The following is a 56,732-nucleotide window of genomic DNA, read 5'->3' as shown; positions in this document are numbered from 1 at the left end:
TCATGAATGGGGAATCAATTCTTGTGCCAAGTCTTTTTATTGTTTAATTTCAAAAAGATAGCATTTACGTCTGGAGCAGGACTCTCCCGACATCACCAAGGGAGCGCAGCTCGCCCCATTATGAGGCACCAAGCTGAACCAGCCTGCGCCGCTGCACCAAACAAGAGCACAGCAGTATGTTAGTCATCTCCAACAGCGTCACCCTGCCCTGGCATGAGCTGCAATTCCAGACCATGCGGGCACAGGGCAACGGTGGTCAGCACGTCAACAAGACCGACTCCGCCGTCTGGTTGCGCTTCGATTACCGCAGCTCCCCCAGCCTCACCCCGCTCTACAAGGAGGGGCTCGACAAGCTGAGCGACAGCCGGGTTCACGACGGCTTCATCCTGATCCGGGTCGAGACCCATCGCAGTCAGGACATGAATCGCAAGGAGGCAATGAACCGCCTGGTGGAGCTGCTGAAAAAAGCAGCCTGGCGCCCCAAGACCCGCCATGCCACCAAGCCGACCCGCAGCTCCCAGCGCAAGCGGGTCGATGCCAAGAAGCGCAAGGGGGAGATCAAATCGACCCGCGGCAAGCCGGTAGTGGACTAGGCCCGACACCCGAGGATGACAACATGCAATACAGTTTTTGCGACAGCGCCCATGGCCCCCTGCTCATCGCCATCGATCGGGACGGGCTGCGCTACGTGGAGTTCGTGCGAGGCGAACAACCGGTGACGCCGACCGACCAGTGGCAGCGGGACGATCAGGCGCTCGCCCCTTTCATCGAACAGTTCGCTGCCTACTTCGCCGGTCGCCTGCGCCGCTTCGATCTGCCGCTCGCCGCCCGGGGCACCCCTTTTCAACAATCGGTATGGCGCGCCCTGGGCGACATTCCCTACGGTGAGACCGTCAGCTACCTCGAGATAGCCCAGGCCATCGGCAATCCCAAGGCGGTACGGGCGGTGGGGGCCGCCAACGGCCGCAATCCGCTCAGCATCATAGTGCCCTGTCACCGGGTGATCGGCCGCAGCGGCGAGCTGACCGGTTATGCCGGCGGCATCCCCATCAAACGCTGGCTGCTGGCACTGGAGCAGCAGACCGCCGATCATTTTGTGCTGACCCCCTGAGCCGCGGCCGGCATCCCGTTAGCAATCTGGTTGCCGGCGCTGGAACAGCAAACCACAGACGGCGTCGCGCCCCCCCGACCAGCCTCCACTGCGTTTAGCAAAATGAACATAGTATGAAGAATCGCCTCAGAAGGGCTTCAGACAGCCTCAGGCATCATGGCTTCACACTTGGATGGCATGGCTCATCCCTCATTCAAGTGGCACCCATGTGACGCTTCCAATCTGTCTTTTTCCCCCGCGCCTCCCTGAGGCGCTTTTTTTTGCCGGCAGACGGGCGCAAAAAAGCCCGCCGAAGCGGGCTCTGACCGGAAGGTGCTAACTTCTGGGGTCAATCAGAGGGCGAGGAACAGGCCGGCCAGCGAGGCGCTCATCAGGTTCGCCAGCACCCCCGCCAGGATGGCGCGCATGCCGTAGCGGGCGATGAAGGATTTGCGCTCGGGCACCATGGCACCCAGGCCACCGATCAGGATCGCCATGGAGGAGATGTTGGCGAAACCGCACAGGGCGAAGGTGACGATGGCCTTGCTCGATTCGCTCAGGGTCTGGTCCTGCACCAGGGCGATGAAGGCGACGAATTCGTTCACCACTATCTTGGTGCCGATCAGGGCGCCGGCGGCCTGAGCCTGCTCCCAGGGGATGCCGATCAGCCAGGAGACGGGGGCGAACAGCCAGCCCAGGATGATCTGGAAGCTCAGCTCCAGCCCCACCAGGTCACCGGCCCAGCCCAGCAGGCCGTTGAGCATGGCGATCACACCGACGAAGGCCAGCAGGGTGGCCCCCACGGCGACCGCGATGTTGAGACCGGACATGGCACCATCGGCGGCCGCTTCAATCACGTTGGTGGCACGCGGGATCACCACGTCCTGATGATGGTCCTCTTCTTCGGCGGCAGGCGGCACCAGGATCTTGGCCATGGCCAGACCGGCCGGCGCCGACATGAAGGCCGCCGCGATCAGGTATTTCAGCTCGACCCCGATGCTGGCGTAACCCACCAGGGTACCGCCAGCCACGGAGGCGAGGCCGCAGCTCATCACCGCGAAGAACTGGGAGTCGGACATCTTGGAGAGATAGGGTTTGACCACCAGCGGCGCCTCTACCATGCCGACGAAGATGTTGGCGGTGGCGGAGAGGCTCTCGGCGCGGCCGGTGCCCAGCAGCTTCTGCAGGCCGCCGCCAAGCAGGGCGATCACTTTCGGCATCAGGCCGATGTGGTAGAGGATGGCGATCACCGCGGAGAAGAAGATGATGACCGGCAGCACGTTGAAGGCAAAGATGAAGCCCAGCTTGAACTTGGCCAGATCGCCGAACAGGAAGGCGATCCCCTCCTGACCGTAACCGATCACGCTGCTCACGCTCTCGCTCACCCCGTTCAGCACGTGCTGACCGGCGGGCAGCCAGAGTACCAGGCCGGCGAAGAGGATCTGCAGGCAGAGGGCCAGGCCCACTGTTCGCAACGGGATACGACGACGATTATCAGAGCAGAGCGTGGCCAGGGCCAGGATGCTCAGGATGCCGAGCAGGGCAATCATAGGGACTCCATCAGGTGGGGCAAAAGATGGGCGCGGATTCTGCGCTCCCGGCCTCGCCACTGCAAGTCCAGTTGGTTACAGCCCTGTTAGCAAAAACGTTTTCACGATACCGGTTGCGGCAACTGGCTGATTTGGCTCGATTTTGGTATCAAGCGAAAGCCAGTGTTCTTAAATAGAAACGATTATTCCTCTGTACCGGACAATTTGCCGCCGAGCCAGGGGGCCAGCCGCTGTTCCCAGTAGGGATGGGGGCCGAAACCCTCCTTGAGGAAATCGATGAACAGCCGGATCTTGGGATCCAGGTGCTCGCGCCTGGCATAGACGGCGTGTACCGCCATCTTCTGGTTGGGTCGCCACTGGGGCAACAGAGGGATCAGCTGGCCGGTCTGCAGCTCCTTGTCCAGCAGGTAGTTGGCCACGTAGGCGATGCCGAGCCCGGCCAGGGCGGCGTCACGCACCGCCTCCGCCAGGTCCACCCGGTAGTTGCCGGCCACCTGCACCGTCTGGCGCTCCTTGCCCTGGCGAAACGACCACTCGTGGTAGCGCCGCTCCCGGCTCTGGTAGGTGATGCAGTTGTGCTGGGCCAGATCCTTGGGATGGAGCGGGGTGCCGTGGCTCAAGAGATAGTCCGGCGAAGCCACCAGCACGAAGCCGATGTCCGCCAGCCGCTGCCCCACCAGGGCCTCGGGTTTGTCCTCGTAGGTGGTGATCCAGAGATCCAGCCCCTCATCCACCAGATTGGTGCGGTGATCGAACAATGAGACTTCCAGCTCCAGCTCGGGGTAGCGATCCTGAAACGCCTTGAGGCGCGGGATCACGTGCAACCGGCCGAAGGATTGACCGACCCCCAGATGGAGCACGCCGCTCACCTTGCCGCGCCGCTCCGCCACCATGGAGTCCGCCTCCAGCGCCACCGCCACCAGGGCACGGCAGTGGCGGGCATACTCCTGGCCGAGTTCGGTGAGGGAGAAGCGGCGGGTGGTGCGCTGCACCAGCTGGGCGCCGAGTTCTGCCTCGAGCTGGGCCAGCTGCTTGCTGATGTGGGATTTGGAGACGCCGAGCCGCCGGGCGGCGGCAGAGATCCCCTGTTCACGGACCAGGGCATCGAAGATCACCATTTGGGGCAGACGTTGCAGCACGGGATTACCAGACTGGAGAGCGGGCCCCCATTATTCCAGAGCGGCCCGCCGCGGGGTAGCGCTAAAGGCCGAGCGCCCGTTTGACCTCTTGTTGCAGGGGATCGTCCGCCGGATTCTGGTTGGCACCGTAGCTGCCGATGAGCTTGCCGTCGCGCCCCACCAGGTATTTGTGGAAGTTCCAGTTGGGGGCATCGCCATCGGCTGCCGCCGCCAGCCCCTTGAACAGGGGTACCGCATCCGAGCCTCGAACCGCCACCCGGTTGAACATGGGGAAGGTGACCCCGTAGTCGCGCCGGCACACCTCGGCGGTCTTGTTCTCGTTGCCCGCCTCCTGTCTGAAGTCGTTGGAGGGGAAGCCCAGCACCACCAGTCCCTGCTCCTTGTAGCCCTGATAGAGCCGCTCCAGATCCCGGAACTGGCCGCTGTAGCCACAATAAGAGGCGGTGTTGACCACCAGCACCACCTTGCCTTCGGTCAGCTGGCAGAGGTTGTGGCGCTGGGTGCTGTTGAGCTCCCGCATCTCCACGTTGAAGTAGTCGGGGCAGGCGGCGCCGGCCATGCCGGATGCCAGCGTCAGCAACAAGACAATCCTTTTCATCGAGTGACTCCTGTCAGGCAGATGAGTGACATACGCACGAACACGCCGGCCGGTTCACCGGCTCAATAGAGCGGGATGCCGGTGAGCATGCCGTGTCCCCAGAAGATCAGCAGGGCGGTGAGCGCCAGCCCGGCCCCCACGCTGAGCCCGGTGCCATACCAGTTGGCAGCCGGACGGGGATGGCGCTGCCAGTCCCGCACCGAAATCCAGACGATGCTCACCAGTGCCCACAGGCCGATGCCGCCAAACAGCACCAGGGAGCGGGCCTCGCTGTTGACCGCCAGATGGGCACCGGCCCAGAGCAGGGTGCCGAGCAGCTGGGGATGCACCAGCCAGCGCCGCAGGTGGTTGGGGCCCTGACCGGAGCAGAACAGGATCAGGGCGATGGGCATCACCGCCATCATCAGGGTCGGTCCCCAGGCGGGCAGAAAATAGAGCGGCAAGGGGCTGGAGGTGCGCCAGCCGGCAATGATGCAGGCGATGCCGATAAACAGCACCAGCGAGAAGAGTCCCTTGTAGCGATGCTCCCCCAACCGCTCGTGCAGCCGGATCCTGTGGTCGGGCGCGAAGCAGGGGTAGAGGTGAGTCAGGGTAAACAGCAGTACCCCCAGGGTCAGCAAGATCATGGGTCGCTCCTTGTACTATGGGGGATCACTATGCCGCAAAGTCGGCGGCCAGAATACAGAAACCGCAGAAAAGCACTGGGGATACAGCGGGATAATGAAAAAAGCCGATCGACGGATCGGCAAGGTGTTTCGGGCTGACCCGCAGTTGAGCGGGTCGTCACCGCGACACGGGGCGGGGTTGGCCGGCGCCAGGCACCGGCCAGAAGAGGGTCAGAGTCGCAGCAGATAGAGCGCCGCCACGTTGCGGGCCGTGAGCTGCAGGTTGGTGGTGGCGGTGGCCAGCGCCTCCGGCAGGGACATGGCGCGGTTGACCACGGCAAACACCGCATCCAGCCCGTGCTCGTGCACCACGCCGCAGTCGTCGGTCAGACAACCCGCGATACCGATCACCGGCTTGCCGAACTGCTTGGCACAGCGTGCGACACCGATTGGCGTCTTGCCGTGAATGGTCTGGCTGTCGATGCGCCCCTCGCCGGTGATGACCAGATCCGCGTCGGCCACCGCCTCGGCCAGTTTCAACGCCTCGATGACGATCTGGATGCCGGGCTTGAGCTCGGCGCCGAGCAGGCCCACCAAGGCCGCCCCCATGCCGCCGGCGGCGCCCGCCCCCGGGATCTCCTTCACCTGCTTGCCGAGGGCCTGCTCGATGCAGTCGGCGTAGTGGGCCAGGTTGGCGTCCAGCTGCGCCACCATCTCGGGGGTCGCCCCCTTCTGCGGACCGAACACGGCGGAGGCCCCTTTCGGCCCGCACAGCGGGTTGTCCACGTCGCAGGCCACTTCGATGGTGATCTTGGCAAGGCGCGAATCCAGCCCGCTCAGATCGATGGTGGCCAGCTCGGCCAGACCGGCGCCGCCCGGCGCGATGGGAGTACCGTCGCGTTTGAGCAGCTTGCCGCCAAGCGCCTGGATCATGCCGGCACCGCCGTCATTGGTGGCGCTGCCGCCGATGCCGAGGATCAGGTGCTTCACCCCCATGTCGAGGGCCGCCAGGATCAGCTCGCCGGTGCCGCTGCTCGAGGTGTGCAGCGGATTGCGCAGCTCAGGCGCCACCAGATGCAGGCCGGAGGCCGCCGCCATCTCGATGACGGCGCGCTCGCCATCCCCCAGCAGACCGACGAAGCCCTCTACCTGGTTGCCGAGGGGGGCGGTCACATGGAAGGGCAGAATGCGACCGCCGGTGGCGTCCACCAGGGACTGCACCGTGCCCTCGCCGCCATCAGCCATCGGCAATTTGACGTAGGTGGCATCCGGCAGCACCTGCTTGAAACCGGCCTCGATGGCATCGGCCACCGCCATGGCGCTGAGGCTCTCCTTGAATGAATCGGGGGCGATAACAATTTTCATATCAATTCCTTAGGCGAGGCCAAACACGCCAAACATCAGGGTGGAGACAACGGCGATGGTCAGACCGACCGCGGTTTCGTAGGGGATGAGCTTGAGCCGCTCACCCACGCCCATGTGGACGCTACCGCCGGTGGCATGGAAGAAGGAGCCGTGGGGCATGTGGTCGAATACGGTGGCACCGGCGTGGATCATGGCGGCCCCCGCCAGGCTGCTGATGCCAAGCTCGAGCAGGGTAGAGCTGAACACGTTGGAGGCTACCACGGTACCGGCGGTGGTGGAGGCGGTTGCCAGCGACATCAGGGCACCCGAGATGGGGGCCAGCAGGTAGGAGGGCAGGCCGGAGGCGGTCAGGCCGCTGATCAGCACATCCTTGAGACCGGAGTTGGCGATGATGCCCGCCAGAGTACCGGTACCCAGCAGCATGATGGCCACCGGCGCCATGCGGGCGAGACCGGAGACGGCAAACTGGTTCACCTTGCCGAACTTGCCCATCATCAGGGCACCTACCAGACCACCGAGAGGCAGTGCGATGAGCGGATCCACCACTATGCCGGCGATGGGGCGCAGGGCCAGCAGCAGGATGGCCACCAGGGGCGCACTGATGGCGGCGGCAAAGCCCGGCAGCTTGCTGCCATCGAAGCTCACCACCTCGTCGGCGGCCACCTTGCTGCCCTTGTTGTTGAGGCGCTTGGCCAGCCAGTAGGCCATCACCAGCCCGAACAGGCCCGGGATGATGCCGGCCGCCATCACAGAGGTGAGTGGCAGGTGGAAGGCGTCCGCCGCCGCGATGGCGTTGGGGTTGGGCGACATGACGTTGCCCGCCTTGCCACCGCCGATCATCGCCAGCAGGATGGCCGCCTTGGAGAGATCGGCACGGCGGGCGATGGCCAGCGCAATGGGGGCGACCGTGATGACGGCCACGTCCACGAACACGCCGACCGCGGTCAGGATCAGGGTGGCCAGCGCCAGCGCCAGCAGGGCGCGGGTCTCGCCCAGCTTCTTGACGATGGTCTCGGCGATGGTGGTGGCGGCGCCCGATTCGATCAGCACGCCGGCCAGTACGCCCGCCGCCAGGATCCGCATCACCGCCGTGGTGATCCCCTGGGCGCCGCCGATCATCAGGGCGACGGTCTGGGTCAGATCGGCGCCGCCGATCAGGCCGCCGGCCAGGGCGCCGACGATCATGCCGTAAGCGGGTGGCACCTTCTTCAGGATCAGGAAGATGGCGATGGAGAGCGCCGCGAGGGCGCCAAGGGCTGTAACCGGGGTCATGACGGGCACCTTTCTAGTGAGTGAATGGTGGCCATTATGGTGATCCGGGATCGGAATGCTTTGGTCAAAAAACCAAATATCAGCTTTTAAAAACGCAACTTTCTGTATATATGAACAAATCAGCTGTCGAGATTGAGCCCGAGATAGAGCAGGAACTTGTCATCTAACTTGTTGAAATTCAACCCGGTTATCTGCTCGATCCGGGTCAGCCGATAGCGCAGGGTATTGGGGTGGATGAACAGGGCTTCGGCACAGGGATGCAGATCACAATCCTGCAAGAAATATTGGCGCAGCGTCTTCTGCAGCGTTCCCTTTGTGTCCTCCTGCGCCAGCTTGTGCAGCGGGGCCCGCAGCTGATCCGCCTGCCAGGAGTCCGCCAGACTGCCGAGCAGTACCGGCAGCCGGTAATCCTCGAAGAAATAGACCTGCTTGCGCGGCGCCTGCCGCATGCCGCGGCGCAAGGTGTCCCGCGCCGTCTGGTAGGAACGCGCCAGCCCGCCGGTGCCAGCGAAGTAATCACCCACCCCGATGCGCACCCGAAAGTGGGGGATGCGGGCCAGCAACTGCTTGATGCGACTGCGCTCCTGCGCCGACTGCCAGATGCCGTCGCTGAGCTGGGCGGGCTTGAGCACCACTATCTCGTCCAGGCCGTTGATGGCCACCAGGTTGTCCCGCTCCGGGTTTTCCAGCAGGTGTACCAGCTCCCGCAGCCGGGCCGGGTCGGCCTCCTCCAGCGCCAGCACCGCCACCACCCGCGGCTGGGCCAGATCCAGCCCGAGAAAGCGGGCCGCCTGCTGCAACTGATCCTCGCGCCCTTCACCACGGATGAGCTGCAGCACCAGCTCCTCCTTGTGACGCTTGTCCCACTGCAGTTGCTCGGTGAGCGCCGCCTGCTCCAGGATCAGCTCGGCGGTCATCCGCACCAGCTCGGCGTAAGCACGCACTTCGTCCGGATCGCCCGAGATGCCGATGACCCCGAGCAGCTCCCCCTGATAGGCGATGGGCAGGTTGATGCCGGGGCGCACCCCCTTGAGCTCGCGGGCGGTCGCTTCGCTGATCTCCACCACCCGGTTCTCGGTCAATGCCAGCACGGCCCCCTCGTGGCGCTGATGGAGCCGCTCCGGGTTGCCGGACGCGATGATAAGGCCGTGCTCGTCCATCACGTTGACCGAGAAAGAGAGGATCTTCATGGCCCGGCTGACAATCTGCCGTGCGAGGGTGTCATTGAGCTGCATAGGTACTCCGCTGAACGAAACGGGAATAGCCTGAGGCGATGATGAGTCGCTGTGGCTCGTCCATCACGTTGGCCGAAGAAGAGAGGATCTTCATCGCCCGACTGATTCTCTGGCGCGCGAGGGTATCGTTTAGCTGCATCACATCTCCAAAGCGGGGGCCGGAGCGGCCACAAAGCGCCGGTAGCGGGGCAAAGATGCCACATCTTCAAGACAAGCGAGGGGGGGCTCGCTAGAATAGGCCACTTTACGCTATATGCGCCCCGCCATGGAGCAGGATTTTCCCCTGCCCATGACGACTCACCCTTCCGCTATGGACTGAACTATGGATTATGAATTTCGCCGCGATCCGTTCGGCGGTTATCGCGCCCGGTTCTCCATGGGCCACGAGGCCATCGGTCAGTGGCTGATCGACGAAGTGGGCAAGGACGAGGAGAAACTCGACGAGCTGTTCGCCATCATCGATCAGCTCTCCAGCCGGGCCCGCACCGAATACCGGCTGCTTGGCGGCGACTACTCCCTGCTGCTGACCCACGAGGAGGCCGAGGTGAAGGCCAACGTCCTCAATATCGAGCAGGATGAGGATCTCGACGATCTCGCCTACTACGATGATGAACAGCTGGCCATGTGCGGGCTGGAAGATTTTGCCCAGGTGCTCGTCTCCTGGCGCGCCTTTATCCGCAACGAGGATATGGGCTGATTGACCCCATCGGAACAACCACGTCGGGCTCACGGCCCCTCGCCCAACCAACAGGATTGACTATGTCTATTTACGATTTTGATGACGAACTGCCGGAAGACGAGCTGGAAGAGCAGCCGAAGAAACCCGCCCAGCCCAAGAAGAAGGGCAAGCAGGTGCTGAACACCCAGGTCAACCTGAGTCCGCGCGATGCCAGCCGCCTGAACGGCCTGCACGTGGAGGCCATCACCACCCTGGACGACGTCAGCCTGCCGAAGAACGTGATCTTCAAGGCCGGCCTGATCGCCCTGGGCGAGCTGGACGCCAACCTGCGCGCCGACATCATCGCCCGGGTGATCGCCGAATCCGGCCGCTGAGACGCCTTGTCACCCTTGCCAAAACCGGAGCCCAGCTCCGGTTTTTTTATGGCCGCTCGCCTGCTCTCTCCTGCCGCGTGGGGATCCGACCAGCTTATTGAGCCTTGTCTCATGGGATGTCCCATTGTTAAGGTGCGGCACTTTCATCGGCCCTGGAGACTCAATGTTACCTCTACCTGATTCACTCATCTGGGGAGCACTGGCGCTGGCCGTCTTGCTCTGTCTGGCCCGGCAGCGTCTGCCCGGCTTCATCATGCTGGCGGTCGCCCTGCTGGCGGCTCTTGGCCTCGGCCACCTGAGCCCTGTCGCCCTGCTGGCCAGCGCGGCAGGTCTGCTGCTGGCCTGGCGTACCCCCTCCCTGCCCCAGCCCTGGCGCGCCGTCGCCCTGGGCGCCGTACTGCTGTGGGCGGTGGCGCTGATGCTACACCTCATCCCCGGCTTCACCAACCTGAAGGTGCTGGATCAGGTGCAGGCCGGCCCCGCCAGCGTGCCCTTCAACATGTACCTCAACCTCGACAAGCCGCTGGTCTTCTTCGGTCTGCTGCTGGCCTGGCCCGCCCTGCTCGGCCCAGGCGGCGCCGTTCAGTGGCGCAGGCTGGCACTGCTGCTGGTGCCGCTGGCGGCCCTGCTGATCGCCGCCTGGCAGCTGGGGGCCCTCAAACCCGAGGTAGGACTGCCCGGCTGGTGGTGGCTGTTTGCCATCAACAATCTGCTGTTCACCTGCGTGGCGGAAGAGGCGCTGTTTCGCGGCTTCCTGCAGCAGGGGATCGCCGCACGCAGCCGGCGCTGGCTTGGGGTGCTGGTAGCCAGCCTGCTGTTCGGCGCCGCCCACCTGGCCGGTGGCCCGCTGCTGGTGCTGTTCGCCGCGCTGGCGGGGGCCTGCTATGGTCTGGCCTTCCTGCTGAGCGGGCGCCTCAGCGTCGCCATCGCGATCCACTTCCTGTTCAACTTCGCCCACCTGGCCCTCTTCACCTACCCGCTGGCCAGCCGCTGAGCCCCTCGGGGGCGTGCCAACCGGCACGCCCCGCCTCTTCGCCAACCTGTCCGCTCGCCCTGCCTCCCCATATGGGGCCTTTCATTTATTTGTAACAAAAATGTAAATGAAATGACCTCTGTGCCCGCCATAACAGTCACTTTCCCGCGTGTCTCAACCAAAAGGACTTCATGATGCACAAGCCCGTCAGTTATGCCGCCCTGCTGCTGGCCAGCCAGTTTCCGCTGCAGGCGCTGGCCGATACCGATGTCTACCTCACCAACAACAGCCCGGATCCGGTCCAGCTGGAGATCCGCCAGAGCGGCTCCGGCGAGCTGCAGGCCGGCAGCCAGTGGATCCAGCACAGGACTGAGCTGGGCCCCTGGGAGAGCGCCATGGTGCTCAGCTTCAACCGCTACGAGGGGGTAAAGGCGGGCAAGAGCTATCTGTTCGAAACCCGGGTCACCACCCCCAGCGGTGACACCTACCGCCTCAACCAGCGGATGGAGGGCACCTGGTGGAACAGCACCCTGCAACACGGCGGCGAGACGCCGGCAGACAACTCAGGCTGGCAGAGCGATCGCGCCATTCACCGCCTGAGCGGGCCGCAGGAGCTGGCCTTCGCCGCCAAGTTCACCGGCCGCTACGACGATCTGCACTACATGCTGACCCCGCCCAAACAGGTGGAGCAACCCGAACCTGCCGAAACCAGGTTGAAGGTGGCCAGCTACAACGTCTGGGCGCTGCCGGTGATCGCCTCCAGCATCGGCGAGCGGCTGGCGCTGCTGCCCGAACACCTCAAGGGTTATGACGCCTTGCTGCTGCAGGAGGTGTTCGACGGCCGCCGCGAAGGCTTCCTGCAGGCGCTGGCCAAAGAGTACCCCTACCAGACCAAGGTGCTCGACAAGCCGGGGGTCAACATCCACGACGGCGGCGTGGTGATCGTCAGTCGCTACCCCATAGTGCGCGAGGCCCAGCTGGTCTATCCCCAGTGCACCGGCACCGACTGCTTCGCCGACAAGGGGGTGATGTATGCGGAGGTGATCAAGGGGGGCAAGGCCTGGCACCTGTTCGCCACCCACACCGCCAGCTTCGACACCGACGAGGCGCGCCGGCTGCGCCAGATCCAGTTCGGCCAGATGCGCACCCTGGCCGCCAGCCTCAATATTCCCGCCAGCGACACCGTCATCTACGGCGGCGACTTCAACGTCAACAAGCGCAAGTTTGCCGACGACTACGCCGGCATGCTGGCCAATCTCGACGCCGACGAGCCGGCCTACGGCGGCTACACCGAGGCCACCTTCGATCCCAGGATCAACCCCTATGCCGGTGGCCCACTCTCCGGCGGCGCCAACGTGGAGTACCTCGACTATCTGGTGGTGAGCCGGGAGTACGGCGCCGCAAGCCACAACCTCAACAGCGTCTGGATCCCGCGCAGCAGCGACGGCAGCCTCTGGCCCGCCAGCAACCTCTCCGATCACTTCCCGGTCAAGGGAGAGATCAGCCGATGAAGCGCCGTTACGGCTTGCTGGCGCTGGCGCTGCTGGCCTTGTTGCTGCTCAACCTGGGCGCACAGGAGGAGCCGGCGCGCCCGGCCTCCACCAGTCAGCCCCCATCGGGCGCCGCTGCGCCCGTGCAGGCACAGCTGCCAGGCTCCCCGGCGCTCGCCTCGCCGGTTGCCGCCACACAGACCGGCTCCGAGCCACCTCCCGCCAGCTGGCGAGCCATGCCGGAGGCGCTGAGCCAGCAGCTCGCCAGCGAGGTAAGCGACAGCGATCTGCCGCTGGCCGAGCGGCTGGCCAATCTGGAAGGTGCAGAGGCCAGCTGGCTTGGCGAGGGAGAGAGCCTGTTTCGGCTGCAGGGGCGCTACGCCCTGGCGCTCGAGCAGCTGGCGCAGGAGAGCGAGCAGCTGCCGCTGGCCGAGCGGCTGGATGCCCTCAGCCGCTTGCAGGATGAGTGGGTGGCGGAGCACCCGGATCTGGCGACTGAACTGTTCAACCCGGCGGCCCGGCTGCAGCAGGCACGCCAGCTGTGGGGGGACGAGGAGCTCGCCACCCTGGCCCACCACTTCCTGCCGGCAGCACAGGCCGAGGCTGCCCTGCAGTTTGCCGCCAGCCGCCAGCAGCAGCTGGATCAGCGCAGCCGCTACCAGCAGCAGTTGACCGAGCTCGAACAGCAGCTGGCGGCCAGCCGGGGCAACATGGACGAGGCGAGCTGGCAGCAGCACAGGGAGGCGGTGCTCGGCCAGTTTCGGCGCGACTTCTTCGCCCGTGACTCCGCCACACCAACGCAATGAAAAAAGGGCCCTGACGGGCCCTTCGTATTTCCCCGGCCATCAGGCCAGCGGGTAGCTGGCCGCCAGGCCGTTCTCGCAATGCCAGTTCGCCCACAGCTTGTCGTCACTGCCCATCAGCAGGGTGGCGAAGTTGCGGGTACGCAGGTAGACGGGGGCGCCGAACGGCTTGATAAGCTCGGCGCGGATCAGCCGGCTCTCATCGAGGTATTCGGGATCGTCGTTGGTCATGGCGAGGATCCCCATCCACTGGAACTGGGTGGGACAGGGGTGGACGATGCCGGAGGAGACCAGCTGGTGCACGTTGAGCCCCTCCCGCTTGTCCTGAATGACCCCGAGGCACCCCACGTGCACGTCGCCTGAGAGGATCAGGGTCTTGCAGCCAGGCTCCTTCTGGCGCCGCTGCCTGGCGTTGTCCAGCAGCCGCATGATGAGGCGGGCCCGCTCCCCCTGATGGGCCTTGGCCCGCCAATGATCCTTGAGATCGTCGGTCAGCTCCTCCTCCCAAGGGGTGGCATCGAACGCCGCCTCGGTGAAGGAGAAGTCGCGATAGACCACGGGCACCCCCGCCAGCACCAGCAGGTGGCCCGTGTCGCAGGCGGCCAGCGCGGCGTTGACCTGATCCCACTGGGACGGGCTCATCACCTGGTCGCGGGTGCGGTTGGCCCGGTTGTCCAGCGCCAGGATCTGGTAGCCCCTGAAACCGAGCCGCCAGGAGTGGTGATTCAGCCCCTTGTCCAGCAGCGCCCCGTTGGCACCGGTACGCAGCTGGAACAGCCGGAAGTACTTGGTGGCGGCGGCATAGATGGCCTGATAGACCTCGCAGCGCTGCAGATCCTCGGGGTAGCTGCCCCAGCCATCGAAGATGTCGTGGTCGTCCCACATCATGGCGCTCGGCACCCGGGCCAGCATGAAGGCGACCTCGAGGCGGCCCCACTGTTTGCAGTAGAGATCGCAATAGAAGCGGTCGAGCTGCTCCACCATGGCCCGGGTCGCCTTGCGCTTGACCTTCTCTGCCCGGTCCAGCTCGTTCCAGGCCTTGAGGGTCGGCACGCTCGTCCAGAGGGAGTCCGCATAGATCTGATCTCCTCCCATCAGCAACAGGGAGAAGGGATGGGCCTTGTGCTCCGCGGCCAGCTTGTCCCACATGACGTAGGGGGCCGGAGTGGAGGTGAGCAGCTTGAAGTCGGAGAAACCGTTGCAGGAGGCGTAGCCTATCCGCACCGGCTCCTTCTTGCCCGGCAGATGGAACTGCCACTTGTCGTATCCCGCCAGATCCTGCGCCGGCTTGTTGTCCAGCAGGATCTCGTAGTCGACGGGGGTGCCGGCCTTGCTCTTGGGACTGGCCTGCCAGACCAGCCGCCAGAAGCCGCCTCTCGGGGTATCCGCCTGCTTGCTGGCGGCCAGCAGCTCGCCGTTGATCCGCACGGCTGCACTCTTGCAACTGGCCTGCGCCATAAAACAGATGCTGTACTCGGTCTCTGACTCGAGGCCCAGCAGGGGGCCCATTACCAGACTGGTCATTCGTCATCCCTCCATGGTGAAACCCATGGAGCATAGCGAAGCGACCGCTATTTGATAGTGACCAGGTGGGCAAACAGAAAGGGTCAGGGTTTGGCCCCGACCCTTTCACTGTTTGGTGCTGCGATGAACCGGCCTGTCACACCGGTCATGACGGGGGGCGCTACGCCTTGCCCTTGAACTGCTTGACGCTGCGCTTGGCCTGGGTGCGACGGTTGGCCTGTTTGTCGCGGGGGGCGCGTTTGCCCTCCCCGCTGGCTGGCTTGTCGGTCACCGGGAAGCCGGTGAGCGAAGCCAGCGGCAGCTCACGCCCGGTGAGGGTGCGGATCGCCGCCAAGGTGTCGGCCTCGCCATGGCAGGTGAGCGAGATGGCGAGCCCGCTGCGCCCTGCCCGGGCGGTGCGGCCGATGCGATGCACGTAGACGGGGGCGCTGGCGGGCAAGTCCAGGTTGATCACCAGCGGCAGCGCCTCCACGTGAATGCCGCGCGCCATCAGATCGGTGGCCACCAGCACCCGCACCTTGCCCGCCTTGAAGTCGCCAAGCGCCTGCTCACGCACCGCCTGCTCCTTCTCACCGTGCAGGGCCGCCACCGCGATGCCCGCCTTGGCCAGCTTGCGGGCCACCCCGTCGGCGTCGTCCCGCGCGCTGATGAAGACCAGCACCTGCGGCCACTCGTGGGCCTTGAGCAGGCTGATGAGCGCCGGTACCTTGCTGCTCTTGTTGACCAGATAGAGCCGCTCCTCGATGTCGTCAGCCACGCTGTTGCGAGGATCCGCCTCCACCCGCGCGGGCTCTTTCAACAGACCGGTTGCCAGCGCCTCCAGTTCGGCGGGCAGGGTGGCGGAGAAGAGCATCTGCTGCCGCGCGTCCGGCATCGCCTTCATCAGCCACTGAATATCGGGCCAGAACCCCATCTCCAGCAGGCGGTCCGCCTCGTCCAGCACCAGGGTGCGCAGGCCGGCCAGGGTCAGCAGCTGCTGGCCCAACAGATCCCGCAGCCGCCCCGGGGTCGCCACCAGCAGCTGCGGCCCCAGCGCCAGCTCGGCCTGTTGCTGCGCCTGTTCCACCCCGCCGCACAGGGTCACCAACCGCAGACCCAGCCCGGCGGCCGGCCCCTGCAACGCCTCGCTCACCTGCACCGCCAGCTCGCGAGTCGGCACCAGCACCAGCCCCTGCACCTCTGCCAGGGCGGGATCCAGCCGCTGCAGCAGCGGCAGGCCGAACGCCAGGGTCTTGCCGCTGCCGGTGCGGGCCAGCGCCAGCAGATCCCGTCCCGCCAGCGCGGCTGGGATGGCCAGTTGCTGTACCCGGGTCGGGTGCTGAAGATTGGTTGGCAGGGCCGCCAGCAGGGCGGGGGCAAGGGCGAGTTGGTCAAAGGTCATGGCACGGTACGGATAAGCAAGTGGGAGGGCGAAGTCTAGTGAGCGGGGGCCCATAAGTAAAACCCAATCCACCCAGGTGCCGGTTCCGGGCCACCCCGCCGCGCCAGGGTGCCGCTGGCTACACTTCAGAAAACCTCTCAAGGCGGAGCGACCCGACCATGACCCGATCCCCCACCCTGCCCCTCTTGCTGCTGCTCGCCCTGCTGGGGCTGACCAGCCTGGGGCTCTCCCGCGCCGATCCCCAGGCCACCCCCGCCGCCAAGCCGGTACGCATCATCAACGCCCACCTCGGCGAGCTGCCGGGGCTGATCAATGCCGACAAGACGGGTCCTTTCGTCGATCTGGTGCGCGCCATCGACGATCTCTATCCGGATATCAGCATCCGGATCACCATCTATCCCCTCGCCCGGGCCATGGCCGGGGTGATCGCCGGCACCGCCGACTTCAGCCTGCCCGCCATCCGCAACCTGCAGGATGCCGACCTGCTGCCCTATCGCTTCAGCACCCGCAGCTTTGGCAAGGTGACCCACGTGCTCTACAGCAATACCGACCACATCATCACCCCCGACATGGCCTACGGCATAGTACCCACCAAGCGGGATCTGCTGATCGAGGCGACCCCCGGCTTTCTGCCCATTCCGCTGCAGCGGTCGATGAGCATAGAGCAGTCCCTGCGCAAGCTCTCCCGCGGTCGCATCGATGCCTTCATCTGGGCCCAGGAGGAGGCCGACCTGATGTTGCGCCGGCTCAAGCTCACCAACATCCACCGGGAACATCTGGGGGATTTCGAGGATGTCTTCATCATCGCCAAGGGGCCCGCCGGCGACGAGATGGATCGCTTCCTCGGCGAGGCGATTGACCGGCTCGCCGCCTCCGGCAAGCTGGCCGAGATCTACGCCAGGTTGCACCGCCCCTATGTGGAGTGGCAACCCAAGCCCCCATCGCAGCCGCTCGCCACCTCCCCCTGACGGCAGCCGCCCATAAAAAATCCCGCCGGGGCATGGCCCCGGCGGGATTTTTGTCGACCCGACGCTATTACAGCACGGCCAGGGCGGCGGCGTAGTTCGGCTCGTCGGCCACTTCGGCCACCAGCTCGCTGTGCAGCACCTTGTCGTGCTCATCCAGCACTACGATGGCGCGGGCAGCCAGACCCACCAGCGGGCCGGAGGAGAAGGCCACACCGTAGTCCTGCAGGAAGGAGACGCCACGCAGGGTGGACAGGTTTACCACCTTGTCCAGACCCTCGGCGCCGCAGAAGCGGGCCTGGGCGAACGGCAGGTCGGCGGAGATGCACAGCACCACGGCGTTGTTCAGGGCGCTTGCCTGCTCGTTGAACTTGCGCACTGAGGTAGCGCAGGTCGGGGTATCGACGCTCGGGAAGATGTTCAGGATTTTGCGCTGACCGGCGAAGTTCGCCAGGGTCACGTCACAGAGATCCTTGGCCACCAGGGAGAAGGGCTTGGCCTGTTCGCCGGCAACCGGGAAGTGACCGGCGACGGAAACCGGGTTGCCTTGCAGGGTGACGGTATTGCTCATGTTATGTCCTTGATTATCGAGGGAGGATCAGGGCCTCCAGTATAGGCCCGCCGGGCGGGGACAAACACCCGCCAATCACAGGGATATAGGATCGCCAAATCCCCCGTCTGGAGGAGCAGAGAGAAAGGGGGTTGACCTTGGACTTAACACCAAGGTTTACACTCGGCTCAGTCATCCAGGATCCCGCAGGGGCGGGGTCCCTCAAGAGGAACGCACCATGAGCAAATCCTGCTGCAGCCATCAACACGCCGCCGTCCCCATCAAGGCCGTCAGCAAGGCCGCCACCCCACAGGCAGGCCACAGCCACACCAGCCACTGCTGCGACAACGGGGCACAGGCCAGTGGCGTCGCCAACCCGACCCGCCACGCTCATCAGGGGCAAAGTGGCGCAGACGGCCCGGGGGATGAAGAGCCCCCCAGAGGCACTTGCGACACAGCCCACGAGCACGATCATCATGAACAGGGGCACGCCCACACGGCCGCCGCGACCGAGCCGCCGCTGACGACCCCCAAGCAGAACAGCCGCCGCCATAGCTGGCAGGTGCTGGGGATGGACTGCCCCAGCTGCGCCCGCAAGATAGAGACCGCCGTCAACCGGGTGGAGGGCGTACAGCAGGCTCGGGTGCTGTTTGCCACCGAGAAGCTGGTGGTGGATCTGGCCCCCGGCCTCTCCCCCGATCCCGTTACCGCCGCCGTGCTGGCCGCCGGCTTCCAGCTCAAGGGTGAGCGCAGCGGCAAGCAGGAGCCCGGCCGCGAGCGCAACCCGCTGCAGACCCTGCTCGCCAAATATTGGCAGCCACTGTCGCTGGCCGGCCTGATGGGGGTGGCGGCCCTGCTGCCGAGCCAGATTGGTCAACCGCTGTTTACCCTGGCCACCCTCTGGGGGCTGTGGCCCGTCGCCCGCAAGGCATGGGCACTGACCAAGAGCGGCTCCCCCTTCGCCATCGAAACCCTGATGACGGTCGCCGCCGTGGGGGCCCTGTTCCTCGGCGAAACCGCCGAAGCGGCCATGGTGCTGCTGCTGTTCATGCTGGGGGAACATCTGGAAGCCTACGCCGCCGGCCGCGCCCGCGCCGGGGTCACCGCCCTGATGGCGCTGGTGCCCGACAAGGCGCTGCGCATCCGCACCACTGCCGAGGGCGAGGTACGGGAAGAAGTCGCTGCCGACCAGCTGCGCCCCGGTGACATCATCGAAATCGCCCCGGGTGCCCGCCTGGCCGCCGATGCCCGCCTGCTCGACCCCCTCGGCGCCTTTGACGAGAGCGCCCTGACCGGCGAATCCATCCCGGTGGAGCGCCGCCGGGGTGACAAGGTCCCCGCCGGCAGTCTGGCGGCGGATCGGGTGCTGCGCCTCGAGGTGGTGTCCGAACCCGGCAACAACGCCATCGACCGCATCCTGCATCTCATCGAGGAGGCCGAGACCCAGCGCGCCCCCATCGAGCGCTTCATCGACCGCTTCAGTCGCTGGTATACCCCGGCCATGATGCTGGTCGCCCTGCTGGTGGTGCTGGTACCGCCGCTCGCCTTCGGCCAGAGCTGGGACGAGTGGGTCTATCGCGGGCTGGCGCTGCTGCTGATCGGTTGCCCCTGCGCCCTGGTCATCTCCACCCCGGCGGCGGTCACCTCGGCGCTGGCGGCAGCCACCCGGCAGGGGGCTCTCATCAAGGGGGGCGCCGCCCTGGAGCGCCTCGCCCACATCGATACCCTGGCCTTCGACAAGACCGGCACCCTGACCCTGGGCAAGCCGCAGCTGACCGAACTGGTGAGCCTCAATGGCCAGCCTGAGGCCGAGCTGCTGGCGCTGGCGGCGGCCATCGAGCAGGGCTCCCACCACCCGCTGGCCCGCGCCGTGGTGACGGCGGCCAGCGAACAGGGCCTCAGCCTGGCCGCGGCCCAGGAGCTGCGCGCCCTGCCCGGCATGGGGGTGGAAGGTCGCATCGACGGCACCCTCTGGCAGTTGCTGGCACCGAGCCGGGTCGCCACCCTGGATGCGGCGATGCAGGCCCGGGTCGCCACCCTGGAGCAGCAAGGCAAGACAGTGGTGGTGCTCGGTCAGCCCGACGCCGCCCCGGCCGCCCTGCTGGCCCTGCGCGACCAGATCCGCCCCGAGGCGGTCCCGGCCCTGCGCGAGCTGAGCGAGCTGGGCCTGCAAAGCATCATGCTGACCGGTGACAACCCCCGCGCCGCCGAGGCGATCGCCGGCGAGCTCGGCATGGGCTGGCGCGCCGGCCTGCTGCCGGAGGGCAAGGTCGATGAGATCGCCAAGCTCGGTCTGACGCAAAAGGTTGCGATGATCGGCGACGGCATCAACGACGCGCCGGCCATGAAACGGGCCAGCATCGGCATCGCCATGGGGGGCGGCACCGACGTGGCGCTGGAAACCGCCGATGCGGCGCTGACCCACAACCAGCTCGGCGGGGTCGCCGCCATGATCCGGCTCTCCCGCGCGGCACTGGCCAACATCCACCAGAACATCGCGCTGGCGCTGGGGCTCAAGGCCATCTTCCTGGTCACCAGCCTGCTCGGCATCACCGGCCTGTGGATTGCGGTGCTGGCCGACACCGGCGCCACCGCCCTGGTCACCGCCAACGCCCTGCGCCTGCTGCGCAAGCGCTAAGCCGGCCGTTAACGGCACAACTTAAAGCCGCCCCCAGTGGGCGGCTTTTTTATTGCCTTGCCCACGAGCAAAGAAAAAGCGCGGCTGCCGGTCGGCAGTCGCGCTTTGCTTACTCTCTCGGTGTTATCCCACCCTTGGCAAGGTGGAATTCAACCCTGGGGTGCCGAGCCAGCCCCGGGCTCGATGGGAATGACTACTTGGCGCTGCACTCCTGGATCACCGCAGTACCGGCCTTGGCACCGGCCGGGTCAACCTTCACCAGCACGCTCCACAGCCCCTGCGGCAAGGTGATGCTGTTGTTGGCGCTGCCCGCCTGGGAGAAGGCGAACGGGTAACCGGTCTCCGCCTTCAGCGCTCCGCCGCCGTTGAGCAGGTACTCCTTGCTCCAGTCCTCGTTGGCCACCTTGAACTCGGTGCTGCCGGTGTAGTTGAAGGCCGCCTGATAGATGGCCAGATCGCCATCCATCCCCTTGTAGCTCAACTGGTACTGGGGCTGAGCGGCCCAGCCGGAGAGCTCGCCCTTGACGAACAGGTTGTAGCCGAGCGGATTGCCCGCCACCGTGTCCAGCACCTTGCAGCTCTGCACCGGCTCGGTAAAGCTGACGCTCAGGGTGGGCTTGTCCTTGTTCATGGCGGTAAACACGAACTTGTAGCTGCCCGCCTTGGCCAGATCGAGCCCGATGTTGCCGGTATCGCCACCCTTGCAGAGGGTCAGCGGGGTGCCGACCACCAGCTTGTCACCGGCGTTGCAGCTGCCGTAGTTGAGGGGACCCCAGCTGGCATCCGCGATCTTGACGTTGGTGGTGCCCAGCTTGTCGCTGCTCACCTCGGTGGTGAACTCGTACATGAAGTTGCTGGTGAAGGTCATCTGGTTGGTGTTGCCCCACTCATCGAGGAACCCCTTCAGATAGACGGCGGTGTCACCGAACGGCGGTACCGTGCTCAGATCAGTCTTCTTGCCGACCGGCAGGCCGCTGCCCTGGGCACCGCTCTGCGGCTTGACGAACACCGCCGCCGACCAGGCCCCCAGGGTCAGGGTACCACCATTGACGGCGGCATCGCGGGCGATGCTCTCGCCGCCGTGGTGGGCCGGGCTCAGCTGCAGGCTGGTCAGATCGATGGGCTGATCGTTGCCGTCACGGAAGTCGCCGATGCTCTGGGGAGCATTGGTGGCGTTGATCATCACCACCAGGCCGTCGATGGCCGGATCCAGATCCGCCCCCGCATTGACGCCGTCATCCACCGTCATCACGATGAGGCCGGGCACCTGATCCGGGCCGGTATTGCGAAAATCGACCCGCTTGATCACCTCGGCGCCGCTGCCCAGACGCAGCAGACGGGAAGATTGACGCAGCTCGGCCAGCTCCTGATAGAAGCCCACCATGGTCGCCATGTCGGCACCGCTCGGCTTGACGTGCTTGCCGAGCACCTGCTCGATCAGCGGATAGTTGTCGCCATCCTTGTCCTTGCGCGGCAACCCCTTGTCGAAGTTATTGTCGGCCAGGGTGTAGTCGACCCGGTTGTACCAGTCACCCGAGTCGTAGCTGTCCCGCTCCATGGACTTGGAGCGCAGCAGCTCGACACCGGCGTGGGTGAAGGGAATGCCCTGCCCCAGCATGGCGGTGGCGAGCGATACCCCCTGCATCCGCACCAGATCAGCCCCTTGCGGCGCCTTGTAGATCAGGTTGTCGAACAGGGTCTGGTTGTCGTGCTTGTCGACGTAGTTCTGGATTTCGGTCGGATCCTGGGCATAGCCCGCCGGTTGACCGTTGTAGTCGATGTCGGAACCCTTCTTCGGCATCCCGTCCTTGTCGGTCAGAATGAAGTCCTTCAGGTTGCCGGCCATGCCGAGGCGCACCAGGTCGCTCTGATGCAGGGCGGTGGCGCGATCGACGCCATCCATCTCGTTGGCATCCACCAGGGCGCCGTTGCCAAAGCCCTGGGTCTTGCGAATGGTGTCACCGCCGTCGAACGGACTGCCACCGCGCACCGCATCCCGCAGCCGGTCGGAGAAGGAGCCGATGCCGGTGCCGGCCAGGTGTTTCTGGGTCGCCTGCACGAAGCGCTTGTCATCCTGCACCTCGCCGAAGTTCCAGCCCTCGCCGTAGAAGTACATCTCGGGGTTGACCTGCTTCACCGCGGCCAGCGCCTGCACCATCTGATCTTTCGGGTGGTGGCCCATCAGGTCGAAGCGGAAGGCATCGATCTTGTAGTCGCGGGCCCAGGTGACCAGAGAGTCATCCATCAGCTTGGCGAACATGGCGTGTTCCGGCGCCGTGTTGGAGCAGCAGGTGGAGTTCTCCACCGAGCCGGTCTCCGGATTGAGGCGCTGATAGTACCAGGGCACAATCTTGTCGAGCACCGACTTGGGCCCCAGGCCCGCCTCGTTGGTGTGGTTGTAGACCACGTCCATCACCACGTTCATGCCGATGTTCTGCTTGATGGCCTTGACCATTTCGCGGAACTCCAGGATGCGCTGGCTGCCCTCGGCGTTGGTGGCATAGGAGCCTTCCGGGGTGGTGTAGTGGTAGGGGTCATAACCCCAGTTGAAGGAGTCGACTCCGCGCAGGTAGCCGTAGAGCTCCTGCACCTGCGGGTTCTCCTTGCTGTCGCTACCTTGCAGATCGCCGAGCACGGCCTCGATGGTCTGACCGCTGCTGCAGTAGCCGGCAAACTTGGAGTTCTGTACCTCGGGGTTGACCTGGCACAGCTTGCCGAAGTCGTCGCCGATGTTGGCGACCTTGGCCGGATCCTCGTTGACGGTGGCAATGTCGAACACCGGCAGCAGGTGCAGGTGGCTGACGCCGCTCTTGGCCAGCGCCTGCAGGTGCTTGACCGGCGCCGTGTCGGTGTCGGTCAGGCCGAGGAACTTGCCGCGGTGCTCGGCCGGGGTGGAGTCGTCGTTGCCGGTCAGATCGCGGACATGGGCCTCATAGATGGTGATGTCGGCCGGGTTCTGCTGGCTGTGGGGCGCCTTGAGGCTGTCCCACCCTTCCGGCTTGAGGGCCGGATCGTTGAGATCCACCACCTGGCTGAACTCGGAGTTCATCGCCAGGCTCAGGGAGTAAGGGTCGGTCACCTGATAGGATTCCAGCTTGCGGCTGACCGGGTGATAGACCTGGATGTCGTAGCGGTAGAACTTGCCCACCAGCTCGCTGCCCCCCTGCACGCTCCAGCTGCCGCTGGCCTCGTCCAGGGTCATGGTGCGCTCGCCGAGCGGCTTGTGCTGCTCGTCGAACAGCGCCAGCTTGACCGACTTGGCGGTCGGCGCCCACAGCCGGAAGGTGACATTGCCCCCCTCGACCACGGCGCCATAGGTCAGCTTGGTAGCCGCTTCACTGTAGAGGGCATCGAGGGCGCCGGCGCTCTGCACCAGGGTCGCCCCCTGCAGAATACCGTCGGCATCGGTGCCGATGGCTACCAGCTCACCCTTGAGCAGCGGCTTGAGATCTTTCCCGGCCGGCAGGGCGAAGGCGGTGGCATCCTTGAGATGCGGATACTTGGCCTGCTGCTCGGCGGTCAGGCTGGTCGGGGTAAGGGTGATGTAGGGGAAGTCGAACACCCCTTCCGCGTTGGCCTTGATGGTGCCGGAGTCGGTGTAGTAGAGGCGGACATGGGGCTTGTCCTTGCCCCCTTGCCAGATCAGGGTGTTGCCGTCGATCAGGTGGGCACTGGCGCCCGCCACGCCGAAGGCGGCGGTGAAGGCCTCGGCCCGGCTGCCGAAGATCTCGTTCTTGCCGGCGACGATGGCCACGGTGCGGTCCGGATGATCGCTGAAGACCACCTTCATGTCGCTGCCGGTCAGGTTGGCCAGATCACCGTTACGGGCGATAAAGTTGATGCACCCTTCCACCTTGCTGAGGGGCACCACCCAGCTCGGACCGAAGCCGTCGACCGCGGCCGGGGTGTTGGCCTTGTCGTCCCAGCCCGCGTTGAGGCCGCTCTCGGCGGTGGCGTTGCAGGCGTCGTTGTTCCACAGGTGCAGGCTGTAGTTGGCGAAGGGGCCAGTGATCCCGCGTGCCGCGCTGGTCTGGGTATCCACCAGGGCGATCACCGCCTGATCGGGCCCGGCCACCAGCTGTTCGGCCGGGAGTTGTACATTGGGCAGACGGGCGACTGGGCCGTCCGAGGGTTCCGGGGTGGGGGAAGTGCTGTTGTCATTGCAGCCGGACAAAAGCGCGAGCAGTGAGGCTGTTACCAGCGCCACCTTGGTCTTTTTCATATCCATTTTTTTATAATTCCCGCTGTAGTTAGTCTCGATATTCGAGTACCCGGTCATTGCCGAGCGGGGCCATATTAATCAGCTGAAATCGTTTCAAATGTGAGCAGGAAGGCAAAAAAGTTAACCTCTTTCAACAAGATAACGTTTTCATAACGAAAATAGGATCGGGCTCACAGACCCGTCGTCCGTTTCGGCCCATACCAGCGGAAGGCGCGTCCAATTTCGGAAAAAAAGATTTCCGATCAAATGGATAAGTGAACAAGAGCGAGCAAAGGAGCAACCGGAGATGAAACGGATTGAGGAGCAGGCCAGGCGGCTGGATCAGGAGTATCAGGGGATTGCCCAGCTGTTCGACCAGTTCTGCCAGCAGGCGGGCACCCTGGCCGAGCAGTACCACTTCTTCAACTGGCCGGATTACGAGGATACCCCGCCCCTCGCCCGCGCCTTCACCCTGCTGGGGGAGCCACGGGAGCTGCGGCTGCGCTGCCAGCCGGGGGAGCGCGGCAGTTTGAGCGGTCTCATCCAGGTGTGCGGCGAGGATGGCACCGTCCACGCCAGCCTCGGCTTTCATCCCGACGGCCAGCTGCAGCTGGAGTCGGGCCGGCTGCTGGACAATCCGCCCGGGCTGCTGCTCAAGCTGCTGCTCGGCGCCATCTGGCAGCACAAACCGGACGATGTGCAGGGCCCGCCGCACTGAGCCAGAAAACAGGAAGGGGCCTTGGCCCCTTCCTGCTGTTGCGGGCGACCCACCGGCCAGGATCAGGGGGTGCCCACCTCTATGGTGACGTGCACCAGCTCCTCGTGGATGGCGAGCCGTGCGCGGATCTCGCTGGCGGAGAGCGGCACCGCCATCAGCAGGGAGAGCACGCAGGCATACTGCTGCTGGCCCACCCGCCAGACGTGCAGATCGCGGATCTCGGTTTCCGGCAAGTCGGCTATCACCTCGCGGATCTCTGCCACCAGCGGCGCATCCATCTCGGCATCCAGCAGCACCCGGCCGGAGTCGCGCAGCAGCCCCCAGGCCCACACCGCCACCAGCACGGCGCCCACTATGCCCATCAGGGGGTCGAGCCAGTCGGCCCCCCACAGCATGCCCCCCACCAGCGCCAGAATCGCCAGCACCGAGGTGGCCGCATCCGCCAGCACGTGGATGTAGGCGGCGCGCAGGTTGAGATCCTGATGGCCGTGATGCTGGCCATGATCGTGCGGGTGAGTGTGGTCGTGATGATCATGATGATGGTCGTGACCGTGGCCATGGTGATGACCGTGATCGTCCTTGAGCAGCCAGGCGCAGGCCAGGTTCACCAGCAGGCCGACGATGGCGATGGCGATGGCCTGCTGGTAGTGGATCGGGCTGGGATCCAGCAGCCGGAACACCGACTCGAACAGCATCATGCCGGCCACCCCCACCAGCAAGAGGGCGCTGGTGAAGCCCCCCAGCACCTCGATCTTCCAGGTGCCGAAGCTGAATCTGTGGTCGCGGGCGAAGTGGCGGGCGGCGCGATAGGCCAGCACCGACAGGCCGAGCGCCAGCGCGTGGGAGCTCATGTGCCAGCCGTCGGCCAGCAGTGCCATGGAGTTGTAGAACCAGCCGCCGCCGATCTCCGCCACCATCATGACGACGGTCAGCAGCACGGCCCAGCGGGTCTTCTGTTCCGCCAGCGGATTCCCTTCGTGGACGACGGGTTGGTGGCAGTGGGATGAGGCGAGGGATGACATGGATTTCTCCTGAGGACGACAATGCAATATACTATACCCCAGTATAGTTTTATTGATCGAGAGGATCCTGCATGTCACACACCATTCACGGCAAGAAGAAGTTGCTGGCGCGGGTGCGCCGCATCAAGGGGCAGGCAGGGGCACTGGAGAGCGCGCTGGAACAGGAGAGCGACTGCGCCGCCATCTTGCAACAGATCGCCGCCATTCGCGGCGCCGTCAACGGCCTGATGCTGGAGGTGCTGGAGGGCCACATGCGCGAACATCTCGGCGCCGAAGAGGCGACCCCGGCCGAGCGGCTGGAGGATCTGGATCAGGTGGTGCGGGTGTTGCGATCCTATCTGAAGTAAGGCCGGTGGAGGGGGCCGCGAGCGACCCGCATCATCCCGTTTACGGCTGGGCGGCATCGGCCCCACGCTCCCCGCCCCTTTCAGACTTGAGCCCTCGCCGGCTTTACGCCATGATGACCGCCGATCATTGATCGCCATACCCTGGATTCCATTTCGCAAGGACCCCCCATGTTTGAACACGTCGATGCCTATGCTGGCGACCCCATCCTGACCCTGGTCGAGACCTTCCACAAAGACACCCGCGAGCAGAAGGTGAACCTGGGGATCGGCCTCTATTACGACGAGCAGGGCCGCATTCCGCTGCTGGCCTCGGTGCAGCAGGCCGAAGCGCAGCGCGCCGCCGCCCCGGCCCCGCGCCCCTACCAGCCGATGGAAGGCGCCGCCAACTACCGTACCGCGGTGCAGCACCTGCTGTTCGGTGCCGACCACGAAGCGGTCAAGGCGGGTCGCATCGCCACCATCCAGACCATCGGCGGCTCAGGCGCGCTGAAGATCGGCGCCGATCTGCTCAAGCGCTACTTCCCGACCTCAGAGGTGTGGGTCAGCAATCCCACCTGGGACAACCACAAGGCGATGTTCGAGGGGGCCGGCATCAAGGTGCACGACTACCCCTACTACGATGCGGCCACCGGCGGCGTGCAGTTCGACGCCATGATCGACTGCCTGAGCGCCCTGCCGGCGAAAAGCATCGTGCTGCTGCACCCCTGCTGCCACAACCCGACCGGGGTGGATCTCTCTCGCACCCAGTGGGACCAGGTGATCGCGCTGGTAGTCGAGAAGAACCTGATCCCCTTTATGGACATCGCCTATCAGGGCTTCGGCGACGGGCTGGAAGAGGATGCCTACGCCATTCGCGCCATGGTGGCCGCCGGCGTCAGCTTCTTCGTCAGCAACTCCTTCTCCAAGAACCTCTCCTTCTACGGCGAGCGCTGTGGCGGCCTGTCGGTCATCTGCCAGGATGCCGAAGAGGCGAGCCGGGTACTGGGCCAGATGAAGGCCACCGTGCGCCGCAACTACTCCAGCCCCCCCACCCACGGCGGCCAGATCACCGCGGTCGTGATGAGCCAGCCCGAACTGCACGCCATGTGGGTCGGTGAAGTGACCGAGATGCGCACCCGCATCAAGGCGATGCGCCAGAAGCTGTTCGAGGTGCTGAGCGCCAAGGTGCCGGGCCGTGACTTCAGTTACTTCATCAACCAGCGCGGCATGTTTAGCTACACCGGCTTCACCCCGGAGCAGGTGGACCGCCTGCGCGAGGAGTTCGCCGTCTACCTGGTGCGCTCCGGCCGCATGTGCGTGGCGGGCCTCAACAGCCGCAACGTCGACTACGTGGCCGACGCCATGGCCGCCGTGCTCAAGGGCTGATCCCCGCAAGCCCCGCTCAGGCGGGGCTTTTTGTTTGTCCCGTTTGCTCGTGGAACCGTTATGGATCTCATTGCCCTCTCCCGCCTCGGCGGCCGCCACCTGGTTACCCTGCACCTGCTGCTCGACAGCCAGAGCGTCACCCGCACCGCCGAGCGGCTCTGCACCACCCCCTCCACCGTCAGCAAGACCCTCAACCAGTTGCGGGATCTGCTCGGCGATCAGCTGCTCTACCGCCAGGGCAACCAGCTGTTGCTAACCCCGTTCGCCGAGCGGCTCGGCCCCACCCTGCACCGGCTGCTGAGCGAGCTCAACGGCCTCACCGGCCAGGGCGGGTTCGATCCCGCCAGCTGGCAGGGACAGCTGAAATTTGCCCTGCGCGAGAGCGGCATGGTCTGGCCCATGGGGCCCATTCTGGCGCAGCTGATGCGCGAGGTGCCGGGCCTGGTGCCCGACATTCGCAACAAGGATGAGCAGGGGCTGGCGGCCCTGGCGGCGGGCAAGCTCGACTTCGTGATCCTGCCCCACGATCAGAGCCAGCCCTTGCCCCGCCAGCAAGGGCTGGTGTGGGAGACGCTGCGAGAGGACAAGCTGGTCTGCCTGCTGCGTGCGGATCACCCGGCGCTGGCGCGGCCCTGGGATCTCGATGCCTACCTGAGCTGGCGCCATATCGCCATTCGAGATCAGGAGCTGGCCAACCCCTTCTTCGAACAGAGCCTGGCCCAGTTGCAGGTGCGCCGGCAGATCGCCGCCATCCTGCCCGATTTTGGCAGTGCGGCGACCCTGCTGCGCCAGAGCGATCTGATCCTCACCGCCGTCAACGGCTGGGCCGAGCAGGCGGCCCCGCAAGGGCTGGTGAGCCGGCCGGTACCGTTTGATTACGGCGCCGTCACCCACAGCCTGGTATGGTACGGCCCCGCCGGAGAGGAGCCGGCCCGGCGCTGGTTTCGCCAGCGGATCCTGCAGCTGGCCCGCGAGCTGGCATGATGAGGGCCGTGCCCAGCACAGGCTGTGCCAGGCACGACTGTGCTCAGGGTTTCTTGGTGTAGATGGGGCCGGGGAAAGGAGAGACGTTGTTGCCCAGCTCGGTGATGCGGGCAGCCCCCTGCTTGCGCACCTGATCGACCCGCAGCACGTGGTGCATGGGGATCATGGTGCGATTGACGTCGGCAAACTCACTCTTCAACTTCTCGTGGCTGGGGTCGACGATAAGCGCCGTGTGGTTGTCCCACACGAAGTTGGCGATCTCGATAAAGCCGAACAGCTGACCCTGGCTCACTTCCCTGACATAGACTTCGTAACGCTCGTTGTGACAAATGAACTGCACTCGATATAAGGCGTTGGATTCACTCATGTTCGTCTGTTGATGGTGGGCGATTGACCCATTCTAGCCGCCCCCTCGCAGAGCTCAAATAGACAGCAATCACAGTTACGTCATCTCAAGACTCAGGCAGCAAAAAAGCCGGCCAGCTCGTCGCAACCTTCATCAATAAACATGCAACTCCTTTGCGATCAGTGCATTGAATAAATCTTTCAGAGCAAGGGCGGCAGAGTGACGGGGCCAAGCCCCGCCGCCGCCAGCGCCGCTGCCAGTTGCTCCAGCTCCTCTCGCGTCGCCTGTGGCCAGCTGAGCGCTGCCCCGCGCACGCCGTGATGGCGAAAGCCGTTGAGGCGGATGGGCACGGGCCCCAGAGAGTGCAAGAAGGCGGCGAGCCCGCCATCCAGCGTGCCGTCGGCGGCGAGATAATCGCTCTGCCCCGGCACCTGCAGCAGGCGCACCTCCGCCAGCTTGCCCGCCTGCGCCAGCAGTTGCAGCGAGGCCAGCACCCGCTCGCGGCAATAGCCGGTCAGCGTGTGATGCACAGAGTCGTGCCACCCCTTGAGGTCGATCATGGCGCCGTCCAGCACCGGCAGCAGCCGCTGCCAGCCTGCCTCGGCGAGCGAACCGTTGCTGTCGAGCAGGCAGCCGAGATGGGCCAGATCCGGCGCCCCCTTGATGGCCGTGAACAGCGCGATCACGAACGGCAGCTGGGTGGTGGCCTCACCGCCGGAGACGGTAATGCCGGTCAGCAACGGGCCGTAGCGGCGCAGCAAGGCCAGCACCTCGGCCACCATCATGGTGGCGGTCTTGGGGCTGGCGCTGCGGGGGCACACATCGAGACAGGCATCGCAATCGGTGCAGCACGCCGCCTGCCAGCTGACCCTTCCTTCGTGCAGGGTCAGTGCCCCGCTCGGACAGCCCGGCACACAGTCACCGCAGTGATCGCAGAGGCCGATGGTGTGCGGGTTGTGACAGCCGGGGCAGGCGAAGTTGCAGCCCTGCAGAAACAGCACCAGCCGGTTGCCGGGGCCGTCCACGCAGGAGAAGGGCAGCCAGCGGCTCACCGTCGCACAGCGCGCCGCCCCTGCCCGCCTGCCGCACTCAGTAGTCACACAGGGTCGCCTCGCGTCCCACCACCCGCGGCGCCCGCTGGCGGATCCCGGTCAGCTCGCTCGCCTCGGCGCCGAGGCAGGTGGTCTGCAGCCGCGAGCCTTCTGCCGCGAAGCGGGCCACGTCGCTCTTGCGGATCATGTAGCCGGTCACCCGCACCAGGTCGCTGTCCGCCACGTTGGCGGTGAACTCGCGCATGCCGATGGCGAGCGCCCCCTTGCAGAGCTGCAGCAGCGCCTGCGGGTTCTGGCGGATGGTGGGATCCAGGGTGAGGATCTCGCTGATCCCGGAGTGATAGAAGCCGTGGTGGGGCGCCAGCGCCAGCATGTGGCTGGCGGGATCCGGCTCCTCGCCATAGGGGATGCGCACCCCGGGGGTCACCCCGCGATCCACGCTGAGCCCACCCTGGGAGTGGAGCAGGGCGCGGCCGCCCCAGGCGTGGCGCTGCGGCGTTTCGCTCACGTGGCGGGCGAGCTGGGCCGAGATGCGATAGCCCAGCTGGTTCGCCTCCTCGTCACGGCCGTAGCGCTCCGGCAGATTCTCCTTGTCCATCAGAAGGTTGACCGCCTCGGCCATGCCGTAGATACCAAACATGGGCACGAAGCGCCCCTCCTCCAGCAGCCCCTCCTGCACCAGGAAGCTGTCGAAAAAGCCGGACTCCTGATGCAGGAAGGCGGCCCGCGCCTCGATCAGACGGGAGGCGAGGCGGCAGTAGTGGGGCAGCAGGCAGCCCAGGAAGTCGTCGATGCCGTGGGCCTGCTCGGCCACCCGCTTGAGGGAGACCCGTACCAGGGTATTGGCGCCGCCCGCCTGGGGCAGGGAGTTGTAGCAGCTGACGATGCCGAAGCCGCGCTCGTCGAAGGTGTTGCGATGCAGCGGGTAGTTGGCGATGTGGGGCTTGCTGCAGGCCGCTATGTTCTGCACCCCCTGCAGCAACAGGCTGTCCGGGGTCTGCGTCGGATCGTGGAACAGGGTGAGGTTGGGGGCCACCTGCTTGAGCTCGCCGTCGATGCGCAGGATCAGCCGGCAGAGACGGTTGTCGTCCGGACCTATGTTGACGTGCATGAAGGCATCCGGCAGCACCCGGTCCAAGTAGATCCAGAACCTCTTCAGCTTGCGATAGAGGGTCTCATCATCCAGATCCCTGACGAAGGGCAGCAGCAGGTGGTCGAGCCGGCCCAGCCAGACCGGCATGCCGGTGACGGAGGGCACGTGGTGGTAGAGGATGCGCAGAGCATCGAGCGCCTCGTCGAAATCCTGCGGCGGTGCCAGCTCCAGCCAGGCGGAGCCCTGGCGCAGAAACTTCTCGTAATCCGGCAGCACATAGCGCGGCTTGTAGGGAGCGTGTCCCTCGAACATGTCGCAGACAAAGCCCTTGGCCATCGCCTCGCTCACCTCGGCGGGCAGCGCGGGATAGGGCAGCGCATTCTCGGCGGCCAGCGCCAGGGCATGGCTCTTCTGGGCCGGTGACAACAGGGGATCGCACACGATGCGCTGGCAGGTTTCGGTGAAGGACATGGCTCGCTCCTCGACGGATGGGAGCTAAATCCTCACACTTGAGAGGTGTTTTTTGAAGTGACATTCACAACATGGCGGATATCCAATGAAGACATCCGCCATGCAGGATCACGGGCCTAACCCAGCCAGGGCAGCAGTTGGGCCACCCCCCCCTGCCAGCGCAGCAGGAAGAAGCCCCCCATGCCAACCACCACCACCAGCAGGGTCGGCAGCCGCAGCAGGGTCAGCGCCGTCACCAGCAGGGTGGCGACCAGATAGTCCGGATCCCAGCTCAGCCCAGCGCCCGGCTGGTAGCTGAAGACGATGGGCAGCCAGATGGCGGTCAGCACCGACTGGGCCGAGAAGCTGAGAAAGGCCCCCATCTCGGCCCCCGGCTGATAGCGGGTCAGCCGCGAGAAGAAGGCGAAGCGGTTGAAGAAGGTGATCAGGGCCAGCAGGCCTATCATCAGCCAGCTCATGATTACCTCCTCATCCGGTGCAGCACATAACCCACCAGCATGCCCGAGAGCGCCGAGATGATGATGTAGACCTCCGCCAGCAGCGGCTTGGTGAGCAGCGCCATGGCCCCGCTCACCAGGGTGGCCGCCACCATGGGCAGGTTCTTCATGGCGGGAATGGTCATGGCGATGAAGGTGGCGGCGATGGCGAAGTCCAGCCCCATCTGATCCAGCCCGTCGATGTACTGGCCGGCGGCGATGCCGAGCAGGGTCGCCACATTCCAAAACAGATAGAAGACGAAGCCGGCAATGAGCGCGTAGGCCGGATCGAAACGGCCGCTGCGCTCTCTGTCTTTGAGCGCCACCGCGAACATCTCGTCGGTCAGGAAGAAGGCGAGACTGGCGCGCCAGCGCAGGGAGAGCGGCAGCACGTCGCGGCGAAAGGTAAAGCCGTAGAGCAGGTGCTGGGAGGTGATGACGAAGGTGGAGCCCATGATGGGCAGCAGCGGCGTGCCTGCCCCGAACAGGGTGGTGGCCGACAGCTGGGCGGCGCCGGCATAGACCAGCAGCGACATCAGCTGGGCCTGCAGCGGGCTCAGCCCCACCTGCAGCGCCAGGGCGCCACACAGGATCCCCCAGGGGATCACCGAGACGGAGAGCGGCAGAATATCGATGGAGGCGCGCCACCAGAGCGCACGGGTACTCTCGGCCCCGACGGACGGAGAGAGGGTTGCTGACGGCATGGGATCATCCTTGTTGCGGCCACGGCGAGCCGGAAAAACTAGCACAGCACGGGGACGGATACCAAGAGGCTGCGGGTAAAGAAAGGAGGGAGCCAAAAAACAGAACGCCACCCGAAGGTGGCGCGCTGCAGAGAGTCAGGGCTGAATGATGATGGGAGTGCCGGGTTCGATGGCGTTCCACACTTCGTCCAGATCCTTGTTGAGCATGGCGATGCAGCCATTGGTCCAGTTGGACGGCTGCAAACGGGTGTTGCCTATGCTGTTGCGCTGACCGTGGATCATGATCATGCCGCCCGGTCGCACACCCATCTCGTTGGCCGCCTTGATGTCGTCCAGATTCGGGTAGTTGATGTGGATGGCCTTGTAATAGTTGGAGTTGGTCTTCTTGTAGTCGAGGATGTAACGGCCTTCCGGCGTGCGCTGATCCCCTTCCCGCTGCTTGTGCCCCTTGGGAGCCGGACCCAGAGCGATCCAGTAGCGTTTGACCTCCTTGCCATCCTTCATCAGGGTCAGGCTATAACTCGATTTCTTCACCACCACCATATCGGCGGACAGGGTGGCAAAACTCAATGCGGGCCACAGCCCCAGCAAACACAGTAATACGGCTCTCATTCCATCCCTCGGCAAGCCTCTGGTAAGGGCTTTTCTGTTACCAAATCATCTGAACTGCACCGCCTGGTGTGGCGGGCGAGCGCCATCATATTGGATCGCCATCAATACTCAATATATCCAGAGAAACATATCCCGCGCCATCTTTTATAGATTGTTACAATTAACTGCCAAAACAACGGGATAACCCCCCTATCTCGGGATAGTCCCGGGCGGGGCATTGGGGGAAGATAAGGCGCTTTTCACCTCTCAGGAACCTCACGATGCGATACCGACTATCCCTGCTGCTCTTGCTGATCTGCTCCCCCCTGCAGGCGGCCGAGCCACTCTGGCTGCGCGAGCCCGCCCTCTCCCCCGACGGCAAGCAGCTTGCCTTCACCTGGCAGGGTCGCATCTACCTGAGCGCGGGGGATGGCGGCCCCGCCGTGCCCCTCACCGACGGCAGCTATCTGAGCCAGCGCCCGCTCTGGTCGCCGGATGGCAAGCTCATAGCCTTTGTCGCCAACCTCTACGGCAACGAGGACGTGTTCGTGGTGCCGAGCCGCGGCGGCGAGATGGAGCGGCTGACCCGCGATTCGCGCCCCGATCTGCCCCAGGCCTTCAGCGCCGACGGCAAGCAGCTGCTGCTGAGCAGCCAGCGCCTGACCAACCCCGATGCCGATCACTTCGTGGCGGAGGGGTATCGGGCCAGCAACCTCTACTGGACGCCAGTTACCGGCGGCCCGCTGACCCCGGCCCAGCCCCTGCCCGCCACCCTGGCCCGCCCCCACGGCAACCAGCTGGCCTACCAGATGCCGGGCATGGATCAGCCGTTTCGCAAGCATCAGCACTCGTTCGCCGTCTCCCGTCTGTGGCTGTTCGACGGCAAGCAGCATCGCCAGCTGACCGAAGACAGGGTGGCCGCCAGCGATCCGGTCTGGGATGAGCAGGGCAAGCAGCTCTACTACCTGAGCGAGCGCAGCGGCGATTTCAACGTCTGGCAACGGGATCTGGCCAGCGGCCAGGATCGCCAGCTCACCCGCTTCAAGGGTCACCCGGTGCGCGGCCTCAGTGCCTCTCGCCAGGGGGATCTGGTCTGGTCCTGGCAGGGGGAGCTCTACCGCCTCGATGCCGGTAGCGACACCCCGCGCAAGCTCGCCATCCAGCCGCTGTTCGCCAAGGTGCCGGCCGAACAGAGCTGGCAGCCCGGCCCCGTCGACAAGGCCATCGCCCGCCAGGACGGGGAAGAGGTGATCCTGGTCAGCCAGGGGGATCTCTACGCGGTCGACACCCGGCGCGAGCGGGTACGCCAGCTCACCCGCCACCCCAGCGAGCAGTCGGCGCCGCGCTATCTGGATAAAGAGCAAGAGCTCATCTACCTCTCCGAACAGGAGGGGCCGGCGGCGCTGTATCGCCTCAAGAAGGAGCAGCCGGACACCCTGTTCAGCGCGCCCGGCACCCTGATCGAGGAGAAGCTGCTGGCAATCCCGGGCGCAGCCATCAGCGTGCCGACCCTCTCCCCCGACGGCAAACAGCTCGCCTTCGTGGTGGATGGCCAGGCCGTGCACCTGCTGGACTTGGCCAGCGGCAAGCAGCGCCAGCTGGTCGCCGCCGAGTTCAACCCCTCCCGCCATGCGGTGGAGCTGACCTTTGCCCCCGACTCGCGCCACCTGGCGCTGACCGTGCAGCCCGACTCCAGCCAGCAGGAGATCGCCGTCATCGACACCCGGGATGCCAAGGCCAAGCCGGTCAACGTCAGCCTCAACGGCTATCGGGATGGTGAGCCGGCCTGGAGCCAGGATGGCGGCATCCTCTACTGGCAGTCCGCCAAATACGGCGTGCTAGGGGCCGATGGCGAGCCCCTCGGCGGCAGCCTGCTCGGCCTCTACAGCAGCCGCGCCGCCAGAAGCGATTTCCTTGCCGAACAGGCGCCGCCCAAGGCGGGCTACGGCTTCGAAACCGACCGGCTGGCACACCGCGAGGCGCTGCAGTTGCAGCCAGAAGGCACCGTCCTCGCCAGTCGCATCGTCGACGATCACCTGGTCTATCTGGTGGAGACCAGCGGGGCCAACGGCGGGAGCGAGATCAAGGGCTACGCCCGGGATCTGCGCAAGGGCGAGACCAAGCTGCTGTTTGCCGAACAGCCGGGGCCGGCGCTGGCCAGCCTCAACCAGGATGCCAGCCTCGCCACCCTGGTGCGGGAGGGGGAGATCGCCCTCATCGATACCCGCTCCGGCGAGGCCAGCAGCCACCCCTTCAATCTGCTGATCACCGCCAGCTGGCAGGATCGGATGACCGCCGCCTTCGACCAGATCACCCGCCTCACCCGGGACGAATTCTACCGGGCCGACATGAACGGGGTGGACTGGGACGGCTACGTGGCCGCCTATCGCCGCCTGCTGCCCGGCATCAGCAACGAGCGTGACTTCGGCAACCTGCTGGCGGAGCTGGCCGGCGAGCTCAATGTTTCCCACACCTGGGGCAGCGTCCCCGACTCCTCCCAACGCATGCCGGACGACACCGCCAGCCTCGGCGGCTACTGGCGCGAGCGGCAGGGAGCGGTCGAGCTGACCGCCCTGCTGGCCGGCGGCCCGCTGGAGCAGGAGACGGATCTGGCGCCGGGCGCCCGCCTGCTGGCCATCAACGGCACCGAGCTGCACAGCCTCAACGAGCTGGATGCCCTGCTCAACCATCAGGCCGGCCAGCGGCTGGCCCTCACCCTGTTGCCCAAGGGGGCCAAGGAGCCGCACCAGCTGGAGGTCACCGCCATCGACCAGCAGCAGGAGTATCAGCTGCAGCTCGACGGCTGGATCGCCAAGCGCCGCAACCAGGTGGAACAGTTGAGTCAGGGGCGGGTCGGCTACGTCTATCTGCCGGAGATGAGCAGCGCCGTCTATGAAGAGGTGGTGGCCGACGCCCTCGGTCGCCAGCGCAACCGCGAGGCGCTGATCGTCGACGTGCGCTTCAACAAGGGGGGCTATCTGGCCAACACCCTGGTGGAGTTCCTGACCGGCAGCGGCAGCGCCCAGGGCATGGCCAGCAGCTGGCCGCGCCTTGGCAAGGGTGAGACGGACGCCGCCACCCGCCAGTGGACCAAGCCCTCGGTGGTGCTGGTCAATGCGGGCAGCTACTCGGAAGGCTCGGCCTTTCCCCAATACTACCGCACCCTCAAGGTGGGCCCCATCGTCGGTGAGCCGGTGCCGGGCACCGGCACCATGGTGTACGGCCACACCTCCAGGCTGATCCCGGGCCTTGCCTACGGCATCCCGACCCTGGGGCTGCGCAACCCCGACGGCACCCTGTACGAGAACCAGGAGCTGATCCCGGACGTACAGGTGGCGCTGACCCCGGCCGACATGGTGGCGGGGCGCGATCCCCAGCTGGCAGCCGCGGTGCAGGCCGCCCTCGCCCAGCTACCGGCGGCCAGATAAGTCCGCCATAAAAAGAGGAGCCGACCGGGCTTGCCCGGTCGGCTCCTATGACAGACATCAAGGGCGCCCGCCTGTTGCGGGGCGCCCTTGTTGCATCAGGCCGGCTGCGTCTCGGCCGGCTGGCGGGCCAGCGCCAGCTGATACCTGTGCTCGGCCAGCTCCAGCTCACGGCGCGCCTCGTCCACCTTGCCGTCGGCGCTCTTCACCGCTGCCACCAGCTGGTTGTAGCGATCCCAGCTGCCGTTGTACTCCTTCACCTCGGCCTGGTAGCGCTGGCTGATCTCGTTGGACTGGCGAATGATGGCGTTGTTCTCATCGTGCAGCTGATCGATGCGGGTGCTCAGGCCCGCCTGGATGGCGCGGATCCGGCGATACTCTTCCGGGCCGTAGCTGCCGCTGTAGCTGTTGTACTCGCGCACCAGCCGGTTGATCTCCTGCACCGTCTGGCGGTTGCGCTGGTTCAGCTGGTTCAGCTCGCGCTGGTAGCGATCAAAGTTGCCCTTGAGCGTCTGCTGGCGATCCTGCAGGGCGGTTCTGGCCGCCACCTGCTGGCTGTAGTGCTCCTGGGCCGCCGCCAGGTCCTGGCGCCGGGTTTCGAGGGAGCGTTCCAGCTCGCCCAGATCCGGCAGCGCTTCCGTCACCATGGTGGGGTAGAAGGCGGCGATCTGCGGCGTGGTCACCTTCAGCGCCCGCACCGCATCGGCCCCGTTGGCCTGATCCCGGTAATCCACGCCGCACGGCTGCCCCTTGCAGACCAGGTCCGGGCTGGAGAACTTGTACTCGTGGCTGTAGACCCCGAAGCTGGAGGGATAGGCCATCACGGTAGCGAAGGAACCCCGCACCCCGTGTCCCAGCGCATAGTGGTAAGTGCCCCCCGTGCCATCTTGCAGGCGGGAGTGGTTGAGCCCCATGTTGTGACCCAGCTCGTGCGCCAGCACCACGTCGCCACAGCCGGTGGCCGTGACATGGCTGAACATGCTGCCGGCATCCTGGGAGACATCCCCGTCGGCATACGCCTTGCGGCCATCGGTATAGGTCGCGGAACCACCAACCCAGGCCAGCCCGCAGCTGCCGTGGTCACCGGTCTGGGGGCGCATCAGCACCACCATGTCGGCGCCATAACGGGTGCGCAGAGTCGGTACCTGCTTGAAAGCCGGATCCTGCTGGTAGGTCACCGCGTTGAGCGCGGATTCGTCGGTGCCGCCATCCGGGTAATTGACCTGCTGGTCGTACACGCTCCGCACCGTCAGATCCAGGCCGCTGGCGGCATAGATCTGGTTGGTGACGTTGATCATGTGCTGGATCCGGGTCTGCGCATCCCCCTGATAGCGGGCCGCCAGCCCCGGGCTGTGCAGCACCATCAGGTCGATGGTTTCCGCCAGCACGGGGGTCGCCCCGAGCAATCCCGCAATCATGATCCCCAAGGTAGTTTTCTGCATGTGATCTTCCTTTTCTGTTGTTATTGGTGAGTCGGGATCAGGGCGTCATCGCCGCCATGACCCAGATCCAGCGGCGGGTTCTTGTAAACCCAGCCCTTGCCTCCCAGGGTCTCGACGGAATAACTGCCTTGCGGCGTGCCGATGAACCCGAAAGTCGCTTGCTTGCCGACGGTGAAATTGACCGGATAGCTGTCACCGTCGACCCGAATCTCCCCTTGCCAGTTGCGCTCCCCGCCCCGCTGCAACTCGACCTTGGTCACCCTGGCCTGCAGGGTACTGCCATCCGGCAGCGGCAGGGCTACGCTGTCACCCACCTGGGCCCGCTCCAGATCGCTGCCCTGCAGGGCGATCGGCTGGGATTGCTCGACCGCATCGCCGGGCTCCGCCAGCGGAAAGTCCGCATCCACCTCGGCCGCCTGCCAGGGGGTCTCCAGCTGCTGGCTGCCATCTTCCCGCAGCCGATCCGGCTTGGCGGGGGGCGTGACCGGCGCCGGCTTGAGCTCGGGTGCCGGCATGGCGGCGAGCGGCGTCAGCTCCGCCAGCGGGCCGCTATCCGCCGCGCTCTCCTCACCCCCTGCCGTCACTGCGCCGGGCGCCACCGGCTGCGACCACAGCCACCAGCCGATCACCCCGGCCAAGAGGGCGCACAACGCCAGCCAAAGCCCCCATTTCGCTCTCTTCATACTGATACTCCAGTCAAAAACAATCCTTATAAAACAATGGATTGCATTCAAAATGAGGGGGCATGCTAGAAACTGGCGACAAGGCTGGCACCCCCCTATATGGGGCGTCTGAAAAATCGACGCTGGTGTTTGCGCACATCCATTTGAGTCGACAAAGCCAGCGCTGGCGGGGGCTGGGGAAGGGTTCGAATGATGCTTTTTTTCTGCGATAAAACGTCCGTGAAAGCGACCGGCATGACTCCCTTCACCCCATATGGGTTAAGCAGATTTGGCTGTACCGGGAGGCGGGCGGCGGCGTACCCTGATGGCATTGATCAGGTCAAGGATGTTGCATGAACGGTTTGCGGATAACGGCGCCAGCACTGGGCTGGCTGGCAATTTCATGGCTGGCGGCGCCACTCGCCGCCGCCCCTCTGACCCTGCAGGGCGGGACTCAAAGTTACAGCATCGATCCCGATACCCTGGCCATTGCGGTGAACCGGATCCCGGTCAGCGCGGGCCAGCCCGCCCGCCAGGTCGATCAGCTGCAGCAGGATGACCAGCAGGCCAGCTGGCGCTGGCCCGCCCAGGAGGCCAGGGTGGAGGTCAGGCTGGATGGCGACGACCTGCTGCTGACGCTTGCCAGCGACAGTCCCCGTCAGCTGACCTGGTACAGCCTGCCGAGAAACCAGACCCACCTCTCCCTCGCCATCGGCGAGGGCAGCCGCTTCTCCGTGCGCGACAGCGACTGGCTCGGCTATGTCGGCGACGAGCTGGCCGAGCTCAACACCCACTACGACCTCAAGCTGCCGCTCTGGAGCCAGGATGCGGGCAAGCAGACCTACAGCTGGATCCTGCAGAGCCCCTACGACAACCGGCTCAAGTTCAGTCGCCAGGGGGGCCGGCTGCAGCTGAGCGCCAGCCACGAGTTCAGCAGCTTCAACGCTCAGGCGCCCATGGTGGTGCGGCTGAGCGTGGGGGATGACTGGCTGGCCGGCGCCCGCCGCTACCGGGCGTGGTTGCAGAGCGAGGGGGCCTGGCAATCCCTGGCCGACAAGATTGCCCGCGTCCCGGCCGGCCGGCGACTGATCGGCGCCAGCCATGTCTACCTGTGGGGGGATGCCCTGCTCGATCGGCAGGACGTGAAAGCGTGGCCCGCTTTGCAGGCCAGGTTGCAGCAAAAGCCGGAGTGGCTGCAGATCTTCAACGCCGAGGAGCGGGAGGCGCTGGCCGCCGCCCATCCCGAGATCTGGCAGCAGAGCCTGATCATGGCCGGCCTCAACCGGCTGATTGCCAGCCAGCTGCCGCTGCCTGCCCAGCAGGGCCCGCAGGCCCAGAGCAAGGTGCTGGCCCTGCGCCAGCAGTGGGTCAAGGGTCAGCTGGGGGATCTGCTGGTGCCCCAGGAGCGCTGGGGCCAGGGGCTGTCACTGCCGGTGATCGAGGCGCTGCAGCAGGCGGGACTACGCAAGCTGTGGCTCGGCACCCCGCAGTGGACGGCGGCCCTGCAGCAGGGCTATGCCCTCACCGCCGCCCAGCGCCAGGGCTATCTGGTGGGCAGCTATGACTCCTACGACACCGCCATCGCGCCCGGCACCAACGACAGCTGGCTCACCGCCCAGCTGCCGCCGGAGATCGGCAAGCGCTGCGCCATCGTCGAGGCCAACGGCAAGCCCAAGCCGGGCTTTGGCGGCGAGGGGGTCTATCTCAACCCCGGCTGCACCCTGCCCTTTGCCAAGAGCCGCATGAGCGAGCTGGCCAAGGCCAGCGGCATCAACAGCCTGTTCCTCGACGTGGATGGCACCGCCATGGCCTCCAACGACTACAACCCGGCCCACCAGCAGGGCAGTCAGGCCATGGTCGCCGACCGCAACGCCCGCATGAGCTGGGTGGGGGAGCACCTCGGCATGGTGCTGGGCTCGGAGGATGGCAACGCCCTCACCAGCAAGCCGCTGCTGTTTGCCCACGGTATCCAGAGCTGGGGCTTTGGCTGGGAGGATGCCGCCATGCGCAAGCAGGCCAAGTCCCCCTACTACCTCGGCAAGTGGTGGCCGGACGAGGCGCCGCAGGTCTTCTTCCAGCCCGCCCGGCTCAAGCCGCGCTACCTGAAGACGGTGTTCAATCCGGCGGATCGGCTGCCCCTCTATCAGGCGGTGTTCCACGACTCCGTGCTCAACAGCCACCACTGGCTGCTGGACAACCTGAAATTCCCCGGCATCAAGGAGGAGCGCGCCCTGCTCGGCCTGCTCTACAACACCCCGCCGCTGGTCAACCTGAGCCGCAGCACGCTGGCCAATCGCCTGCCGGAGCTGACCCGGCTGAGCGAGCAGTTCGCCCCGCTGCACGAGGCGCTGTGGGACAAGGCGCTGGTGGGCTTTCGCTGGCGTGACGGGGTGGGCCGGGTGCAGGAGACCCGCTTCTCCGACGGCAGCCGGCTGGTGGCCAACTTCAGCCACAACTCCATCATGATCGACGGCCACAAGCTGGCGGGCCGGCAGCTGCTGGTGGCGCTCAAGGGCAAACCGGTCAGCGTGCTGAAGATCCAGGGCTAGACCCGGCGGGGTGACGGGGGATCAGAAAGGGGCTGCCCCGCCGGGCGAGACGGCAGGCTGCGCATGGAGGTTGAGCCAGCGCCGGCGCAGGGTCTCCAGCGAGCCATCCTGGCGCATCTGGTCGAGGGCCTGCTGCAGGGCCTGCACCTTGGCCGGCTCCGTCGCCAGGTTGAGGGCAAAGTAGTACTGCTCGCTGTCGTCATAGACGAACAGCGGGGTGAGCGCCTCGAAGCCGTGCCCCAGCTGGTGCATGTGGAAGGCCGCCCCCAGATCCAGCGCCGTCACCAGCTCCACCCGACCGCGCAGCAGCATGCGAAACTTGTCCTCCTCACTGTTGACGCTGACCGGCGCCAGCCCCTGGCGGATCAGCTGCTGGGCCGAGGCCGAGTTGCGTACCACGGCGATCCGGTAGTCGCTCGCCTCCTGCAGGCTGCGGGGCTGGATATCGGTGCGCGAGCTCAGCCGCCACACCCTGATGGTGCGCGGCCCGACCGGCCCCACCCACTGGAACTGGTGCTCCCGCTCCGGGGTGCGCGCCACCGAGAAGAGGATGCTGCCCGCCCGATAGCGGGCATTCTGATAGGCCCGCGCCCAGGGCAGCAGCTGGATGTCACCGCGCAGCGCCAGGCCGCTGCGCGCCAGCAGGGCGTGCAGCAGATCCACCGAGAAACCGCTCACCGGCTGGCCGGCCAGCTGGTAGTTGTAAGGGGGCATCTGCTCGGTCAGCGCCTGCAGTGCCCGGGCCGGCTGCGCCAGCGACCCCGTCAGCAGCAGCGTGGCCAGCAGCCACCTCCACCGCGCTCTTGTTCCCACCCTCGACTCCTTCCCATGAAAAACAGACCCCTGCCGCGGCAGGGGTCTGACATAACGCATGTTCACCGGCTTGCGCCTCAGTGACAGGTGGCCACCTCCTGGTAGTGGTGGCGGATCCAGCGTTCGAAGCCGGCCAGCATGGCTTCCTCTGAGTCGCTATTGTCGGCGATAAGCTGGTCGCCGTGAACTACCCGAATGCGGGCATCGAGCGGTGCCCCCTCGCCGGCCGGCGGACGCTGACGGGCCGCCGCCATGCAGGCCTCGGCCTGTTGCCACGCCTCGGCCACGCTCTGGTTGCACACCGCGGCCAGCGGGCCGGCGCTGAAGCCCTTGCCGGTCAGGCTGCGCAGGGTCTCGTCATGGGTCATGCCGTTGCCCGGCCCCCAGTAGTGGGCGGCCAGATCCGGCCCGATGCGCGGGTTGTCGGTGAGGTAGCCGTCGCGCTTCAGGAAATAGGCGCGGGTCTGCTCCACCGCCATCAGCGCCAGCAGGTAGCCGTGATAGGCACAGGCCGACTCCTGGTTGAGCAGGTGCGGGATGGCCAGCAGCGGACGCGGGCTCTCCACCCCCAGGATCTGGCGCTCCCAGCGGCGGGCCAGCGCCAGCACGGCGGCCGGGGTGCGTTCGGCCTCGTCCATGGCGTAGAGATCACGCTCGAAGTAGGCCACCAGCGCGATCTGGCGCTCGTTGAAGGCGCGAAACGGCTGGCGTGCCTCGATCATCGCCTTGATCAGCGCATCCGGGATCGGCTCCCCCGCCGCATTTCTGGCGTAGCGCTTGAGCCAGTCCGCGTCATCCAGCAGGCTGTCGCAGAACATCGACTGGGTCTCGGCGTAGGCCATGGAGGTGGGCGGGAACTCCTGGGAGAAGCAGGGGGCGTTGCCGGTGACATTGGCAAAGTGCGCCGCATGGCCACCCTCGTGGAACAGGGTGTTGAGCCCGCTCCAGCCGCTGCCCACCTGGGCCGGGTCGGCCAGGCTGGTGAAGTTGACCACCGCCGGCACCCACTCCCCCTCCTGCCAGAAGCTCGGCACCGGGCCGTGGCAGAAGCCGTTCTCGTATTTCCCCTCCCGGGTCAGCAGATCCAGAGTGAGGCTGGCGCCGCGGTACTGGATGCCGAGCCGGCGGAAACTCTCGACCCAATCCTGCAAAGCGCGGGAGAAGGGTACGTACGGGTCGAGCTGGCGAGTCACGTCGCCGCTCACGCTGTAACGCAGGTTGTGGGGCAGCAGGGCCGCCTCCCCCTTGGCCGCTTTCAGCTCGGCCAGGCTCTGGTGCAGCCGCTGCTCGGTGCCGGCGATGAAGTCGTCGAGGATGGCGAACAGCTGCGCCGGGCTCATCTGCTCGTTCTTGTGCACCTTGTAGTCGAAGTAGTCGCGATAACCCATGGCCCGGGCGAAGCGGTTGCGCAGCGCGACTATGGCCAGATAGCCGTTGTCGACCACCCAGTTTTCCAGGGTGTGGAACATGGCGAGCGCGCTCTGGCGCACCGCCTCGTTGCTACTGGCAGCCAGTGCCGTGCTGGCGGCGGGCAGACTGCCTGCCACCTCGCGACCCTGCTCGTCCAGCAAGGTCAGCTTCAGCTCCCGACGGCGGGCGAACAGCGCCGCCTCGGCGGCCACCAGCTCGTCCATCAGGGCGGCGGCGGCCGGCGCCTCGATGACGTTGCATTCGAAGAAGGCGATCCAGCCTGCCAGACCGCGCTTGAGCTCGGTCTCCTCGGCCATGGCATGCATCTCCCGCAGCACCGGCAGGCGCGCCGGGTCGGCGCAGAAGGCCTTGTAAGCCTGCTCGGCGGCGGTGAAACCGGCCTGATCGTCGCTGGTGCCCATGTAGGTGGACCAGAACAGATCCTCCTTGCGCCTGTGCACCTGCAGGTAGTCGGCGTTGAGCTGGTTGAGATAATTCCTGGCAATGGAACTCATAAATTCCCTCTTGTTATGGGGCAGCACGGGGTGCCCACTCCTTTATTGGTGAAATGCCGACTCATTCACATTTTCTGCAAATAATCCGGCAAATGGTGCGCCGGGATGCGCGCGAACACGCTACCAAAAGCGAGGGTTTCTGTCTGCTGGCTATACTGGTGTCAAACTTCTCAATTGGCGTGCTGTCGCGCCAAGCCTTTGAAAGTTAATTAAATGTTAAATGAAAAATAATCAGGGCCAGCCGACAGACTGGTCACCACCAGACCCGCATGGGAAAGTTAAGGAAGAGACTATGTTCAAGCTCGGTGATATTGCCGTGAGCCGCAAATTGATGCTGTTGCTCTCACTGGCGCTGGTCGGCTTCATCGCACTGCTGCTCATCTCCGCCAGTGCCCTGCAGCGCAATCTGATGAGTGAACGGGAAGCCAGGCTGCAGGCTGTGCTGGATCTGGCCATGAGCCGGATCCAGGCGCTGGCAGCCACCCTGCCCGCACCGCAGGCGCAGGCCGAGGCCAGGGCCATGCTCAACAGCATGCGCTTTGACGGTGACAACTACCTGTTCGTGCTGGACGAGAACCGCCGGATGCTGGTGCACCCCGTCCGACCCGAGCTGGTCGGCCAGCAGATGGGCGAGAGCGGATCCGCCACCGCCGGCGCGCATTGGCAGCGGATGGTGGATCTCGGCAGAGGGGGTCAGCAGGGTCGGCTGGAGTACCAGTGGGTCTCCCCCTCCGGCGAATCGGCCCAGAAACTGTCGCTGGTGGCCGGCTATCAGCCCTGGGGCTGGATCCTCGGCTCCGGCGTGCTGCTGCAGGACATCCAGGCCACCATCTGGTCCCAGTATCAGCTGATGGGGGGCGCCACCCTGCTGGTGACCCTGCTGATGGGGCTGCTGGGCTTTGCCATCAGCCGCTCCATCGTCAACCCGCTGGCCGAGATCAACCGGGCCATGCAGCAGGTGGCCGCCGGCGATCTGGTGGTGAGCATCCCGGTGCACGGCAAGGATGAGCTGGGGGCCGTCGCCAGCTGCACCAACCAGGGGCTCAGCGCCATCCGGCACGCCCTGCTGGAGGCAAGCCAGGGGGCCGGCAACGTGGCGGATGCCGCCCTGCGCATCGCCGCCTCCGCCGAGCAGACCAACCAGGCGGTCAACAGCCAGCGGGATCAGCTGGCCCAGCTCGCCACCGCCATGAACGAGATGAGCGCCACCATCGCCGACGTGGCCGGCCACGCCGAGAACACCGCCCGCGACACCCAGGACGCCACCAGCGAGGCCGGCCTCGGCAACCGGGACGTGCACGCCAGCGTGCACGGCATCCAGGCGCTGGCCAGCGAGGTGGAGCAGGCCACCTTGCAGGTCAACCAGCTCAAGGAGGGGGTGATGCAGATAAGCGAGGTGACGGCGGTCATCAGCGCCATCTCGGAGCAGACCAACCTGCTGGCCCTCAACGCCGCCATCGAGGCGGCCCGCGCCGGCGAACAGGGCCGCGGCTTTGCCGTGGTGGCCGACGAGGTTCGCCAGCTGGCGAGCCGCACCCGCCAGTCCACCGAGGAGATCCAGAGCACCATAGCTCAGCTGCAGCAGCGGGCGGTGAGTGCGGCCGACGCCATGGACGCCAGCCGCAAGCTGGCGGAGAGCAGCGTCGGCCAGTCGGAGAAGGCGGGCCAGGATCTCTCCCTCATCGTCAACCACATCCAGCACGTCAGCGACATGGCGACCCAGATCGCCACCGCGGCGGAACAGCAGAGCATGGTGGCGGAGGACATGAACCGCAACGTCAGCGGCATCAACGACTCGGCGCTGGAGATGTCCCAGTCCGCCTCCCAGCTGGCTCAGGAGAGCGAGCTGCTGGCCGGACTCTCCCGCAGCCTGGACGAGCGGCTGGCCCTGTTCAAACTGGGCTCGGCCAGCCACCAGCCGGCAACCCAGCCACGGATGCCGCAACCGCCGCGGCAGGAGGATCGCCCGCGCATCCGCCACTGATCCGTCCTGGCTTGTCGCAGCGCACGCCCCCGCCAGATCGGCTGGCGGGGGCGTTTTTCATTGCGAAAAAATGCCAAATATTTGCATCTTGTCGACCTGTTCGACGAACTTGATGCCGTGGCGCCGAGTTAATAGCCATTTAAAAACAGAAAGTTAAGTGTTTGCTCTACTCCGATGAGGTCAAGCTGTAAAGATTTACACTTAATTATTTAATCAAAAATAGTCATGATGAGTTGTCGCCAAACGCGACACCATGACCCTTTATGTAGTCATTTGGCAAACTGGTTGAAAGGCCAGGACGCAAAGCCTCCGGTCTAAAGACATGTCGTCCAGGATAGCGGGGTTGCCACACAGTGTTTCGGGGAACGCCCCTGCCAACTTGACTGCCCACATCTGTCGAACAGAGGAATGTATGGCAGCAAAAATCCAACTCAATCACGTCGCTGCAACGCTGGCCCTGCTGGTCAGTGGCAGCGTGCTCGCCCACGGCTACATCAGCCAGCCGGAATCGCGCAACTACCTGTGCAAGACCGGCGGCAACAGCCAGTGCGGCGCGGTGCAATGGGAACCCCAGAGCGTGGAAGGCCCCTCCGGCTTCCCGAATGGTGGCCCTGCCGACGGCCAGATCGCCTCGGCCGGCAGCGCCAGCTGGGGCGAGCTGAACGCCCAGACCAGCGACCGCTGGACCCGCCGCGAGGTACAGGCCGGCCCCTTCGCCATCAGCTGGACCTTCACCGCCAACCACGTCACCCGCAACTGGCGCTACTACCTCACCAAGCAGGACTGGAACCCGAACCAGCCGCTGACCCGCGCCTCCTTCGAGCTCACCCCCTTCTGCGTGGTGGACGGCAACATGACCCAGCCGCCCAAGCAGGTCACCCACCAGTGCAACCTGCCCGAGCGCACCGGCTATCAGGTAATCCTGGGGGTGTGGGAAGTGGGTGACACCAGCAACAGCTTCTATAACGTGATCGACGCCAACTTCAAGGGCGGCACCCAGCCACCGCTGGAATGGAGCCAGGGCGGCACCATCTATCCTTCCACCGAGCTGGCGGTCGGCGACAAAGCCAGAACCCTGGTGTTCGACGCCAACGGCGTACGCCCCGATCTGCAGACCGAGCTGACCATCGCCAGCCCGGAGCAGGGCCAGAAGAACAACTGGACCCACGCCCTGGCGAGCAAGATCAATGCAGAGCAGAGCCAGATCCGCGCCGGCCAGCAGAGCGGTGAAGGCCAGTTCAACCCCGTCTACGGCCAGAACCCGGTCTACTTCAAGGCCGGCAGCGCGCTGGAGCGGGTCGAGATCCAGCTCGAACAGCAGCAGCCACCGGTGAGCAACGGCGTCAGCGTGAGCGGCCTGGAGAGCGAATACCTGCTCGACGAGGGCAAGCTGACCCTCAACTTTACCGTGGCCGCCGAGGGCGATCTGACCGTGACCAACACCCTGTATGATCACGGTGGGGCCGCCAAGGGACAGACCAGCGCCGACATCAAGGACAGCAGCCACAGCTTCACCATGCCGCTCACCGGGCTCAGCGCCGGTCACCACCAGCTGGTGATCGAGGGCAAACCCAAGGCCGGTGGCGATGCGGTGCAGCAGACCCTGGACCTGATGCTCAAGGATCCGGCCGCCGGCGGTGACTACCAGTTCACCTTCCCGGACGGGCTCAAGTCCTACACCGACGGCACCAGAGTGCTGCAGCCCAAGAACGGCAAGATCTACCAGTGCAAGCCCTTCCCCTATCGCGGCTGGTGCAGCCAGTGGTCGGCCAGCGCCACCCAGTATGAACCCGGGGTCGGTAGCAATTGGCAGGATGCCTGGATCCTGGTCAACTGACCCGCAGGCACAGCATGACGCCATCAACAAAACGGGGAGCCACTGGCTCCCCGTTTTCTCTGGTGTTCTCTGGTGTGACAGCTCAGATCTGGAAGTCGATGGCGGGCTCGCCGCCCATGGCGCGGGCCTGAATGTCCGCCAGCGCCAGCTCAGGGTTGCAGAGCTGGATGAACTGCCAGGCGAAGTTGTGCTGGAACTGCCCCTGCTTAAGGCCGATCCAGGCGGTGTGGGGCGCAAACAACCGGCTGCCGTCCAGCTGCACCAGCCCCTTGTCGCGCTGGGTGTCGAACGCCATGTCCGCCAGTATGCCCACCCCCATCTCCAGCTCGACATAGGTCTTGATAACGTCGGAGTCCTGCGCGGTCAGCAGGATCTGCGGGGCGATACCGGCCTCGGCAAACGCCTCGTCCACCCGCGCCCGCCCGGTCAGCCCGGCCTGATAGGTGATGATGGGCCACTGGGCCAGCGCCGCCAGGGTCAGCTCCTGCTCGGCACTGAGCGGATGCTGCTCCGGCACCACTATGTTGTGGTGCCAGCGGTAGTAGGGAAACGCCACCACCCCTTCGCTCTTGTCGAGCTGCTCGCTGCTGATGCCGATGTCCACCTCGCCGGTCTGCACCAGCCGCACTATCTCCTCCGGACCGCCCTGGCGCAGCTCCAGCTGCACCAGCGGGAACTGCTCGCGAAACGCCTTCACCACCCGCGGCAGGGCGTAGCGGGCCTGGGTGTGGGTGGTCGCCACCAACAGCCGGCCCGAGTCGCGGTTGGCGAAGGTGCTGGCCAGCTTGCGGATGTTCTCGGCATCCCCGAGGATGCGCTCGGCGATCACCAGCAGCTCCTTGCCCGGCTCTGTCATGCCGAGCAGCCGCTTGCCGTAGCGGATGAACAACTCGATCCCCAGCTCCTCTTCCAGCTCGCGGATATGGCGGCTGACCCCAGACTGGGAGGTAAACAGGGCATTGGCCACCTCGGTCAGGTTGTAATCCCGCCGTGCCGCCTCCCGAATGATTCGCAACTGCTGAAAATTCACGTCATCGCCTCCTGCGCTGACCGGCCGGTCGGGGCCCTCCCCGCCGCCTTGTTGTTATCTTGTCTGGCTGCCCGAGCCTGAACTCTGGCCGCCATACTGACCCTGTTGCATCCCAGGCGGGCAGACTCCGCCCTGGTCACGCTGCTTGCCTGCGCGGCCCCCCAGGGGCCTGCCACTTAAATCTGGTAATCCGGGTAGAGCTGAGCCTGTCTGGCCACCAGCCGCACCCCCTGGCCCGGGTGGAAGGCGCGGGCCGCCTCCTTGCTCAGCTCGGCCTCGAAGTGTGCACCGTTTGTATCCCCATTGCCACGCAGTTCCACCCGGATGCGCGGCCCCATGGGCAACAGGCGGGTGATGGTGGCGCTGATGCCGCCCGGCGCATCCGCCGGCACTATCTCCAGCTCGTGGGGACGCACATAGGCTACAGCCGCGCTGCCTTCCGCCAGCTGGGAGCTGATGGGTCCACCCAACAGCTGCTCGCCGATGCCGAGCCCCTGCCCGGCCACCCGCCCACGAAACAGATTCACGCTGCCGAGGAAGCTGTGCACGAAGGAGCTGGCGGGCTGGTCGTAGACCTCGGCCGGGGTGCCGATCTGCTCGACCTTGCCGGCATTCATCAGCACCACCCGGTCCGCCACCTCCAGCGCCTCCTCCTGATCGTGAGTGACGAACAGGCTGGTGACGTGCAGCTCGTCGTGCAGCTCGCGCAGCCAGCGGCGCAGCTCCTTGCGCACCTGGGCGTCGAGGGCGCCGAAGGGCTCGTCCAACAACAGCACCTTGGGCTGCACCGCCAGCGCGCGGGCCAGCGCGACCCGCTGGCGCTGACCGCCGGAGAGCTGGGTCGGGTAGCGCGCGGCCACATGGCTGAGCTGCACCAGATCCAGCAGCTCCTTGACCCGGGCGCGGATCGCCGCTTCGGCCGGTCGCTCGCGGCGCGGCTTGACCCTAAGGCCAAACGCCACGTTCTCGAACACCGTCATGTGGCGAAACAGGGCGTAGTGCTGGAACACGAAGCCGACGTTGCGCTCGCGCACGTGCAGATCCGAGGCATCCTCGCCGCGGATGATGACGTGACCAGAGTCGGCCTGCTCCAGCCCGGCGATGATCCGCAGCAAAGTGGTCTTGCCGCAGCCGGAGGGGCCGAGCAGCGCCACCAGCTCACCGTCGTGAAAGTCGAGGTTGATGTCGGCCAGCGCCGCGTACTGGTTGAAATGCTTGTTGAGTCCTTGTACCTGAATGCTCATGGCAGCCTCTTGAATTCGGTGATCAGTGAGAGTGAACGGGCTGGGCACGCAGCCGGGCCAGCAGGGTTTCCCCCAGCAAGGTGAAGATCCCGAACAGGGCCAACAGGCTGGCCACCGCGAAGGCGGCGCCGGTCTGGTACTCGTTGTAGAGGATCTCGATGTGCAGCGGCAGGGTGTTGGTCTGGCCGCGAATGTGGCCGGAGACCACAGACACGGCGCCGAACTCCCCCACCGCCCGGGCGGTACAGAGCAGCAGGCCGTACATCAGGCTCCAGCGGATGCCGGGCAGGGTGACCCGCCAGAACATCTGCAGGCCGCTCGCCCCCAGCATGATGGCGGCCTCCTCCTCTTCCGGGCCGCGCGCCTCCATCTGGGGCAGCAGCTCGCGCACCACGAAGGGCACAGTGATGAAGGTGGTGGCCAGGATGATGCCGGGGGTGGCGAAGATCACCTTGATGTCGTGCTCGCTCAGCCAGTCACCGAACCAGCCGCGGCTGCCGAACATCAGCACGAACATCAGCCCCGCGATCACCGGCGACACGGAGAACGGCAGATCGATGAGGGTGATGAGCAACTGCCGGCCCGGGAAGCGGAAGCGGGCGATGGCCCAGGCCGCGGCGACCCCGAACAGCAGGTTGAGGGGTACCGAACAGAGGGTCACCAGGGCGGTGAGGCCGAGGGCGCTGAGGGCGTCCGGCTCGCTGATGGCGTGCCAGAAGAAGGCCAAACCAGGGCTCAGCGCCTGGATAAAGACGGTGGCTAGCGGCAGCAGCAGCAGGGCGGCAAACCAGCCGAGACCGACCGTGATCAGCAGCCACTTGACCCAGACCGGCTCGCGGATGACGGGGGGCTGGCGCACCGAGGTGGTCGGCACCGCCTCGCCCGTGGCCAGCGCCAGGCTTGCGTTGGATGCGTTCATATCCGGCTCCCTCCGATACGGGCCCAACTCCAGGCCTGCAACTTGTTGATAAGCAGTAACAAAATGAAAGAGATCAGCAGCATGACCACGGCGATGGCAGAGGCGCCTGCGTAGTCGTACTCCTCTAGGTGGCTCATGATCATCAGCGGCGCGATCTCCGACACCATCGGCAGGTTGCCGGCGATGAAGATGACGGAGCCGTACTCCCCCACCGCCCGTGCGAAGGCCAGGGCAAAGCCGGTCAGCAGGGCCGGCACCAGGGTCGGCCACAGCACCCGGATGAAGGTCTGCCAGCGATCGGCGCCCAGGCTGGCGGCGGCCTCCTCCTGCTCGGTTTCGGCTTCCCGCAGCACCGGCTGCAGGGTGCGCACCACGAAGGGCAGCCCGATGAAGGTGAGAGCGATCACCACGCCGATGGGGTTGTAGGCGAGCTCGATGCCAAACGGGGCGACCCACTGCCCGATCCAGCCGTTGGGGGCGAAGATGGCGCACAGGGCGATGCCGGAGACGGCGGTGGGCATGGCGAACGGCAGATCGATCAGGGCATCCACCAGTCGACGACCGGGGAAGGTATAACGCACCAGCACCCAGGCCAGGATCAGGCCGAACAGGGCGTTGAGCAGTGCCGCCACCAAGGCGGCCCCGAAGCTCAGACGAAAGGAGGCGAGCACCCGCGGCGAACCTATCACCAGCCAGAACTCGGCCAGGGTCAGATTGTTCACCGCAAACAGCACCAGCGCCGAGAGCGGTAGCAGCACCAGCACGCCCAGATAGAGCAGGCTGAAGCCGAGGGTCGGGCCAAAGCCCGGCAGCACGGAGTAAGAACCAAATCGCATAACGCATCCGTTTGTTATGAAAAACATTAGATACAGCGATTCTGCGCACTCCTGTCAGGGGCAACAAACACCAATAACGCCTTTGCTAAGCACTTTTTTATCTAACAACGACATACAAGGCTTTTAGAGCCACAAAATGAAAAAAAGGTCTTTTATATAAATAAAAGACCTAAAAATGGAGCGTCGTGCAATGTACCAAGCTATCCAAATCAGACTGTGGTGGTGTCGAGTGCCTGCCCTCCTTCTCTGTTCCAAATCAGTGTGTTCAACGCTCGCCGCTTAGCGAAAACTCAAGGCCGCCCGCCGCTCCCACACCGCCGGCGTCGGCGCCACCACCATCTCGGCCCGCCGATAGAGGGTGCCGAGCAAGTTGAGCCCCTGGTGCCAGTCGCCGTGGCCGGACTGGGCATTGAGGTGGCCCACCTCGCCTGCATCAAACAGCGGCACCTGCCACTGCCGGCTCCAGTATTCGGCCCGCTCGAAGCTCATCCAGGGATCGTTGCGGCTGGCCACCAGCTGGGCCGACACCTTGAGCGAGCCTGCCAGCAGCTCGTCTGGCAAGCCGAAGCGGGCCGGATCCGCCGGCGCCACGATAAACAGCGAGGCCACCTTGTCAGGCTGCCGGCGCGCCGCCGTGATGGCTGCCAGCGCGCCGAAGGAGTGGGCCACCAGGTGAGCCCGCCCGCGCCGGCTTTTGAGCTTGCTCGCCAGCTTGGCGCTCCAGACCGTGAGGTCGGGCCGATCCCACGGCAGCCCCACCATCCGCTGCCAGTGGGGGAATTGTTGGTGCCAGCGGCTCTGCCAGTGATCCGGCCCGCTGTTGTGCAGACCGGGAACCAGGAGGATCTTGTTCATCTTGGTGCTCCTATCAGCTGGCACAGGGGCCAGTTCAGTTGACGATGGCCGGCCGCTCAGCGACCCGGCTGGTAGATCTGGTCAAACAGGGCGCCCTGGGCGAAGTGCTTCTTCTGCGCCTTGTCCCAGTCCCCTTCCAGATCCTTGACGGTGAACAGGGTCAGCTGCGGGAACTGGGCTGCGGTCTCCTTCAGGATCGCCGGGTTGCTGGGGCGGTAGTGATATTTGGCGACGATGCGCTGCCCCTCGTCGGAGTAGAGATAGTCGAGGTAAGCCTTGGCCACCGCCTCGGTGCCGTGCTTCCTGGCCACCTTGTCCACCACCGCCACCGGCGGCTCGGCCAGGATGGAGACCGACGGCACCACCAGCTCGAACTTGTCGCTGTTGCCGGGCTGACCCAGCACCAGCAAGGCTTCGTTCTCCCAGGCCAGCAGCACGTCGCCGAGGCCACGCTCGATGAAGCTGGTGGTGGCGCCACGGGCACCGGAGTCCAGCACCTTCACGTTCTTGTAGAGATCGCCGACGAACTGCTTGGCCCCCTCCTCGCTGCCGCTCTTCTTCAGGGCATAGCCCCAGGCAGCCAGGTAGTTCCAGCGCGCCCCGCCGGAAGTTTTGGGGTTGGGGGTGACGATGGCCACGTCCTTGCGCACCAGATCATCCCAGTCCTTGATCTGCTTGGGATTGTCCTTGCGTACCAGGAACACGATGGTGGAGGTGTAGGGCGCCGCATTGGTGGCCAGCCGGCTCTGCCAGTCGGCGGCAATCAGCCCCTGCTTGGCCACGGCATCGACGTCGTAGGCCAGCGCCAGCGACACCACGTCCGCCTCCAGCCCGTCCACCACGGCGCGCGCCTGCTTGCCGGAGCCGCCATGGGACTGGCTGACCACCACGTCGTCGCCGGTCTTCGCCTTCCACTCCTTGGCGAAGGCGCCGTTGTACTCCTGGAACAGTTCGCGGGTCGGATCGTAGGAGACGTTGAGCAGGCGGATCTCGGCGGCATTGGCCTGACCGAGGGCCAGCAGGGAGAGCAGGGTCAGGGCGGTCATTCGCAGTTTCATGGGGATACTCCATATCTCGTTGGGTTGAGTTCAGCATGCCGCGGGCTTGTTATGCCGAGAACCAAGAAATAACGCTTTGCTTATCTCATTTGCTCATATCAGGAGGCCGCGGGCGCCATTCGCGCACTCTGTGAGCCAGGCCGCGCTGGCCCGGTGCAGGCTGTGCCATCATGGAAACAAGGCAGGCAGATGACGAACAGGAAGTCGTTATGTGGATCAATGCAGAACCCGTCAATGGTGCCCTGGTGTCGCTGGCCATCGGCCTCATCATAGGGCTGGAGCGGGGCTGGCAGGTGCGCCAGCTGGGGGACAACCAACGCATCGCCGGGATGCGGACCTACGGCCTCATCGGCCTGCTCGGCGGGGTCTGCGCCCTGCTGCTGCCCACCCTGGGCCCCTGGCTGCCGCTGCTCGGCCTGCTGGCGGTGGTGATTGGTTGCGGCCTCTCGGTCTGGCTGGCCCAGCGCTGGCAGGGGGAGTTCGGCCTCACCAGCTCGGTGGCCATGCTGCTCACCTATCTGCTGGGGCTGATGTCGGTGCTGCTGAGCCCGAGCGAGGCGGTGGCCTGCGCCGTGCTGGCGGCGCTGCTGATGGGGCTCAAGGGCAAGATCCAGCAGGGGATGCTGTTTCTGAGCGAGACCGAATTTCACGCCACCCTGCGCTTTTTGCTCATCTCTCTGGTGCTGCTGCCGGTGCTGCCCAACGAGGAGATGGGCCCGCTCGATGCCTTCAACCCCTTCAAGATCTGGCTGATGGTGGTGGTGATCGCCGGCATCTCGTTTTGCGGCCACTTCGCGGTACGCCTGCTCGGCACCCGCGCCGGGCTAGTGCTCACCAGCATGCTGGCCGGGCTCGCCTCCTCCACCGCCCTCACCCTGCAGTTTGCCCGTCTCAACAAGGAGCAGGGGGGGCTGGAGCGGCTGCTGGCCACCGGCATCCTGCTGGCGGGAGCCACCATGTGGCTGCGACTGCTGGTGCTGGTGCTGCTCATCCACAACGAGCTGGCGATGCGCCTGGCGGCGCCCCTGCTGCTGCTGGCGGCCACCGTCTACGGCTTCGCCTTCTGGTTCTGGCGCCAACGCGAGGAGCTGACCGACGGCCCGGTGCAGCCCCAGACCAGCAACCCGCTCGATCTCGCCACCGCCATCAAGTTCGGCCTGCTGCTGGCGCTGATCGGCTTCATGGCCACCCTGTTGCAGAACAAGGTGGGCAACTCCGGGGTCTACCTGCTGTCGCTGGTCTCCGGCATCACCGACGTGGACGCCATCACCTTGTCGCTCTCCCAGCTCTCCCACAAGGAGCTGGCGCTGGAGGTGGCGGCCCGTGGCATCCTGCTGGCCGGGCTGGTCAACTCGCTGGTGAAGGGGCTGCTGGCCCTGGGGATCGGCGGCCGCCGGCTGGGGCTGCGGGTGCTGTTGCCCTACTTCGTCTCGGCCCTGCTGATCCTGCCGCTGATCTGGCCCGGCGCCTGATCTTGCAGCAAGTGACAGCCTGACGCCGCCAAAGTGCTCGCGTATACTGGCTCCTCTTGGCACATGAGAGGAGCGGTAGCATGGCAAGCGATTGGGACAAGGTACTGGCGGGCGGTGCCCTGGACAGCCAGAGCGAGGAGATAGCGAACGACCGGATCCGCGGTCAGGCGCTGCTGGCACAACTCAACGCCTCCCCGGCCGGTGACCAAGCCCTGCGCCAGCGCCTGTGCGGTGAGCTGTTCGGCCACTGCCCCGACTCCTGCTGGATCAGCACTCCCTTCACCTGCGAATTCGGCCGCAACATCCACATCGGCGAGAAGACCTTCTTCAACTTCAACATCACCATTCTCGACGTGGGCGAAGTGCACATCGGCAGCCATGTGCTGCTGGCCCCCAACGTGCAGATCTACACCGCCACCCACACCATGGACTATCTGGAGCGACGCAACTGGACCGCCTACAACAAGCCGGTGCGGATCGGCGATGACTGCTGGATTGGCGGCGGCGCCATCATCTGCCCCGGCGTCACCATAGGGCCGCGCTCCATCATAGGGGCCGGCGCCGTGGTCACCCGCGACATTCCGGCCGACTCGGTGGCGGTGGGCAACCCGGCGCGCGTGATCCGCAGCCTGAGCCCGGACGCCCCCCGCGGCTGGGAGCTGGCCCTGTGATCTGGCTCGCCCTGCTCCCCCTGCTGTGGACGGCCTGGCTCGGTCTGGCCGACGCCAACTGGTGGCCGCTCGCCATCATCACCGCCATGAGCCTGCTGACGATGCTGGCCTACGCCCACGACAAGCGCCAGGCGGTGCGCGGCGGCTGGCGCATCCCCGAGTCCCGTCTCCATCTGCTCGAGCTGTTCGGTGGCTGGCCAGGTGCCCTGCTGGCCCGCCACTGGCTGCGCCACAAGACCCAGAAGGGAAGCTATCGCAGGGTATTCTGGTTCATCGTGCTGCTGCACCTGACCCTGTGGGGGCTCTGGCTCGGCCGTCCGCTCTGGCAGACGGTCTGACGCGGGCAAAACGGCCCCTCGACATTCCCGTCCACCCCCTTGCCGGCCATTGCAGCCGGCAATCGGGTATG

Annotated in this window: 48 protein-coding genes and 1 riboswitch; of the genes, 20 read left to right on the top strand and 28 right to left on the bottom strand. The window is 65.6% G+C overall.

The genetic code is table 11. The annotated features are described in order from the left end of the window. The first annotated feature begins 176 nt into the window (after positions 1–176). Together arfB and CK627_RS07045 are read left to right on the top strand one after the other, a co-directional pair. Positions 177–593, top strand: a complete 417-nt coding sequence (gene arfB, locus CK627_RS07050) for an alternative ribosome rescue aminoacyl-tRNA hydrolase ArfB (protein ID WP_017765283.1) — start codon at positions 177–179, stop codon at positions 591–593. A gap of 23 nt (positions 594–616) precedes the next feature. Continuing rightward, positions 617–1,111 carry a methylated-DNA--[protein]-cysteine S-methyltransferase gene (locus tag CK627_RS07045; protein ID WP_017765282.1) on the top strand — a complete coding sequence of 165 codons (495 nt, stop codon included), beginning with the start codon at positions 617–619 and terminating at the stop codon, positions 1,109–1,111. 332 nt (positions 1,112–1,443) lie between these two features. On the opposite strand, the gene CK627_RS07040 is transcribed toward CK627_RS07045, so the two are convergent. The 7 genes from CK627_RS07040 to CK627_RS07010 form a co-directional block, all read right to left on the bottom strand. Further along, complete coding sequence (locus CK627_RS07040) at positions 1,444–2,640, bottom strand: NupC/NupG family nucleoside CNT transporter (protein WP_005308649.1); 1,197 nt, start codon at positions 2,638–2,640, stop codon at positions 1,444–1,446. 182 nt (positions 2,641–2,822) lie between these two features. Then, positions 2,823–3,758, bottom strand: coding sequence for a LysR family transcriptional regulator (locus tag CK627_RS07035; RefSeq protein WP_005308648.1), 936 nt, complete (start codon positions 3,756–3,758; stop codon positions 2,823–2,825). Between the two features lie 82 nt (positions 3,759–3,840). Next, the gene (locus CK627_RS07030) at positions 3,841–4,377 is read right to left on the bottom strand and encodes a glutathione peroxidase (RefSeq protein ID WP_017782231.1); all 537 of its coding nucleotides are present in this window, start codon (positions 4,375–4,377) and stop codon (positions 3,841–3,843) included. Positions 4,378–4,439: 62 nt separating this feature from the next. Then, positions 4,440–5,003: an NnrU family protein gene (locus CK627_RS07025; protein ID WP_017787490.1), complete on the bottom strand. Its 564-nt coding sequence runs from the start codon at positions 5,001–5,003 to the stop codon at positions 4,440–4,442. 210 nt (positions 5,004–5,213) lie between these two features. Beyond that, positions 5,214–6,347 carry a glycerate kinase gene (locus CK627_RS07020; RefSeq protein ID WP_095591991.1) on the bottom strand — a complete coding sequence of 378 codons (1,134 nt, stop codon included), beginning with the start codon at positions 6,345–6,347 and terminating at the stop codon, positions 5,214–5,216. 9 nt (positions 6,348–6,356) lie between these two features. Then, positions 6,357–7,619: a GntP family permease gene (locus CK627_RS07015; protein ID WP_005308643.1), complete on the bottom strand. Its 1,263-nt coding sequence runs from the start codon at positions 7,617–7,619 to the stop codon at positions 6,357–6,359. A 119-nt stretch (positions 7,620–7,738) separates the two neighbouring features. Beyond that, positions 7,739–8,854: a sugar diacid recognition domain-containing protein gene (locus CK627_RS07010; RefSeq protein WP_044799129.1), complete on the bottom strand. Its 1,116-nt coding sequence runs from the start codon at positions 8,852–8,854 to the stop codon at positions 7,739–7,741. Between the two features lie 322 nt (positions 8,855–9,176). On the opposite strand from CK627_RS07010, the gene CK627_RS07005 reads away from it, so the two are divergent. From CK627_RS07005 to CK627_RS06985, 5 genes are all read left to right on the top strand, one after another. Further along, positions 9,177–9,551 (top strand): YacL family protein, encoded by a 375-nt coding sequence (locus CK627_RS07005; RefSeq protein WP_005308639.1) that lies wholly within the window; start codon positions 9,177–9,179, stop codon positions 9,549–9,551. A gap of 62 nt (positions 9,552–9,613) precedes the next feature. Continuing rightward, a complete protein-coding gene (locus CK627_RS07000; RefSeq protein WP_005308637.1) occupies positions 9,614–9,907 on the top strand; it encodes a hypothetical protein in 294 nt (97 codons plus the stop codon). Positions 9,908–10,070: 163 nt separating this feature from the next. After that, positions 10,071–10,901: a CPBP family intramembrane glutamic endopeptidase gene (locus CK627_RS06995; protein WP_017765276.1), complete on the top strand. Its 831-nt coding sequence runs from the start codon at positions 10,071–10,073 to the stop codon at positions 10,899–10,901. A gap of 173 nt (positions 10,902–11,074) precedes the next feature. Further along, positions 11,075–12,391, top strand: coding sequence for a sphingomyelin phosphodiesterase (locus CK627_RS06990; protein ID WP_017765275.1), 1,317 nt, complete (start codon positions 11,075–11,077; stop codon positions 12,389–12,391). Beyond that, positions 12,388–13,176 carry a hypothetical protein gene (locus tag CK627_RS06985; protein ID WP_095591990.1) on the top strand — a complete coding sequence of 263 codons (789 nt, stop codon included), beginning with the start codon at positions 12,388–12,390 and terminating at the stop codon, positions 13,174–13,176. The genes CK627_RS06990 and CK627_RS06985 overlap by 4 nt, the downstream gene beginning before the upstream one ends. A gap of 39 nt (positions 13,177–13,215) precedes the next feature. Here the strand turns inward: CK627_RS06985 and CK627_RS06980 are convergent, their stop codons facing one another. Together CK627_RS06980 and CK627_RS06975 are read right to left on the bottom strand one after the other, a co-directional pair. Continuing rightward, a complete protein-coding gene (locus tag CK627_RS06980; RefSeq protein WP_095591989.1) occupies positions 13,216–14,697 on the bottom strand; it encodes an alkaline phosphatase D family protein in 1,482 nt (493 codons plus the stop codon). Between the two features lie 160 nt (positions 14,698–14,857). After that, on the bottom strand, positions 14,858–16,078 hold the full coding sequence (locus CK627_RS06975; protein WP_095591988.1) for a DEAD/DEAH box helicase: 1,221 nt from the start codon (positions 16,076–16,078) through the stop codon (positions 14,858–14,860). Between the two features lie 158 nt (positions 16,079–16,236). On the opposite strand from CK627_RS06975, the gene CK627_RS06970 reads away from it, so the two are divergent. Further along, positions 16,237–17,046, top strand: coding sequence for a type 2 periplasmic-binding domain-containing protein (locus CK627_RS06970; RefSeq protein ID WP_019840840.1), 810 nt, complete (start codon positions 16,237–16,239; stop codon positions 17,044–17,046). A gap of 67 nt (positions 17,047–17,113) precedes the next feature. Here CK627_RS06970 and tpx read toward each other — a convergent pair whose 3' ends face one another. Further along, positions 17,114–17,614, bottom strand: coding sequence for a thiol peroxidase (gene tpx / locus CK627_RS06965; RefSeq protein WP_095591987.1), 501 nt, complete (start codon positions 17,612–17,614; stop codon positions 17,114–17,116). A gap of 217 nt (positions 17,615–17,831) precedes the next feature. On the opposite strand from tpx, the gene CK627_RS06960 reads away from it, so the two are divergent. Further along, positions 17,832–20,231 (top strand): zinc/cadmium/mercury/lead-transporting ATPase, encoded by a 2,400-nt coding sequence (locus tag CK627_RS06960; protein ID WP_095591986.1) that lies wholly within the window; start codon positions 17,832–17,834, stop codon positions 20,229–20,231. Positions 20,232–20,424: 193 nt separating this feature from the next. Here the strand turns inward: CK627_RS06960 and pulA are convergent, their stop codons facing one another. Continuing rightward, positions 20,425–24,459, bottom strand: a complete 4,035-nt coding sequence (pulA, locus tag CK627_RS06955) for a pullulanase-type alpha-1,6-glucosidase (protein ID WP_095591985.1) — start codon at positions 24,457–24,459, stop codon at positions 20,425–20,427. A 280-nt stretch (positions 24,460–24,739) separates the two neighbouring features. Between pulA and CK627_RS06950 the strand changes: the two genes are divergently transcribed. Beyond that, positions 24,740–25,150 carry a hypothetical protein gene (locus CK627_RS06950; protein ID WP_005308618.1) on the top strand — a complete coding sequence of 137 codons (411 nt, stop codon included), beginning with the start codon at positions 24,740–24,742 and terminating at the stop codon, positions 25,148–25,150. A 62-nt stretch (positions 25,151–25,212) separates the two neighbouring features. Here CK627_RS06950 and dmeF read toward each other — a convergent pair whose 3' ends face one another. Continuing rightward, positions 25,213–26,172 (bottom strand): CDF family Co(II)/Ni(II) efflux transporter DmeF, encoded by a 960-nt coding sequence (gene dmeF / locus CK627_RS06945; protein WP_095591984.1) that lies wholly within the window; start codon positions 26,170–26,172, stop codon positions 25,213–25,215. 71 nt (positions 26,173–26,243) lie between these two features. Here dmeF and CK627_RS06940 point away from each other — a divergent pair, with 71 nt between their 5' ends. The 3 genes from CK627_RS06940 (at position 26,244) to CK627_RS06930 (ending at position 28,868) form a co-directional block, all read left to right on the top strand. Continuing rightward, positions 26,244–26,519, top strand: coding sequence for a metal/formaldehyde-sensitive transcriptional repressor (locus CK627_RS06940; RefSeq protein WP_005308614.1), 276 nt, complete (start codon positions 26,244–26,246; stop codon positions 26,517–26,519). A 168-nt stretch (positions 26,520–26,687) separates the two neighbouring features. After that, the gene (locus CK627_RS06935; RefSeq protein ID WP_095591983.1) at positions 26,688–27,884 is read left to right on the top strand and encodes an amino acid aminotransferase; all 1,197 of its coding nucleotides are present in this window, start codon (positions 26,688–26,690) and stop codon (positions 27,882–27,884) included. Between the two features lie 60 nt (positions 27,885–27,944). Then, entirely contained in the window at positions 27,945–28,868 is a 924-nt protein-coding gene (locus tag CK627_RS06930; RefSeq protein WP_017782244.1) for a LysR family transcriptional regulator, read from the top strand. A 43-nt stretch (positions 28,869–28,911) separates the two neighbouring features. On the opposite strand, the gene CK627_RS06925 is transcribed toward CK627_RS06930, so the two are convergent. From CK627_RS06925 to CK627_RS06900, 6 genes are all read right to left on the bottom strand, one after another. Further along, positions 28,912–29,235, bottom strand: a complete 324-nt coding sequence (locus CK627_RS06925; protein WP_005308607.1) for a DUF1820 family protein — start codon at positions 29,233–29,235, stop codon at positions 28,912–28,914. Between the two features lie 179 nt (positions 29,236–29,414). Then, positions 29,415–30,266, bottom strand: a complete 852-nt coding sequence (locus tag CK627_RS06920; RefSeq protein ID WP_095591982.1) for a YjjW family glycine radical enzyme activase — start codon at positions 30,264–30,266, stop codon at positions 29,415–29,417. 37 nt (positions 30,267–30,303) lie between these two features. Then, on the bottom strand, positions 30,304–31,830 hold the full coding sequence (locus CK627_RS06915; protein ID WP_095591981.1) for a YjjI family glycine radical enzyme: 1,527 nt from the start codon (positions 31,828–31,830) through the stop codon (positions 30,304–30,306). 116 nt (positions 31,831–31,946) lie between these two features. Continuing rightward, complete coding sequence (locus CK627_RS06910) at positions 31,947–32,288, bottom strand: AzlD domain-containing protein (RefSeq protein WP_017780431.1); 342 nt, start codon at positions 32,286–32,288, stop codon at positions 31,947–31,949. Between the two features lie 2 nt (positions 32,289–32,290). Next, positions 32,291–33,010 (bottom strand): AzlC family ABC transporter permease, encoded by a 720-nt coding sequence (locus tag CK627_RS06905; RefSeq protein WP_095591980.1) that lies wholly within the window; start codon positions 33,008–33,010, stop codon positions 32,291–32,293. Positions 33,011–33,145: 135 nt separating this feature from the next. Next, complete coding sequence (locus tag CK627_RS06900) at positions 33,146–33,622, bottom strand: L,D-transpeptidase family protein (protein ID WP_005308598.1); 477 nt, start codon at positions 33,620–33,622, stop codon at positions 33,146–33,148. 260 nt (positions 33,623–33,882) lie between these two features. Between CK627_RS06900 and CK627_RS06895 the strand changes: the two genes are divergently transcribed. Beyond that, positions 33,883–37,029 (top strand): S41 family peptidase, encoded by a 3,147-nt coding sequence (locus CK627_RS06895; RefSeq protein WP_095591979.1) that lies wholly within the window; start codon positions 33,883–33,885, stop codon positions 37,027–37,029. Positions 37,030–37,124: 95 nt separating this feature from the next. Here CK627_RS06895 and CK627_RS06890 read toward each other — a convergent pair whose 3' ends face one another. Continuing rightward, entirely contained in the window at positions 37,125–38,468 is a 1,344-nt protein-coding gene (locus tag CK627_RS06890) for a zinc-dependent metalloprotease (protein WP_095591978.1), read from the bottom strand. 20 nt (positions 38,469–38,488) lie between these two features. Continuing rightward, positions 38,489–39,151 (bottom strand): protease inhibitor BamI-like protein, encoded by a 663-nt coding sequence (locus CK627_RS06885; RefSeq protein ID WP_167385297.1) that lies wholly within the window; start codon positions 39,149–39,151, stop codon positions 38,489–38,491. A gap of 332 nt (positions 39,152–39,483) precedes the next feature. Between CK627_RS06885 and CK627_RS06875 the strand changes: the two genes are divergently transcribed. Next, entirely contained in the window at positions 39,484–41,679 is a 2,196-nt protein-coding gene (locus CK627_RS06875; RefSeq protein ID WP_095591976.1) for a glycoside hydrolase, read from the top strand. A 21-nt stretch (positions 41,680–41,700) separates the two neighbouring features. Here the strand turns inward: CK627_RS06875 and CK627_RS06870 are convergent, their stop codons facing one another. Both CK627_RS06870 and CK627_RS06865 read right to left on the bottom strand, forming a co-directional pair. Beyond that, the gene (locus CK627_RS06870) at positions 41,701–42,492 is read right to left on the bottom strand and encodes a substrate-binding periplasmic protein (protein WP_095591975.1); all 792 of its coding nucleotides are present in this window, start codon (positions 42,490–42,492) and stop codon (positions 41,701–41,703) included. Positions 42,493–42,569: 77 nt separating this feature from the next. Further along, positions 42,570–44,417 carry a M3 family metallopeptidase gene (locus CK627_RS06865; RefSeq protein ID WP_095591974.1) on the bottom strand — a complete coding sequence of 616 codons (1,848 nt, stop codon included), beginning with the start codon at positions 44,415–44,417 and terminating at the stop codon, positions 42,570–42,572. A 292-nt stretch (positions 44,418–44,709) separates the two neighbouring features. On the opposite strand from CK627_RS06865, the gene CK627_RS06860 reads away from it, so the two are divergent. Next, positions 44,710–46,401: a methyl-accepting chemotaxis protein gene (locus CK627_RS06860; protein WP_017784626.1), complete on the top strand. Its 1,692-nt coding sequence runs from the start codon at positions 44,710–44,712 to the stop codon at positions 46,399–46,401. Positions 46,402–46,666: 265 nt separating this feature from the next. Next, positions 46,667–46,752, top strand: a riboswitch (cyclic di-GMP riboswitch). 61 nt (positions 46,753–46,813) lie between these two features. Then, positions 46,814–48,238 (top strand): N-acetylglucosamine-binding protein GbpA, encoded by a 1,425-nt coding sequence (gene gbpA, locus CK627_RS06855; protein WP_095591973.1) that lies wholly within the window; start codon positions 46,814–46,816, stop codon positions 48,236–48,238. A gap of 82 nt (positions 48,239–48,320) precedes the next feature. Here the strand turns inward: gbpA and cbl are convergent, their stop codons facing one another. The 6 genes from cbl to CK627_RS06825 form a co-directional block, all read right to left on the bottom strand. Further along, a complete protein-coding gene (gene cbl, locus CK627_RS06850; RefSeq protein ID WP_005308577.1) occupies positions 48,321–49,268 on the bottom strand; it encodes an HTH-type transcriptional regulator Cbl in 948 nt (315 codons plus the stop codon). A 176-nt stretch (positions 49,269–49,444) separates the two neighbouring features. Beyond that, complete coding sequence (locus CK627_RS06845; RefSeq protein WP_010635192.1) at positions 49,445–50,512, bottom strand: sulfate/molybdate ABC transporter ATP-binding protein; 1,068 nt, start codon at positions 50,510–50,512, stop codon at positions 49,445–49,447. A 22-nt stretch (positions 50,513–50,534) separates the two neighbouring features. Next, a complete protein-coding gene (gene cysW / locus CK627_RS06840; protein WP_019840852.1) occupies positions 50,535–51,431 on the bottom strand; it encodes a sulfate ABC transporter permease subunit CysW in 897 nt (298 codons plus the stop codon). Further along, a complete protein-coding gene (gene cysT, locus CK627_RS06835; RefSeq protein ID WP_174704173.1) occupies positions 51,428–52,267 on the bottom strand; it encodes a sulfate ABC transporter permease subunit CysT in 840 nt (279 codons plus the stop codon). The genes cysW and cysT overlap by 4 nt, the downstream gene beginning before the upstream one ends. 279 nt (positions 52,268–52,546) lie before the next feature. Further along, entirely contained in the window at positions 52,547–53,122 is a 576-nt protein-coding gene (locus CK627_RS06830) for an RBBP9/YdeN family alpha/beta hydrolase (protein WP_005308568.1), read from the bottom strand. A 56-nt stretch (positions 53,123–53,178) separates the two neighbouring features. Next, a complete protein-coding gene (locus tag CK627_RS06825; RefSeq protein ID WP_095591971.1) occupies positions 53,179–54,180 on the bottom strand; it encodes a sulfate ABC transporter substrate-binding protein in 1,002 nt (333 codons plus the stop codon). Between the two features lie 209 nt (positions 54,181–54,389). On the opposite strand from CK627_RS06825, the gene CK627_RS06820 reads away from it, so the two are divergent. The 3 genes from CK627_RS06820 (at position 54,390) to CK627_RS06810 (ending at position 56,661) form a co-directional block, all read left to right on the top strand. Further along, a complete protein-coding gene (locus tag CK627_RS06820) occupies positions 54,390–55,652 on the top strand; it encodes an MgtC/SapB family protein (protein WP_005308564.1) in 1,263 nt (420 codons plus the stop codon). An 80-nt stretch (positions 55,653–55,732) separates the two neighbouring features. Beyond that, positions 55,733–56,323, top strand: a complete 591-nt coding sequence (locus tag CK627_RS06815) for a sugar O-acetyltransferase (protein WP_010635198.1) — start codon at positions 55,733–55,735, stop codon at positions 56,321–56,323. Then, a complete protein-coding gene (locus CK627_RS06810) occupies positions 56,320–56,661 on the top strand; it encodes a DUF1294 domain-containing protein (RefSeq protein WP_043169348.1) in 342 nt (113 codons plus the stop codon). The genes CK627_RS06815 and CK627_RS06810 overlap by 4 nt, the downstream gene beginning before the upstream one ends. Positions 56,662–56,732: the final 71 nt, after the last annotated feature.

Source organism: Aeromonas dhakensis, assembly GCF_002285935.1.
GTDB lineage: Bacteria > Pseudomonadota > Gammaproteobacteria > Enterobacterales > Aeromonadaceae > Aeromonas > Aeromonas dhakensis.
The sequence above is the reverse complement of the archived record's forward strand: the minus strand, read 5'-3'. Positions and strand labels throughout refer to the sequence as shown.

Coding starts and splice junctions, on each gene's coding strand:
- arfB (WP_017765283.1), top strand. CDS start 177: ATGTTAGTCATCTCCAACAGCGTCACCCTGCCCTGGCATGAGCTGCAA.
- CK627_RS07045 (WP_017765282.1), top strand. CDS start 617: ATGCAATACAGTTTTTGCGACAGCGCCCATGGCCCCCTGCTCATCGCC.
- CK627_RS07040 (WP_005308649.1), bottom strand. CDS start 2,640: ATGATTGCCCTGCTCGGCATCCTGAGCATCCTGGCCCTGGCCACGCTC.
- CK627_RS07035 (WP_005308648.1), bottom strand. CDS start 3,758: ATGGTGATCTTCGATGCCCTGGTCCGTGAACAGGGGATCTCTGCCGCC.
- CK627_RS07030 (WP_017782231.1), bottom strand. CDS start 4,377: ATGAAAAGGATTGTCTTGTTGCTGACGCTGGCATCCGGCATGGCCGGC.
- CK627_RS07025 (WP_017787490.1), bottom strand. CDS start 5,003: ATGATCTTGCTGACCCTGGGGGTACTGCTGTTTACCCTGACTCACCTC.
- CK627_RS07020 (WP_095591991.1), bottom strand. CDS start 6,347: ATGAAAATTGTTATCGCCCCCGATTCATTCAAGGAGAGCCTCAGCGCC.
- CK627_RS07015 (WP_005308643.1), bottom strand. CDS start 7,619: ATGACCCCGGTTACAGCCCTTGGCGCCCTCGCGGCGCTCTCCATCGCC.
- CK627_RS07010 (WP_044799129.1), bottom strand. CDS start 8,854: ATGCAGCTCAATGACACCCTCGCACGGCAGATTGTCAGCCGGGCCATG.
- CK627_RS07005 (WP_005308639.1), top strand. CDS start 9,177: ATGGATTATGAATTTCGCCGCGATCCGTTCGGCGGTTATCGCGCCCGG.
- CK627_RS07000 (WP_005308637.1), top strand. CDS start 9,614: ATGTCTATTTACGATTTTGATGACGAACTGCCGGAAGACGAGCTGGAA.
- CK627_RS06995 (WP_017765276.1), top strand. CDS start 10,071: ATGTTACCTCTACCTGATTCACTCATCTGGGGAGCACTGGCGCTGGCC.
- CK627_RS06990 (WP_017765275.1), top strand. CDS start 11,075: ATGCACAAGCCCGTCAGTTATGCCGCCCTGCTGCTGGCCAGCCAGTTT.
- CK627_RS06985 (WP_095591990.1), top strand. CDS start 12,388: ATGAAGCGCCGTTACGGCTTGCTGGCGCTGGCGCTGCTGGCCTTGTTG.
- CK627_RS06980 (WP_095591989.1), bottom strand. CDS start 14,697: ATGACCAGTCTGGTAATGGGCCCCCTGCTGGGCCTCGAGTCAGAGACC.
- CK627_RS06975 (WP_095591988.1), bottom strand. CDS start 16,078: ATGACCTTTGACCAACTCGCCCTTGCCCCCGCCCTGCTGGCGGCCCTG.
- CK627_RS06970 (WP_019840840.1), top strand. CDS start 16,237: ATGACCCGATCCCCCACCCTGCCCCTCTTGCTGCTGCTCGCCCTGCTG.
- tpx (WP_095591987.1), bottom strand. CDS start 17,614: ATGAGCAATACCGTCACCCTGCAAGGCAACCCGGTTTCCGTCGCCGGT.
- CK627_RS06960 (WP_095591986.1), top strand. CDS start 17,832: ATGAGCAAATCCTGCTGCAGCCATCAACACGCCGCCGTCCCCATCAAG.
- pulA (WP_095591985.1), bottom strand. CDS start 24,459: ATGGATATGAAAAAGACCAAGGTGGCGCTGGTAACAGCCTCACTGCTC.
- CK627_RS06950 (WP_005308618.1), top strand. CDS start 24,740: ATGAAACGGATTGAGGAGCAGGCCAGGCGGCTGGATCAGGAGTATCAG.
- dmeF (WP_095591984.1), bottom strand. CDS start 26,172: ATGTCATCCCTCGCCTCATCCCACTGCCACCAACCCGTCGTCCACGAA.
- CK627_RS06940 (WP_005308614.1), top strand. CDS start 26,244: ATGTCACACACCATTCACGGCAAGAAGAAGTTGCTGGCGCGGGTGCGC.
- CK627_RS06935 (WP_095591983.1), top strand. CDS start 26,688: ATGTTTGAACACGTCGATGCCTATGCTGGCGACCCCATCCTGACCCTG.
- CK627_RS06930 (WP_017782244.1), top strand. CDS start 27,945: ATGGATCTCATTGCCCTCTCCCGCCTCGGCGGCCGCCACCTGGTTACC.
- CK627_RS06925 (WP_005308607.1), bottom strand. CDS start 29,235: ATGAGTGAATCCAACGCCTTATATCGAGTGCAGTTCATTTGTCACAAC.
- CK627_RS06915 (WP_095591981.1), bottom strand. CDS start 31,830: ATGTCCTTCACCGAAACCTGCCAGCGCATCGTGTGCGATCCCCTGTTG.
- CK627_RS06910 (WP_017780431.1), bottom strand. CDS start 32,288: ATGAGCTGGCTGATGATAGGCCTGCTGGCCCTGATCACCTTCTTCAAC.
- CK627_RS06905 (WP_095591980.1), bottom strand. CDS start 33,010: ATGCCGTCAGCAACCCTCTCTCCGTCCGTCGGGGCCGAGAGTACCCGT.
- CK627_RS06900 (WP_005308598.1), bottom strand. CDS start 33,622: ATGAGAGCCGTATTACTGTGTTTGCTGGGGCTGTGGCCCGCATTGAGT.
- CK627_RS06895 (WP_095591979.1), top strand. CDS start 33,883: ATGCGATACCGACTATCCCTGCTGCTCTTGCTGATCTGCTCCCCCCTG.
- CK627_RS06890 (WP_095591978.1), bottom strand. CDS start 38,468: ATGCAGAAAACTACCTTGGGGATCATGATTGCGGGATTGCTCGGGGCG.
- CK627_RS06885 (WP_167385297.1), bottom strand. CDS start 39,151: ATGAAGAGAGCGAAATGGGGGCTTTGGCTGGCGTTGTGCGCCCTCTTG.
- CK627_RS06875 (WP_095591976.1), top strand. CDS start 39,484: ATGAACGGTTTGCGGATAACGGCGCCAGCACTGGGCTGGCTGGCAATT.
- CK627_RS06865 (WP_095591974.1), bottom strand. CDS start 44,417: ATGAGTTCCATTGCCAGGAATTATCTCAACCAGCTCAACGCCGACTAC.
- CK627_RS06860 (WP_017784626.1), top strand. CDS start 44,710: ATGTTCAAGCTCGGTGATATTGCCGTGAGCCGCAAATTGATGCTGTTG.
- gbpA (WP_095591973.1), top strand. CDS start 46,814: ATGGCAGCAAAAATCCAACTCAATCACGTCGCTGCAACGCTGGCCCTG.
- CK627_RS06845 (WP_010635192.1), bottom strand. CDS start 50,512: ATGAGCATTCAGGTACAAGGACTCAACAAGCATTTCAACCAGTACGCG.
- cysW (WP_019840852.1), bottom strand. CDS start 51,431: ATGAACGCATCCAACGCAAGCCTGGCGCTGGCCACGGGCGAGGCGGTG.
- cysT (WP_174704173.1), bottom strand. CDS start 52,267: ATGCGATTTGGTTCTTACTCCGTGCTGCCGGGCTTTGGCCCGACCCTC.
- CK627_RS06830 (WP_005308568.1), bottom strand. CDS start 53,122: ATGAACAAGATCCTCCTGGTTCCCGGTCTGCACAACAGCGGGCCGGAT.
- CK627_RS06825 (WP_095591971.1), bottom strand. CDS start 54,180: ATGAAACTGCGAATGACCGCCCTGACCCTGCTCTCCCTGCTGGCCCTC.
- CK627_RS06820 (WP_005308564.1), top strand. CDS start 54,390: ATGTGGATCAATGCAGAACCCGTCAATGGTGCCCTGGTGTCGCTGGCC.
- CK627_RS06815 (WP_010635198.1), top strand. CDS start 55,733: ATGGCAAGCGATTGGGACAAGGTACTGGCGGGCGGTGCCCTGGACAGC.